Below are 55,343 nucleotides of genomic sequence, written 5' to 3' on the forward strand. Positions count from 1 at the left end.
CTGTGTCGATCCCGTCGGTCAGGGACCGTAACTCGATACCGCGGGTAGCAAGGTCAGCCGCCAGTTCGACAAGGCCCTTCATCGAACGGCCAAGGCGGTCGAGCTTCCAGATGACAAGCGTGTCGCCCCGGCGGGCGACGTTCAACGCTTCCGACAAACCCGGACGGTCGGCTTTCGCGCCACTCACCTTGTCACTACAAATCCGTTCGCATCCCGCAGCCGTCAGAGCGTCCGTTTGCAACGTCAGATTCTGGTCCGACGTCGAGACCCGGGCATATCCGATGAGCATCAGCGCGAGCGTCCCCGCGTCTGGCCTTGGGTTGGCGACGGGTCGTCAGGCGATTTGTGCAAGCTGTTCGGCGTCGTATCGAGAAGCCCTGTGCTTCCCGTCCTTGCACTGCGAAACTGTGCAAGGAGGCTGGCGCCGGGTTCAGGGGTATGCATCGCCCTCTGCTCTGCGACATTTCGTCCGGCTTGTGATGCCTGTTCGAGGATCTGATCCGCCGATTGAATGTAGCCCCCGCCCTCCATCGCGTGAAGGAAGGATGCGGTAGAGAATATGTCCACGCGAGGATCGCGTTCGCGCTTCCGGACACCGGCATCCTCGTAAATGAGCGCCACCCGGTTGTCGGGATTGTCGGCCAGGAAACGGTCCGTCACTTCAATCGCGGCTGCTTCGCCGAGGTCCGTTGCCCTCACCCCGTTCTTCAGGAGAATGTCTTGTTGCAGTCCTGCCCGGGTGTTTGCCGTGCGGACGCGAGACTGGTTGGTCTCGATCCACTCCATGATACGTACGCCGTCGTCATAGCTCGGATTTGCAGCCTCCCGGTATCGATTCCGAGAATGTCGGTCTGATGCAAAACTCAAAAGTTTTGCATCAGCGCTAGTAACCGACTTCCAGCGTCACGACCGTCAGCCGACCTTTGATTTTGCCAACCAACGTCACGTTGCCGCCAGGCGAGTCAGGGCTGTTCATCGCCATGACGGCGCTGGACGTCATTTGAGCCGTGAAAAGAGGTTGGAAAGTTGTTGCTCCCGGCGCGGTGATAATGGTGGTTTCTGCCCGATCATCGCCCCAAGCGCCGTAGCCCCAAGCTGTCCCGATCAATCGTAGTGAGCGACCGGGAGGTGGCGGAGGAAGGGCTGGCTCATCGAACTTCTGCCGGCCCTCGCATCCCGATTTGCTCAGCCGTCCGTTTGAGAGTGTGCCCCCCTCATAGTCGGCTTGAAGCGAGTAGCAGCGGCCATCGCTCAGTGAGAGGGTGACGGGTAGAAAACCGGGAGACCACGCCGCAACGACGTGTGTTTTGCTCGTTTCAGCTATCGCAAATGCGCCAATAACCTTGGCGTGGCCCACAGTCGAGCCGCGCCTGTAGGCCGGATCGACGTGGATCAGGCTCGATACCGCCGTATCAGACATGCGGGTTAGTGGTGGCGCATTGGGGTCCGACGGCACCGCGACACCTGGTCGTGATCCGGTGCCACTGTATCCGGCGGGCGGGACGAACTGCGCATGAGCGCTAATTGCCGCAGCTGCTATCGTGATCCCCGCGCTTGCGCGGGCGTATGCTGATGCATTGGTCTTCATCTGCTACTCCCTAATCTGGGCAGCTTACGACCGTTGTGGCAAAGAGCCAGCCGGCATGCCGCCAGCCAAGCTGATGCAAAACTCACAGGTTTCGCATCAAGGCAAAAATGCCGTGAAACCTGGCCATTGAGCGATGAAGAAATCTGATGCGCGTAAAATCGTTGTAACCGAGCCCGCTGCTTGCGCAGCGGGTCCAAGGCCGCCGGAGCCGCAGAGGTATCGCCTCAGCGGGGGCATCGTTGCGCTGTTGGGATGGCTACACGCTGCCCCCGCTGCTACCAACGAGTGTCATTTCTAACTAGCGGCAACAACGGTCCTCATGGGCATGCCAAAGCAGTTCGTAAAGTTACCGCCGTTGTGAGCGACGCGCCTTCGATCTCGACCCGGTGAAGCCCAACTCGATCAGGTTGGCAACGCGCGCATCACGCGCCGAAACGCTGGTCTCGCCCAACACGACGACCACGATGCGCCGACCTCGGCGCATCGCCGACGCTGCAAGATTGTAGCCAGCGTCGGAGGTGTACCCGGTCTTGATGCCGTCGACGCCCGCAACCCGACCGAGTAGATGGTTGTGATTGCCAATGCGGCGCGATCGCCACTGGATCGTACGCCTGCTGAACCGGGCATATTGCCGCGGAAAGCGCCTGACGATGGCGCGCGAGAGCTTCGCCATGTCGCTTGCCGTTGTCATATTACCGGCGCTGGTCAGGCCAGATGCGTTTGCAAAACGCGTATTCCGCATCCCAAGCTGGCGTGCTTTTGCCGTCATCAGTCTGGCAAATTTCGGCTCACTACCGGCAATGCGTTCGGCCACGGCAACGGCCAAGTCGTTCGAAGAGATCGCTGCGATGGCATCCAGCGCTTTGCCGACCGTGATCCGCCCACCTGCAGCTATGCCTAAATGCGTCGCCGGCTGGCGAGTCGCCCGGCGGGATATCGGCAAAGGGGCACTTGGTCGTAAGCGGCCATCGGCCAGCGCTTCGAAAGCAAGATAGAGCGTCATCAGCTTAGTCAGCGACGCCGGTCGTCTCGCTGCATCGGGCGCCTGTGAAAAAAGAACGGTACCGGTTGAGGCATCGACCACAATCTCAGAGACACGTGACCGGGCATATGCGGCTTGCGCAGGCAGACCGAATGCCAAGCTGGCAAGGATAAGACCGATCTGAAAACGCCGTAGAGAACTTAAAAACATGCCGAAATTGGTATCCTCGATAAGCCTCGAAGATGCCAACTCTGACCTGACTGCTGCCTTAAGCGGCACGCTTCGAAGGGTGCTTCGGAGCGACCGCTACTCAAGATCACTCTCTGTCACTGTTATCAGATTAGCCGTTGGACGAAGCTCGGCAAGATCGGCGCAGATATCGAGAATTTCGTCGCTGAACCGCTCGAACAGCTCCAGGGCGTCATTGTCTGGTTCGTCGCCGCTCACTTCACGCAAAACGGCGTATTTCACGGCAAAATCGCGGTCGTCGCTATCGATTTCGGCGGTGAACTCGATCTGCTTCTCGCGGTCGTTGTCGACCAGGCTGTCTTGATCAATTGTGAGACGGTTCGCCATGTATCACTGCTTCCTTGGTTGGCAGGCTTCCCCTGCCCGAAGGCTACACAGCACGCAAACTCAGCAAAGGCTGATCCCGCGGTACGTCGCGTCCTCAACGATGATCTTGGCCGTTCCCGGCCCGACGATCGTGTTCACCTTCCCTAGCGTCGTATCGATCGTGTCCCCTGGAAATACGATCTCGACCACATGAGAATTCGCGACGGGGAGGCCATCAGCGTCGATTACCATCGGCGCCGGTAGCAGTTGAACACGAAAGGCAGGTATGTCGGAATTGGTCATGGCGCCTTCTCCAGCCTAGTGGATCAGTGTCAATGCCCAGGGGCCGCGGTGTAGAAACCGTTCCAGCATGGGGCAGGAGTAAACACAGTCGCGTTAGAAAACTGCGTTTAGAGCCGACAAGTTAATCATGGACTTGGCACATGCCTACCAAGCTTATAGACATGGCTGTCTTAATTAGCGACGCAATTTCGAAAGTCAGGTTTCATGCAAGTCATCGTCCGCGACAACAACGTCGACCAAGCTCTTCGCGTTCTGAAAAAGAAGCTGCAACGCGAAGGTGTGTACCGCGAGATGAAGCTACGCCGCCATTTCGAGAAACCGTCGGAGAAGCGTGCTCGCGAACACGCAGCGGCCGTCAGCCGAGCGCGTAAGGCCGATCGTAAGCGTGCCGAGAAGGATCAGTAAGCCTCAGGGTTTGTTTAGACCGTCACCGGGTGGATGCGTGCTGTTTGCTCAAACGAATACGAAAGGGCCGGGCGATTACTCGCCCGGCCTTTCATTTTAGCAAAAGGGTAAGATTAGCGCGGCGGAGTGGTACCGGTCGTTCCCCCTGTCGGGGAGCCCATCGTACCGCCGGTCGTGCCACCCATTGTGCCGCCAGGGTTCGTGCCACTCATTGAACCAGCGGTGCCGTCGGTCGTACCGCCCATCGTGTCCGGGCCAGTCGTGCTGCCGGTCGTACCGGACATCGTGCCACCCGTCGTACCTGACGTTGTGCTACGCGTTTTGCCGCGAGCCTTAGTGCCATGCTGCGTGCGTGTCGTTGCGGTCGACCCCGATGTACTTGGCGTCGGATTAGTCTGGTCCATAGAACCGGTCGACGCTCCCCCGTTCATGGTACCAGTGGTTGATCCACTCATACCGCCGCTTGTCGTGCCACCGGTGGTGCTACCGGTCGTCTGCGCCAGCGCTACACCCGGAATAATCAGGGCTGCAGCCGCTATCGATGTCAACAATCGCATTTTCTCTCTCCTATATTCTTAAAGGAGAAAGCGATCGCGGTTAAGTATGTTCCCTACGACCTTAATATAAAGGGTCTTTCGTCCGACTCTATCCCGGGTGCTGAGTATCAGTCGACGACTTACGCAACCTGATCGACGGAGGTATTATTCTAACCGCAGCGTGTGGTGCGCCGGTCATGATCGTAATAATCTTTGCCTTAATCGCATCGGAATTTCGCGAACCAGGGGCGTTCCTTTTTGAGAAAGCCCTCAACGTCCCGATCGCTGTTGCAGTTGAAAAGAATGGCGGTACTAAACCGCCTTTTTCAGCGGTTCCGGTAATTTGCTGTCAGGCAGCATTTTGCGCAAATGGCCATGCACCATCTGCTTGTTAAACGGCTTGGCGATGAACGTGGCCTTTTCGGGCATCTCGCCCGCCTTGGGTAGGACATGGCCGGAGGCGATGACGATCTCGATCGCTGGCCAGTTTTCCGCGACGTGTTGCGCCAACGCAAAGCCGTTTGTCTCACCAGGCATGTCGACGTCAGAAAACAGCAACACGATGTTTTCCCAGTTCGAGGCCAGGATCCGTTTGGCCTCGTCTCCATCCATAGCTTCATAGAAACGGAACCCGGCGTCTTCGAGCATTCCGGTTGTGTCCATCATGATGAGCGGGTCATCGTCAACAACCAGGGCGTAAGGGACGGTGGAAACCCAACCGAACGGGAATGCCTAAGACCTTCACCGCTGCTATGGGGAACAGAGATCTTTCGACCGGGTTTTAGATATAGCTTGAAGCGTCCTGCCCTTCCGGGGGGATGGGCGGCGAAGGCTCGCGATGCCCTGTTGGTCTTTGGATTGGCAGGGCATTTTCCTGCGCGCGCGGAACAGACTTTGCTATACACCGTTCTAACTCTGACCGGCGCGGTTTCCCCCCTGCCCCGCCGGCCACAACGCCCCGCTGCGCCCCCGCAGTGGGGCGTTTTCATTTCAGATCATAACGTGGCCGCCGCAGTGGCATCGCTGACGACCAAGAACGTCTATATGCTACTCATCTAACCGTCCGAGTGTTATAGCGGAGCGGAAAGGAAGGGCCGTGAGCGAGACCAGCCTCAACCAGATCATCGAGGGCATCGATAGGAACCTTTCGTTCCTGCATAAGGAGCGTTGGGCGCTTCGCTATGCGGATCTTCTCGACACTGTTCAGGCCACCACTGGCGACGAACAAGATCGCGCCAAGCAGGCGTTGCGTGAGCACAACGCGATCCGGAATCGGCCGGAGACTAGCCGCGGCCCTTTAGTGGAGCAGGCACGCAAAAATTACACGGCTCACGCATAATCATGGCTGATGATCAAAAGCCGCTTGGAGACGCCGAGCGTGAGGCGCATTCGCGTCTGATTGCGGATCTAGCCATGGAAGACGCTCCGGCTGTAGCACAGCCCAAAGCGATCTTAACCGCGGGGCAACCTGGTTCCGGCAAGAGCATGATCGTTAATCGCGTGTCAGTGCAATTTCAGGGCGTAAAGGAACCGGCGATCATCGTTGATCCCGACGCGATCCGCCCGACCCTGCCGTACATGCGTGAGCGGATCGCTAGCGGCGACTTAAATATTCCCGGTGCGGCTTTTCAAGATGCGGGGACCATCGGTGCGCGGGTTGTCGAGATGGCCGCCGAGGGGCGGCGAAACATCGTTTACGACGGTACGCTGTCCAACGTGAAATATGCTCGAATGAGCATCGAAAATCTCAAGGAACAGGGTTACCGCGTCGAGATTCACGGCATGGCTGTGTCCCCTGATTTAAGCCACGCCAGCACGTATGAGCGGCGCGAAATACAGATCAAAAGTTCCGCGACGGGTTTCGGTCGTGGCGTCGGCGACGATTTTCACGATCAAGCCGTCTCTGGCTTGGTTTCGACAATCGGGACTTTGCAGGCTGAGGGTATTGTTGATGCGATCGTTCTTTATGATCGGCAAGGCAATGTCGTTGGCAGTACCCGCATGGAAGCCGGTCATTGGGTGCCGGATGAGCAGATGGCAGAGGCGTTGAAGAACGCCCACGAAAACCCCAACGCCCGCACGCTTCGCGATGCCGCTGCGAGTTGGGAAACCGCATCTAGTTTGATGAAGGATCGTGGCGCTGATCCGCAGGAGCAGCAAAAGGTTGATAGCTTTCGTGACGTGGCAGTGAAGCGCAGCCCTTCCCCGGCCGAAAGCGCAGCCGAGTTTGAGCGTGCATGTTCCGAGGAGGGCAAGCGGATTGTCACCCGCGCGACCAGCCTTGATGAGCGGCTAGTGGATAAGTGGACTGCGTTGAACAAGACGCACGGAGAGATTACAGCTGCGAAGCCCGGCGGGCCGACATGGATGCCGGGACATGCCGCCAAGGAAGCGGACTGGCGTAGCCAGTGGGATGCGAGCGCCAAGGCGATATCCGACAATGTGGCCCGCCGGGATCGCATCGCTCCTTACACCCAAGCCCCTATCCCCGGTTATCCAAGTAAGGTGGAAGAAGCGGCGGTGACAAAGGTTCAACGTCGCGACCCACAGTTGGCAAAAGAGGGCATGGCCTTCCGCGCCGAAGAGCGGCTGCATAGGGCGCAGGCAATGGCTGAATCGCGGACACAACAGCAGAGCAATAGCCAAAAACTCTCCCGTTGAATTTTAGCGGCTAAAATATCGGGGTATCACACACCCGGCAAACGGGGTCGGGAACGGCCGCCACGGCGCTTTAGAAAATGCCGAATAATTTCCGGGCTCGCTTGCCAGCCGCCAGCCGTTCCATTGCATGAGCCAATTGCGACGTGGCTTGACAGACGGCGGTTTGCCTATGTTGCGGTATATGCTTCTCGATCATCGACGGGGCAAATAGATGGCACAACTTCCGTGAGTAGTCATGAGCTTCGGTCGCAGTTACCTTCGTCCCATAGCGAAGGTGACGCATCGGGAAGTCAATCGCATCAGCGTAACCACTGTATAACTCGTATTGGGCATCGGCGTTTGGATTTTTTTCGCTCGATATGTTGTAGTTCATTTTCTGTTGAAGCGCGGCTAAGTAGTCATTCAGTGCATTGTAGTTCATGCCGCATCATGTCCCTTCTATCAAAAGACAGCGACGGGTTTTCCGTGTCAAATCCTGTCTTCCGCAAGCCAGTTACCCGGATGCCACGGCGAGGCCGGATCATCAAACTCCCACACGTTTTGCGCGAGGAGATTGGCGTAAGGAATAGGCCCCTCGCCAATTCCAGCGAGCCGGTGCAACTCCATGGCAGGCTCAGTCCGTGAAACCTCGATAGGGAATGACGCAACGCCATGAGTGAGCAGCCAATAGGTTCGTGTCACACCATCGTTAAAGTAGATACGCGATCCCCAGCCAAGGCCGTTTGCGCCGCCATCAGCCAGCGGGACCGGATTACGCCTGCCCTTCGCAAATCCATCCGCCGCGTAGTGAAACTTGTAGTCGATCGGCATGTCTCGCTTGAGCGCGACGGTAGAGGATCGCCCAACCTGAGCTTCAAGGGAGGACGCGACCCATTCCCTGTAAAAGCGGGCAGCATCGAGCATAACAACACACCGATCACCGCCGCCATCGAGATGGAGTTTCAAATAGCGATCGTTGTGGCCGGGTACGGGGATACGCCAGACAGCGACGTTATTGCGGACGTGGACTAGATCAGGGGGCGACGCCAATTCGGGTAATCCGTCGCGATTAAGTCGGGTGAGTTCCTGCCGCAGTTCGAGCCGGCGAAGCGCATCCCAAGCAAAAACCGGAATGCGTGTTGGCACCATCAGGCCGCGCCGATCGCATCGCCAGAAGGGCTTAACGGGCCACATGGAGGGGGATGACATAGCCGGCGCGGACGACCGAACGGGCGACCCACGAATAAGAGAGGCAATGGAAACCGTCTTTGCGAGCCTTCGCCCAAGCCAGATCAATAACCCGATCGCCGTACCTTTGAGCGACTGACTGAATCGCCGCAGCCACTTCCCGATCATAAGGTAGTAGCCATACGACCCGAACCGATCGAACCCGGCCTCTTATGGCGTTTAGATCATCATCCAGGTCGAGATTCAGAGCGTCGTTCGCTCCTGCCGAAATGACTACGCCGCGATAGGCGATAGTAGGCGTTCGTTTCAGGATTGCCGATGTTTTGGCTCCCGCTTGAGCGATTACCGCGCAGCGTTCCCCGAAGGCTCGCCGCACGGCGTTAGCAGTTGCGACCGCATGACTGTCCCCAAGGATCAGGCACGCGATCATCACTCGACCGATATAGAGCGCGGGACGTAAGCAGGAGGTTCAAACGCCACACGGATCGGCGATGAGGCGGGCGACGCCCGCAACGGCTTCTCAGCGGCCCGCATGATGTTTCGAGTTGGCACCGAGGCTACGCGTACCGGCGAAGCATTTGGCATGGGCTTAGCAGCTTTCACAGGTGCTTCCGTGACAGGTGCATTTTGCACGGCCGCGATCGTTCGCGAGTTTGCAACCGTCAGAGTGTCATAAGTATGGAAACGGGCCGAGATCCAATTTCCCCACTGGCGAGCGTTGACCATGATCGCGGCGCGATATGGTGTGTTGTGACGCGGGGTGCGCGAATGGTAATTCGCCACTCGCGTCCAGATATCCCCGGCGTCGTTCTTGATGTGGCCTCGCAGTCGCCACGCAGCCAGATCGTAAGAGTAACACCCGGCTTTCGCTACGTCGTTCGTGCCAATACCGTATCGCGCCAGCGTCCGAATATATGACGTGTTGAACTGCATTGCACCAACGTCATAAGTCGCGTTCGTGTTACGGACCCATTGGCCGGGCTTCCCGCCTTCCCGTTGCGCGACGGCAAGAATGATGTTCGCGGGTACGCCGTATTTAGCCGCCGCGCCGATCGAGCAGACAACTCGTTCGTGAATTGCCGGAGGAATATCGGCGGGCATCATTGGCCTTCGCCCCGGCGTGAGAATGCCTCGACTTCGCCACTGGTATCGACCTTTGTTGATGGGTTTCCGCCGCGGGGACTCCCCGAGATTGTATCACCGCCGAAGCCACCGGCATCCGCTCCAAGAGCCTCGGATGGCCCGCCGTCGCCATCGAGAGCGCCGCCGTCAGACCCACCACCGCCGAACGATGCAGGCTTCTGCGCTTGGGAGGCGCTATCCGCGCCCTTTGCGGGCGTTAGAGGTTCCGGTGTTCTTCCGGCCGCTTCGTCCGCCTTACGCGCCGCTGCTGCCGTTGCATCCCGTCGGTTCTGTTGAGCCGTACCTGGTTTTGCAATTTCCGCTGCAATCTGTCCCGCAAAGCTATTACTCGCGCGCGCCTTAGCTGCATCTTTCATGCCGCCAGCTTTTGCGGCGACTGTGCGGCCGAAGGCACTTCCAAGATTGTTTGCCATGTCTGCGGCGAACAGGCCGGCAGTGGCCGCGGCGCTACGTCCCCCGGCCCCGCTGCCACTACCGCCGCTACCGCCGCCGCCGCCGGCTTCCTCACCTTGCCCGGCCGAGGCTTGAGCCACCGAACCGGCTTCCGCTGTCGCAGCAACGACTTCTTCGGCCGACCCGGCCGCCGCCCCATCAGGTTCGCCAACCGCGCCGGCAACGCCGCCTCCGGGCGATCCCGCCGGAGATCCAGCGCCCGAGGTTGCGCCGCCGCCACCACTCGCGCTCTCTGTGCCGCTATCCGCGCCGCTGTTGTCGTTCGCACCGCCACCGCCACCGCCACCGCCACCGCCGCCACCGCCTCCGCCACCGCTGCCACCGCTGCCGCCACCGGGATTACCCATTGGACCAGCCAACGACGAGCCGCCGCCACCGCCGCTGCCGCGAGAGCCACCGTCGGGGCCAAGCGACCCGCCCGAGCTACCGCCGCTCCCGCCAGAGGAGGAGCCGCCACCAGAGAAGGCACCACTACCGCTTGCCATGTTTGCCTGAGCGGCTTTGAATGCGTTCTGAAGCGCACTCGCGCCACCAGCGGCATTAGCCGCGCCGGCCGCCATAGCAGCGCCCCCGGTCGCCGCCGCAGCAGCAGCCATGCCGCCGGCGGTCACGGCTGCACCAGCACCGAACGAACCTACATTTGCCGCACCACCGACACTAGCGCCCGTGATGATGCCGGCGACGAGGCCAGGGATTTTATTAACGAGTGCCAAAAGAATGACTGAGCATACCATCAACGCACCAAGTTCTTTTATCGATGGGTCGCCTTGCGTCATGCTGTTGTAAAATTGATCTATAAAGCTCTTGCCGATACCAACTAGCAAAACCATCGCCATCAACGATGCACCTACGCCCAGCACAGTCTTAAAGTAATTGATCGCCATGTCGGAAGTCCACCGTGCACCACCGAAACCTAAGAAAAAGATGCCCCCAAACGCAAGTATCCATGCCGAGATAATTAAGAGAAGCATGTTTACCGCGACAAGGGCCAGAACTACTAAGACTACAGCAGCCATTAGAATGCCTACCGCTGAGTCGACGGGTTCTAGAATTGTTGTGTGATCGACAACCGATGACAGAACCTGAAAGCCGATATCGACGATGCTACCGGGCGTAACGTTCCCCATAGAGGAGGCATTTTGGCCCAGTTGCTGTAGTGACTTTATTATGGCGTCCGCGATCGTAGCCCCATTACGAAGCAGGAAAAGATAGAAGCCCGTGAAGATGATAAACCGGATGAACTCGGAGAAAAACTCTCCCAGATCCGCCTTCTTCAACGCCAACAATCCCATCGTCCAAACGAGGCTAATTGTCGCAAGCCCCATAAACAGGAATGTTGCCGCGTTGGTCATCGCGCCCGCCCACGACCGCGCCACTGCGGCAAAGCGGCCCTCGATATCATCGAACATGCCCCCGCCCGTTGTTTGAGCGAAGGCCGGTGATGCGATCGACAGACCGGCGATTATGGCGATGCCCGCGAATGCGAGCTTGGCGCGTGAATTGACCATCATCAAACCCTCTCTAGTCAGCCGTTTGTCGCTCAGTCTGGCGACCTGTATCCGTACTTTCCGGGCTCAGACTTCTTGTAGCTGCCCCGCTTTTTATCGAGGTTCGGCGCTACCGTTGTGACAGGAGCGGGAGTTGCTACCTGCTTGGGTTGTTCCGGCCTGTTACTCATAACGGCAATAAGGATGCCGAGCAGGATGACGACCGCCGCCACCAAAAGTCCGATCATTTTCGTGCTCATAGTGATCCTCCTTAACAACCGCGATTATTGCGGTGTCTTGTAGCCATAGGTGCCGCTGGCAGACTTTGCGTATGTCCCAGAGCGGAATTTCTCAGACGCAGCCGCACGCATTGCCTTTTCGTCGTTCGCTGCCTGCTGGACAGCCAGCGTTGCGGCCTGCTGCGACATTAACTGCTGACGGATTGCGAGCAGTTGATTGTTCTGGTTCGCCGCAAACTGATTAGCGTAACCGAGCGCCTGCATCTGTCCTTCAGCGCCTTGCGCGTTCCGCTGCATCTGTTCGAGCCGTGCGCTGTCTTGTTTGATCTTGGTTTGCTGCTGGCTGATTCCACGTAGCACTTCATCATTTGACGACATTGCAAGTTGCTCCTTGGCGCGCTGCTGTGCTTTGACCGCCGCAAGTTGTTCTGAGGTGCAACCGGACGTTTTGAAGCACGGCGAGCTACGGTAATAGTTCGGGTCTTGGAACTGCTGTAAATAGGCGTCGATGCCACCGGTCTGGCGCGTCAGCGACGAAAGCGAGTCTGCCGAATTTTGTAGACCGTCGATCGTGGATTGCGCTTCGCTCCACACGGAAGCGGCAGGAGCCAGCGTGTTTTTCAGCATGTTTTGATATTGCTGTAACTGTGTTTGGTATTGCTGAATCTGCTTCTGCACCTGTGCGACAGATTGAACCGCCGTGATGGTGTTCTGCTTTACGCTCGCCACATCGACCACGGCGAACTGTGCCAAGGCCGGCGTTGAAGCCGCCGCCGAAGCGACAACAAGCATGACGCCGATTTCAGCGGCTAAAATTACCTTTCGCATTGGACTTCCTCCTTGGGTTTAATAGTCGAAAGCACGGTATGGCTTAGAGAACGCTAGGTCTTTTGTGACCACGACGTTGAACCGGAAGCCGGGCCGGATCATCAACGTAGGCGAGATATTCAGGTTCTTCTGGATCATCATGGCGGTCGCCTGTCCAAGCTGTTGCCCGAGGGCTTCGCTGAGAGCAGACCCGGCGCTTTGGCGCTGGTTGCCGTTGTTGCTAAAGTTCGATTGCGGCTGACTAAGTGTTGCGCCAGCCGTCACCGCAGACATGAACAAGGCCGATCCAAAGATACGGAAATAGTGGTTGTTCACCTTGTCCTTGAAGCCACCATATCCGGCGTTGTCGGAGCCAGGCATTGCGCCGATATCCATGGCCTTCCCATCAGGAAATACGATGCGCTGCCACGCTACAAGGACACGAGACTGACCATATTGAACGTCCGCCGAGTAGGAGCCCACCAGCCGAGCGCCTTGCGGAATCAGGAGGTATTTGCCGGTCGCGCTATCGAAAACGTTTTGCGAAACTTGCGCGACAATCTGACCGGGCAATTCGGAGTTAATGCCCGAGATCAGCGTACCCGGAATAACGAACCCGGCGGTTAGCTGATACCGCGTGCGCGGCCCGGCAGGCTGGGAATCAAGCTGCCAACGATCGCCACCCTGTCGGTTGCCGAACTGACCCAAATCCCGGCCCGGTTGCTGTTGCCCTGTGGCGTTCATACCGCCGCCATTGGTGGCCATCTGACCTTGCAGGGATGCAAGCTGTTGAAGGTCCGAGGCCGCCGGCCCGTTACCTTCTGCCGCTGCTGCTGCGATCTGCTGCCGTAGAGCATCCAGCCTTTGTGCTGTCGTTCCATTGGCATCACCGGAGGCCGGCGAGCCAGCGCTTCGCGCCGCTGCCATCTTGATGTTCGTTGGAGCGCGAACAGCGTCCGTGAACATTTGGTCTTTTGCCGCACGCATCGCCGCAAGCCGCTGTCGGCGTGATTGGACCTCTGGCGAGATTTGGGGGGCAGAACCGTTACCCGCCGACCCGCCGGGGGGAACCGGGGGCAGGTCCGGGTTTACCGGCGCGATCGGCACACCATTTTCATCGAGCGCCACCGGGCCGGGAACCATAGTCGGGTTTCCGGGAATCGTTGGCGGCAGCGGCGCACCTGTTGCAGCGACTTCGCCGCCCTCGGTGGTGCCCGCGACTTGGCGGGCCATGTCCATCGAGGTTGTACCCTCTTTGGGTTTTTGCAGTTCATCAGTCGTCACGCGCTGTTCGCTACTGCGCTCCATGACGACCATGAGGACCACAATCAGGAAGACCACGACGAGGCCCCCGATGATGTAGATCGGCCAGTTGTTGACGCGACGGACACCTGTAATCAGGCCCCCTCTTGGCGAGGCTCCACCCGGCGAGGCGTCGGGCGACATTGGATCAGCGGTAGCCATCTAAATATACTCCAATCCGCCCGTCAGGCTTTAACGACGATGCAGGCCGTAGCCTTGAGGCCGCCACACACCGCCCGCGCGAAAGCGACCGTCCGGTAAGGGCCAGCTTGTACGAAGGTTACGCCCTTCGTTGAGCGCGGAAATCGGGGGGACAAGGCGGCCAGCGACGGGCGCGTTGTCGTGAGCGTTCGCCAATATTGCCGGGCAACCCGATCGGTGCGAAACGCGGCAAACTGGACGCGCCAGCCAGCCGCAGCGGATGCGCGACGCGCCTTGGCGCGGGCCAGCTCGCCTTGCATCTTCTCGACCTTGGCCGACATATCGCGAACGATAGTATCGGCCGCCTGATACTCAGCCACTTTTGCCGTCATGTCGCGCACGCGGGCATCTGCATCTGCAATCTCAGCAGCTCGCGCGTCCACAGCATGTTGCGCCGCATAGGCCGGCGCAGCGGGTGGCACAGGCACAGACACAACCGTTGCCGGCATCGCATAGCTTGGTTCTCGTATAGCCGCCGTAGCGGGTACTAGCGCCGCTTGCGGGGCAACCCCGGCGTCAACGGCTGCAAGCTCAGCTTGCATCTGTTGCACGTCGGGCGGCAGATCAGGCCGGGTGGCACGCTCGACTAGCTCAGCCGAAGCACCGGAGAGGTTTAGCGTCCAGCCGGCCGAAGGAGCCGCGCCGGCCTCCCCGACCGTATAAGCACGCGTCAAAGACTGTCCGGCGACCGTAAGCATCACGCGGTAAATGCCGGGTGCCGGTTGATCCACGACGTAACGAAGCGGTAGCGCCGTCATGTCGGCGCCGCGCTTTCCGGTTGCCTCAACCACGGCATAGCCACGCCTACGCAGCCCATCGGCAAGAGCCAATCCGAATCCGTCATTGCTGGCGGCCGGGTCGATCGCGACGCGCGAGATCGCCGGGGGATAGAGCTTCACCAACTCGGCAAGCGAGTCCGTTGCCATGGCTTGCGCGTCCGACGGTGCGGCGACAGCGGCGTAACTACCATTATGCCCTGTATTCCACGCGCAGCCACCGAGCAGCAGCGCGACGGCTGCGATAGGAGCCGAGCGCATGACTATTGCTCCCTAACGATGGTGACACGATCCTGCCGTTTGCCGACGCCTGCGATCATCACGGCTTCGTCAAAGATTTGATCGACAATGTAGCGGTCCCCTTGGAGCCGGTAATTGACGATCGACGTATCTTCAGCCTTCTTGATGCTTCCGCCAGCGCGGACCACGAGGAGCGAAGGAGCTTCGGTCTGTTCCATGGCGCGGGGCATTTCGATGATCGTCTTTACGCCGTCATTGAAAACACGAACCGGCTTCCACCTGGCTCTACCCTTCACAGTGTAGTTGAAGCTCAGATTGGATAGGTATTCCGCCGCAGGACGACCAGCAGCGCCCGCGTAAGCGGCAGTAGCGCCACCGGGCACAGCGATTGTGCGTTCGTTCCGCACTACCTCGTTATGCGCCTTGAGGGCCGCCCATTTGGCGTTCACGTCGTCAGGATATTGAAACGCCACGCGAGCCATGAACTCGTAGCGAGTTGACGACAATTTGATGTGATAGGTGCGGCGATCCGTCGTTACCACCAGCGACGTCGAAAGGCCCACGTCCATCGGTTTGATGATGAGGTGTTGCGTCTCGTTCGGGCCGGAGTTCGATACGGCCGGTTCGATCAGCCATCGGGCACTATCACCGACATTGATCGAATTGACCTGTTCGCCAGCCTGTAGCTGCACATCACAGATTTGAAGCACGGCACAGACGATCGATGGTTCGGTTGCGCCAAATAGGAAGACTACCGACCCTTCCGCGCCCGCGACCGGACGTATCCCCGTGGCGCTTCGTTCCTGCCAATCTTGCGAGATCCGAAGCGCATCCCGCTCCGCTGGCGTCAGGGGCGTGTCCCGAGTGCTAAAGACCGTTGGAGCGCCCTCTTGAGCCGCTGCAATCGCAGGGATCGAGCAGAGCAGAGCGGCGAGAATGATGATCCGTTTCATGGTGCTTATCCCTCCCTTTAGAGCGTGCGCGACCACGAGAAATCTTGGACATAAATGCCCAGCGGATTGTCGTGGATTTGCTGTTCAGTGGTGCCAGTGCTTGGAGCGGCGACGCGGATCGACACCAAAGCACGCATCTTCATTGCCGGCTGGATCAACTGGCCTTGCCGATCGCGCTCAGTTTCAGTCCAATCGACCTGCCATGTTGTTGATGTTTGCGGGATCACCGATGCAATCTCGACCGTCACCGTTTTCGATGCGGCTCGCGCAAATGGCGTGGTCTCCGGGTTGCCGTTCAGCCAGTCATTCATCTTGGCTGTGGCGGGATCGTTCGGCAGCAGCATCGAATAGACGCGGAAAATACCCTGCCGCTGCAACGCTATGTCAGACGTGACAAAACGCGCGCTTTGAATGAACGAACCGACTTGAGCCTGTACCACGCGGCCATCGACCGGCGCGGCGCGATCTGCGCGTGCTGTAGCAACCGCCGTCCCAAGGTCATCGACCTTTACGACATAGGGCACAAACTTCGACTGACTACCAATGGCGATAATTCCGCCGACCGCCGCGAGAACGATCAGCAGCGATAGGATCGCTACAAGCTGCCACATGCGCCGCGATGCGGCGAGGCCGCCAACATGTTCATTCCATGTACGCCGGGCCGACATGTACGGGTTAGTTTCCTCCACAGGGAGAGGAGCGGCGTTGCCACGCCGGAACTTGTCCATGAAGCTCACGCGGCTTCTCCAATCTGAGGGGTAACGCCACGCAGGGACAGCCATTCATCGACCCAGCGCGGGCCTAGACGAGCTTCCAGCCCCTTAATGGTGGCGATGGAATCCTTGTCGGTTGCACCGACGAAGGCAAGAGCAATGGGGCCGAGCGCCAATTCAAACAGGCGACGACCATTTTCCGAGACGTAGTAATATTGGCGTTTCGGAATCGCGGTCGCGAGAATGTCGATTTGGCGGGGGTTGAGGCCCATGCGGCGATAGAGGACCGACGTGTCTTCATCGCGCGCATAGACGTTCGGCAGAAAGATTTTCGTGGCAGTCGATTCCACGATCACATCGAGAATGCCGGAGTTTGCAGCGTCCGAAAGGCTTTGCGTCGCCATTAGGACAAGGCAGTTCGATTTACGTAGAACCTTGAGCCATTCGCGGATCTTGGCGCGGAATGCGGGATGCCCCAGCATGATCCACGCTTCATCAAGAATGATCGCGGCCGGTTGTCCCCGCAAGGAGCGTTCAATGCGGCGGAATAGATAGAGAAGCACCGGGAGAGCGTATTTCTCACCCAGGTTCATAAGCTCCTCGATCTCGAACACGGTAAAGTCCGAAAGCGAAAGCCCGTCCTGTTCGGCGTCGAGCAAATGGCCCATCGCTCCGTCAACCGTATATTGGCGGATGGCGTCGCGGATCGCTTCGTCCTGAATGATGATCGAAAACTCGGACAGCGTGCGACCGCCGCTTTCGTACATGTTGACGATCGCGTTACCGATTTCGTTACGCTGTGCCGGGGTTGTGATGACGCCGTTGAGCGCAAGGATGGTATCGATCCAATCCATCGCCCATGCCCGATCGCCCTTAGTTTCAAGGAACGCCAGCGGGCAAAACGCCAAGGTTTCGTCGTCACCGGCAACGGTGAAATGCTTTCCCCCTGTCGCCTTGGCGAGCGGATAGAGCGACATGCCCTTATCGAACGCGAAGATAGACATTCCGGGGTAGCGACGCAGCTGCGCCGCGATCAGACCGAGAGCCGTGGATTTACCCGCGCCGGTCGGGCCGAACATGAAGCTATGTCCCACGTCACGAACATGGAGGTTTAGACGGAACGGCGTTGAACCATTCGTGACACCCTGCATCAGCGGGGGGGAAAGCGGTGGATACATCGGGCACGGCGCGTAATCGAGCCCGGTCCAAATCGTGCTAGTCGGCATAAGATCGGCGAGGTTCATCGTATTGATGATCGGCCGTCGCACGTTTTCGACACCATGCCCCGGAAGGCTACCGAAGAACGCTTCCAGATTGTTGATCGTCTCGATACGTGCGCCGAAGCCAATCTGAATGATCGCCTTTTCCAACTGGCGTGCAGCCAATTCGACCTTCTCGCGATCTTCATCCATGAGCACGACCAGCGAGGTATAATAGCCTTGCGCGACTAGGCCGCTGTTGACCTCTGCCATGGCATTGTCAGCGTCCTCGACCATCGAGAGCGCGTCCTGATCGATTTTCCCACTGTTCGTCTGGAACACCTGATCGAAGAATCCACGGACCTTCTGGCGCCATTTTTTGCGGAATTTCTCGAGGTGCTTAACCGCCTCGTGCGTGTCCATGAAGATGAACCGCGTGGACCAACGATATTCGGTAGGAAGCTCGGAAAGTGCCGACAGAACGCCCGGCGTGCTTTCCATCGGAAACCCATCGATCGATACCGTCTGGACGAATTTGCGGCCGATGCGAGGTACGACGCCAGCCCACATTTCCTGTCCGCCAATGACGGAATCAAGGTACATCGGATTGGACGGCAGAACGACGGGTTGGTTGATACCCGTAGCGCAGAATTGCAGCCAGCGAAGCAGATCGCATTGAGTGACGGTCGAACCGTCCTCGTTCATCACCTTATGGCCCCGCAGTCGCGTGAGCTTCAAAGCCGCGCCAAGTCGGCTTTCAAAGCTAACCACATCACGCTTGAACTTCTCGACTAGATCAGTTGTCCGAGCCTTTTGGCTCGGAGCCGCGCGATCATCATCAAACATCAATTCTACGAACTTCTGTTCCGCCAGCATTGGCGGGAAGTAGGTAGCGGTAATGACGAAATAGCCCTCGTACATCGTCCCCAGCCCCTCAAAAAGCTGGCGGCGCTCCTCATCGATCATGGCCGTGATCGGATCGGGGAAATGCGAAAGGCCAGGTTCCGAATAGTTCGGTGCCGGCCGCCGGGGTGCGTCAACGTGGATCATCCAGCCATTGCCAAGCCCAGCGAGGGCCTGATTAATGCGGAACGACACCATTTCACGCTGCTGATCGGTGCTACTGGCGTTGTCGTCGCCGGCGTAAAGCCACGCAGACATAAACGAGCCATTTTTGCCGACGATCACCCCATCATCGACCATAGCCGCATAGTTCAAAAGGTCAGCGAACCCGGCGTCCTTGGAGCGGAATTGATCGAGCTTGGCTCTTTTAGAGTTTTTCAAAACCAACAAAAACAAGATGCCGATGAGCAGCGCACCCAAGACAGCGATAGATATCGCGAATGTCTCGATCATTTCTTCTTCCCCGGTTCGTTATACCGCTTCCGCTGACTTCTCGAATTAAGTCGGAACGGCGTTGAGCGGGCCGCGTAGTACGCGCGGTAGCCACGGTGACGCATGTAAACGCCACGGAGCAGCGGGTCGGACTTAGCCATTAGGCGAGCAGCCCAAAGGCCCCCAAACCAGATGATGAGGCCGGCGATCCACGCTTTAGGTTCGTTGATCGCCGGCCCAATCAGGCCGGCCGCCGCCACCCCTGCCATCATGACAAGCTCCCGGTCCCCACCCATGAACAGGTTAGGGCGGACACCGGAGCGACGGATGGGGACAGACCGGAGGGGCATATTAGGCCAGCCCCACCGCGTTAGCCCCGCCGGCAGGGATCATAGCGGCGATCGTTGCACCACCGCCGGAGATCGAGGACAGGACAGCATTCGCACCAACAAGGAGCGACGCGACCAGCACGAGCAAGAGCAGGGCGCGTGCAAAGCCGTTCAGATCGCCGCCCATCACGAGCGCGCCACCAGCAACGACGATGCCGACAACGGCGAACGCGTATGCAATCGGGCCAGTTGCCGACTGGCGGATCTTCGTCAGGTAGCTTTCGTATGGCAGGCCACCGCCGCTTTCAGACGCCCAAGCGGCGTGAGGCCACATGAACAGGACAACCACTGCCATCGCTAGCAGAGCCCACATGAGCCGCTTCTTGGTGTCGTCAGTCAGGTATAGTTGCACGTCAGTTCTCCCTCATAGTGAACGAAGTCGGTATTTACCGTCCACAAAGCCCCCGACTTCCAGGATGCTTTCGATCCGACGCCCTTCCGGGGTGCGGGCGATGTGGACGATCAGATGCACAGCATCCCCAATCAGCGGCTCAATCGGCCGGGGGGAGTCTGGATGCATACTAATGAGGAGCGAGAGCCGGCTTAGGCCAGCCTCAGCATTGTTAGCGTGCAGCGTTGCCGCGCCGCCTTCGTGGCCGGTGTTCCATGCCATGAGTAGATCGAGGGCTTCCGGCCCACGGACTTCGCCGACGAGAATGCGATCAGGGCGCATACGCAGCGTCGTCTTCAACAGGGCTGTCATAGAGACTTGCGGCGAGGTGTGAAACTGGACGTAGTTTTCTGCCGCGCACTGAATTTCGCCTGTGTCTTCGATGATGACCAAGCGTTCAGTCGGATCAAGGTCGACCATTCCATTGATGATCGCGTTGACGAGCGTGGTTTTACCTGAGCCCGTGCCGCCAATCACAAGGATATTGCGATGGCGTTTTATAGCGTCAGTGATGAGCGCGCATTGCTCGCCTGTCATAATCCCCGCTGCAACATATTGATCCAGCGTGAAGATCGCGACCGCTCGCTTACGGATGGCAAAGGTCGGAGCCGGTACGACCGGGGGCATCTGTCCCGCAAAGCGCGAGCCGTCGATCGGGAACTCCCCCTCCAACGTAGGTTGCAACCGCGTGGCTTCCTTGCCGTGATACCCGGCTACAGCCTTGACGATCGTTTCGGCATGGTTGGGGGTGACGTTGCCGATGCACGTCATCTTTTCACCAAGGCGCTCCAACCAGAGCTTCCCATCGGCGTTCAGAATCAATTCAACTGTCTTCGGATCGGCAAGCGCACTCAGCATCATCGGACCCATGGCCCGCCTTAGCGTTTCCCGTGCCCGTTCTTTGACGGTTGCGGTCTCGACTTCGCCGGCCATCGTAATCCCCTGTCGCGCAGAATTATTGCGTCAAGCAAAGGATATACCGGGTGTATGGGCCGGGGCAACCGACAAACGACTCGGTTTGAGAATTGTTCTCAGGCGATGCCGGAGTGCAACAATTACCTGTTATTCTTTGATTTTCAACCGATCATGTGCGGTCTTATGCCACTTAGCTATTTGAAATGCTTGATGATCCGACACGATCGCCGAGACGCGACGGAAGCCGGATGGCAAGCCGAGTTTGGCATCGTCTTTCAGTAAAGCGTCAGATAGGCTCGCGTCCCACCCGTCTGTCCCTACTGGGGGCACAGTAAGTAACGTGACCAGCGGAACCTCCAAAGCATCAGCAATGGCAGCCATCGTGTCTAGCGACGGGTTCCCCTTGGCGTTCGTAACGTCGGATATGTACGATATAGACACATTGGCTTTTGCGGCCAAATCGGCCTTTCTCATGCCACGCATGGCAAGGTGGCGCATGATGTTGATGCAGAGAATCTTCTTATGCATCACCGCAATGACCCTCCCTCTCGATACCCAAAATTTTAGCGGCTAAAATTTCTGCTAGCGTTCCTCGACTCTGCTTCGCGATTAATCCGAACGTACGGCGTATCATGGGCGTCTAACATATCCAATTAAAGAGGCTATCTCGCACACCGATTAGAGGGGGCTCCGGGGTGAGCGATATAGGAGGTTTGCACTAAGGCTACCTACAAGATGAATATGCCGTGGACCAAGTGCCCCCTTCCCCATTTTAAACCGCTGTATCGCATTTAGGCGGGTCGCGTGGATCGCTCCGTTTCAACCAGATGACCGACCCAACATTTGAAAGGCGGCAATGTTTGAAAGTCGTTGGGGCGGGTGCGACCTGGGATCGGAGCGATCAGTCGCATTTGTACGCCCGAACACGAAGCGTTCGTCGTCATTCAATCTTTTACGGCGACTGAAGTACCAGCGGACTTGCGACGCGTAACTTGATCGCGGATGGCCGAAACCGAACTTTTCTAAGCTCGGCTGTACCGGTAATAATTTGGCGGTTGCCAATACTTGCGGCGACTTATCGGCGCAATTCAATATTGAATTGCCAAGGGACGGGGTGCGGTCTAGAACGTCGAATCATGGCGAAGACTCCCCTTCCTAAACCTGTCGCATCGAGCACGCTTTCCATGCGGAAGCTGCATCAGCGTCAAAACTTGGAAGGGTATAAGCGCCAGACCATCGCCCTGTCTCCGCGTGCCGTTGAGGTCGTGGACGGGGTGAAATCGAAGCACGGTTTGTCCTCGCGAGAGGCCGCGCTGAATGCGATCCTCGAACGGATCGGCGACGATATGTTTCTACGACAGGAGTTTCTGGCCGTGAGCACATAAACGAATGCCCGGCACGAGGCCGGGCACCCTGAAATTGTTATGTGGCAGCGTCGCCAAACGCTGACAGGTCAGTTCAACAACCTCCACATAGCCGTTTCTGAGCTTTGGTTCAAGGGAGCGCGCTTCGCGCCACGCATAAGTTTTGCCTGCTGAACGGCCCTTTCGCATCAGAAGGGGACGAATAATGCTGACACTGACTTACGAGCGAGCATCAACGATTGGAGAGGTCGCCGCCCAGCTACTCGGCCGGGCGCGAGGAGATTCGCGCCACAGGGGCGGGCTCCACATTACTAAGCGTCCCGTCCGCGGGGGGAGCAAGGAGGCCGGCAGCGTATTGGAGGAGGCGTTCTACGGAAGGTTGACCAAGGCTAGTCGGCGCGCGATCGAGCGGGGCGGCAACATGATGTTCGAGATCGGCAGACGGGCGCTAAGGGATGCACGCAAAACCGGCCGGGTTCTCACGGCGTTCGAGCGCAAGTGCATCAGGATCACCGGCAGCACGCTTCGCGTACTCGCAACCATGCTCTACATGGACAAGCTGTTTAAGGGGCGCGTGTACCCATCGTATGAAATGATAGCAGATTGGGCTGTCGTGTCGCGTCCGACCGTTCACAGGGCGCTTCGATCTCTTGAGGCGGCTGGTTTGTTGGCGCGCTTGCGCCGTTATATTCAGATCGAGGATGGGACGGTTGGTGCTAGATCCGAGCAAACCTCAAACGCTTATCGGATGGAACTTCCGGCGATGGTCCGCGACCTGATTGAGAGACGTTTCCGGCCTGCCCCGATGCCCGATGACGAAGCCCAGCGGCAGCGCGACCGCCTCACCGATCACGCCACGATGCTTGGCGGCTTGTCGAAGGCAGATTACATCAGGGCAACGACGACAGATGCGGGATTGGCGAAGACGCTTATCAGCCTGTTGGAAGGCATCGAGAAGCGAGATCGGTTGTCTTCGTGACCATGAGTATCAAAAGGATATTGAAACTCCCCGGAAGTCTTTTGTCTTAGTGTAATGTGGAATTGCCCTAGTCGGGCAACGCGTTTCGCTAGACGATTTAACGCCATAGGAGGGTCTGAACTTGGCTTTCCTACTCAGCCGGCATTGCTTGCGGTTCTGGGGTCGACTCCTCTTGTCGGTCGACTGAAGCATAGTCGTGAATGCCTATGTTGCTGCCGAGTCACAATTTTAGCCGCTAAAATTAAACCACTCAAAATCGATCTATTTACGGTTGTAGGGAGGCAAAAAAGTAACGATTTCGCCCCCAAAGGCTTTACAACGCTTGACAAAACCCGCCCAACATCCGATATATCCGTTGTGGCCGGGCGCTTATGCCATGGTCCGAACCGGAGTTTTCCGATGAAGCTGCCTCCGAAGATCGCTGCTACCGAAGTTCCCGAGGATAAGCGCCTGTCCGTACTCCCCGATTTTTTCGGGTTCACCCAAATGCTCCGCGCCGAGGCTTTAACCTATGGCTGGATGAGCAAACTATCGATCGATTATATCGGCGGTTACTGGCACTTTTATAAGCTGGATAACGGCGGTTTTTATATGGCCCCGTCCGAAGATAAGACATGGCGGATCGCAGTTGACGGGAACGGCTATGAGGGCACCGTTAGCGGTGACGCTGCCGGGATCATCGCTACCCTCTTTATGCTGGGTCAGTTTTGCGGCGAGCTTCAAACCGAAGCTATGGCCGAGGCTTATCATTCGCTTTTGGACTTCGCGACGGAGCACGCCGAGCAGGCCGCCATCCTGAACGCCATTGACTGATAGACTGGGGCCGGGGTTCATCCCCGGCCTCGCCGGATGAGGAGGCCCTTATGGCCCGCCGCGCTGTCCGCGATCCGCGACACATTCACGCCCCTAAGATCATCGGCCACCAGCCCGATTTATTCAACGGGCCGACATCACCCATGAAGTTCCGCGCCGGCTGATCGGGCGCGATGCGTTCCGGCAGATTCAGAATTGGGCGCGAGCTTTAAGAAGGCGCGAGCCTACGCCATGATGAAAGGTGGCCTATGGTTTATTCTATCAGCGTGTCACGGGTTGGTCCCACCTTCGCGATCGATCGAGCCTTATAATATCACCTTAGCCGATATGGACGCTGCCGAGCGCCGAGCATGGGCCGAGCGTGTCAGCGCCCAACTTGACGAGCAGATCGGCCCGAGAACCCTATTCGTGTTCCTAGCCGGGCGACTGTATCAAGATCCTTTGACGCCTTGAGCCGGAGCGCGGGCTACGGTGCCAATGGAGGGCATGGGGATAGGGCAGCAAAAGGTATGGTTTGCACGTCTGATAAGTAAGGCGCGGCAGCGTAAAGCGAACGCCGCTCAGCTAGACCTATTTCATGACTGGCTAACAGCAAACGCCCAGAGGGGGGAAGCAATGCAAACGACCCGACGCGTTGAGCCCCGGTTGCGTCGGGTGCGTTTGCTGGCGGCGCGATATCATCCCTTTTGGGCTATACCCGGCGAGCGATACTTGCCGGCCACTATGATGCCGGGACAAAGGTGGGCGATGATATCACTAGTGGCACCGCGCAACGATGGGCGGCGTTGCACGGTTACAGCGAGGATCAAACGCATGAGGAAAAACCGTGACCCAGCCTAGCGTGCGGCCCGAGTGCCTACGCCCGGCAGACGATGGATGGGAGGCTCCTACCCCGGCCGAGGTGCGCGCAATTATTGCCGAGGCCGGCCTTACTGGCAGCGGCGTAGCTAAGTTTTTGGGGATCAGCAGCAAGGGCTCCCGCGTCATTCGCAGATGGGCAGGCGGGGACGATCAGATCCCTTACTCAGCGTGGGCGCTTCTATGCGACAAGGCTGGCTATCCCCGGATTTGGGAACGCCAAACAGAGTGAGATTTTAGCGGCTAAAATTGCTAAGGCGAACTTGACAGGACTTGACAAAGGGGTGGATGGTATCCGATATATCAGTTGTGGCCGGGCATATCGCCAAGGTCCAAACCGGAGTTTCCGATGACGAACGTGATTCCCTTCCCCGCACGCAAGATCATCCGGCTTGCCGTCCCTCCCCCGCTGGCGAAGCCGCCCAACGTCGAGGAAAATCGTTTGGGTAAGATCATCGGCGTCGTTTGGGTCATCACGACCCTTCTCTGGACCGTTGCCCGGTTCGTGATCCCGGTAGTGGTATTCTGGCAGTTTCTTCGCATGATCTGGCTTTGGGATACCCCCGGCGCGCACGCTGGATGGACGTTCCTCGCGTACTTCGCCGGCTATTCCGCCCTCTACTATTTCGTGGCGTTCTATAGGCCCGTTTGGGAGCGTGACAGCGAGGCCAACAATGGAGGCAGCAATGTCCGCAAGTAAGCGTCTCACCCCTGAGCAGTTTGCCCGCGCGATTGAGGGAATGACGATCAGCGAACGCCCGATTGCCATGGCTCGGGCCGTCCTCGTGGATGGCATGAGTCAGTCCGATTGCGCTCGCGCCATGAGTGTTTCGCGGAATGCCGTATCACTTGCCGTCAACCGCGTGCGCGACGCCTTCGAGGCTGTTCCTGTAGGGTTCGAGCGCGTTACCGCCATCCTTCCAATCCATCAGGCGTCAGTTGTAAAAGGCTGGAACGAGCGCGCCCCGTTCAAGCGGGAGGTTGCACGATGAAAACCTTAGTTATTGCAAACCAAAAGGGCGGCGTCGGGAAGACTTCCACTCTTGTCCATCTGGCGTTCCACTTCGCCGATCGCGGTCTAAAGGTCGCTGTCATCGACTTGGACACGCAGGGCAATGCGAGCTTCACACTGGGAGCTTTCAAGTCTGATATGGTCGCCAGCAGCTTGTTCAAAAGCGTCGCACTGTTTGACCTGGCACCCATCGACAACATGGCAGTTATCACGGCGGACCAGCAGCTTGCCGACCTTGAGAAGCTGAAATTACAGGAGGCAGCGCCGGCTTTCCGCGCCAGCATCAGCAGTATCGCGGCGAATGGTTATGATGTGTGCCTGATCGACACAGCCCCTTCCCTTGGCATCGCCATGGCGTCTGCATTGCTGGCGGCCGATTACGTAGCGTCGCCGATTGAGCTTGAGGTTTACGCCTTGCAAGGCGTGAAGAAGATGAACGCCACGATCGCAGGGCTCAAGCAGGCGAACCCCAAGCTGCAATTTCTCGGGATGATCCCGAGCAAGGTTGATGGACGCAACCCGCGTCACACCCGGCACCTCGCCGAGCTTACCGCCGCCTATCCCACGCTGATTATGCCGACGCCGATCGGCAACCGCAGCAGTATCGCGGATGCCCTCGCTACCCATGTTCCCGTTTGGGAAATCCGTAAAACTTCCGCCCGCATGGCGGCCAAGGAAATGCTCGCCATGACGCAGCATATCCATGACAAGATGGAGATCGCATGATGGCCGACCCGACCGATGAGACGAAGCCGGCCGTGAAGCCTACTAAACCCGCCCGCAGGAAGCCCGCGGATGCCGCACAGGGCTCCGGCCTTGGCATCGAGGGCTTGGGCGACCTGTCGGGCCTCCTCAGCGATCCTACGCCGTCAGACAGCGGCACGCCGGTATCATCTGGTAAGGCGTCCGAGGTCGCGATGGAATTGATCGAGGAAGATCCTCATCAGCCCCGGACCTATTTCGATCAGGCATCCCTTGAGGAGTTGGCGGCCACGATCGCCATCCGTGGCGTGAAGACCCCTATTTCGATCCGGCCGAACCCGGATGCCGGAGGGCGGTTTGTCATCAACCACGGCGCGCGCCGGTTCCGCGCTTCCGGCATCGCCGGCAAGACCACGATCCCAGCGTTCGTAGACGGCGACTATACCGAAGCAGATCAGGTCATCGAGAACCTACAGCGCGACGCGCTGACGGCTCGCGAAATTGCGGAATACATCGGCCGCGAGTTGGCGAAAAAGGTGAAGAAGGGCGACATTGCCAAGGCGATCGGAAAGTCCAACGCCTACGTCACCCAGCACGCCGCTTTGCTCGACTTGCCCGACCCGATTGCGGAGATTTTTCAGTCCGAGCGGTGCCGCGACGTGACGCTGATTAACGAGCTTGTCGGGCTCTACAAGAAGCACCCCGAGGGCGTGACGGATTGGCTTGTCGACGAGGAGCAGGAGATCACGCGCGGGACCGTCAAGTTGCTAAAGGAATATCTGACCTCCGGCGGTGACGACAACGAACGCGATGACGGCGGGGAAGGGCAGGGCGGTTCCGAACCCGAGCCCGCGCCGACAAAGGAAAAAGAGGAGAAGGAGCCCGACCCAGACAAGCTGAAAAAGGCAATCGTGACGGTTCAGCATGACGGACGCCCCGGCCGCCTTCTGCTCAACCGCCGCCCCTCGCATGAAGGCGCGTCGTGGATGAAATACGACGACGACGGCAGCGAGTTCGAGGCCGAACTTAGCGATGTTCGCCTAATTTCCGTGATTGAGGGCTAAAGGCATGACGACGTATTATCTCCGAACCACCACGGCCGAAGCCTCCCGGATCATCGCGGAGCGGGTGATCCCCGCTAACATGACGATCGAACAGAGCGGCCGGCTTTGGGGGGCCAGTGCCGGCCCGTTTTTCACACTGGTCCCGCCCAAAGAGCAGACATGGACTTTTGACCTGTTCAACAAGATCGACCCGGCAGATGCGGTCGTGCTGGCTTTCACCTCTAATCGATCAGCATTTCCAAAGGCGATCGATCGTGACGAGTTCGTCAGATTGGCAAATAGGGCAAAGACTGACACCAGCGCCATCGCTCACTTGAAAGGCAGCATGGTCCACATAACTATCTCGCCAACAGGTGAGGAGGTTGCGACGACGGTAGAACCCGCTCCAAACGCCCTTAGCCTATCGGCTGTTAAGAGTAAGGGCGGCCTTAGTCGTCGGGACTTAGATGCAGCCTCCCAGCTTATCGCAGGCGGAAATAATTACATTGGCATCGTACACTGATAGAACCTTAAGAGGCCCCGCAGTCAGCGGGGCCTTTCCTCTATGTAAACATCAGATATATTCGGAGCCGGAATTTTAGCCGCTAAAATTCGAGGAGGCTTCCATGGCCGGGCTGATCGATAGCAACAAGCAACCGCTGTCTAACGGGACGGGCGACCCAATCGCCGACGCGGACGGGCTGCTAGGGCTCGCACGCGGTATCGAGGCGCAGGAGGCTGGGGAGATAGCCGCGCCGGCCGCGATCGAGGAGGAGTATGCGGGCGCACTCGTGCAGGCGATCGAGGAGAAACAGGATCAAGCGAGCCAGATCGAGGATCGGCTTGAGAACATGATCGAGGCTCAGAGCGCCCGACTTCAACACGCACAGGCGCACCCGCCGGGGATGCTGGCGACGGCATCCACGCGGGCAAAATGGCAAGCTCAGGTGGCGCAGCAGCAGGCCACTATTCAACTGCTCCAAAGCCGCCTTGAGACGGTTCGCGAGATCAGAGACGGGATCACGGTTCACGGATCGAAGATAGAGGCACTGGCGGCCGAGAAGGTGGCGCATCGTGACCCAAAACTGGCGGATGACTTCGCCGAGCTACAGGAGGCCCGCCGGCTTCACGAAATCCACATGCGGCAGCAGCAGGGGAAGAAGCAGGAGGAGCGGCAGGGCCTAACTCAAGAGGCCGCCCCATCCGCCGGGCTCAGCTTGTCGCGTGGTCTTTCCCACACCCGCGCGCCATAGGGCGACCCTCAGAATTTGAGGATCGCCACCAAGGCTATGATGATCGCCGCGCCGATCGAGAGGCCGGAGGCGATGAGGTTGCGATTGGCGATGGCCCGGCCGTCCGTGAGAGGTTTGCCGAGCCCCTTGCTCACTTCCGCCGCAACGTCGTCCACGAGCTTCTTAGCGTACTCAGCCATCCGTTGACGCATGGCCGCTTCGGAGGCTTCCAGCGCTGCGTTGAGGATTGATTCCGCCTTGGCGTTTATCTCAATCCCCCAGCGGTTCGACATTTCCTCCAATTCAGATTTGAAGGCTTGGAGTTGCGCCTGTTGCGCGTCCGCACTTTCCCCCAGCAACATCGTGTTGATGGTTTGGAGGATGAGGAGCGGATCGTCAGGCGACAGGGCGACACCGTGTTTTGTCGCTATCTCAGCGATCAGAGCACGGATTTTATCGTGCTCAGCCATTAGATGATCGCCGCTTTCGTGAGTTCGCCGAACACCGCATCACGCACGCGGCCGAGGCGATGGCGCTGCATTAGGGGCAGCGTTTCGGATGCTATGGCTTCCTCTAGGGTTTTGCGTTCGGCGAGCATTTCCTGAATGTCAGCGCCGAAAGTCTCCCGCTTGAGATCGGGCAGCTTCACGATCGCCGCAACGCGATCCTTCACTTCCCGGTATGCCTTCATCTGCTCAAACGTCTTGCCTTCCGTCTCAATCGGCCCGTGATACGGGTTCAGCCATACGACGATCACGGCCGGCGCGGGGAAGGCTTCCGCGATTGCCGCAAAACCGGAGAGAGTATCAACCAGATGTTGACCGCCCACGATGATCGTATGGAGGATCAGTTGATGGCCGTGGTCGGCAATCACTTCCGGGGCCGCATTGTCGAACATGTAAGACGACAGAGGGTTGTAGGTGCTCGCCCCGCTATCGACCACGACGGTATCCTTAGACCCGACAATAAGCTCCATCATGGCGTCGAAATTACGGGAGTTGATATCGCCGTTTTCCAGCAGCGCGAGCTTTCGGACGTTTAGCGCCTTGAAGCCGGAGAACGTGGCGTTGGTAGGGTCCGTATCGATGCACAGAGGGGTTTCCCCGCGCGACTTGAGAAACTGTGCGAGCATAGTGGCGGCAAGCGACTTGCCGACCCCGCCTTTGCCTTGAAGGACGATGTGGACATTGCTCATACGTAATCTTCCTTCTTTGGATCGTCGGGTTTGTGGAATCGCGTGGGTTTCGGCCGGGGCGTAGGCGGCGGATTGGTAGGTGCTGGCGGGGCAGCGGGAGGGGTTGCCGGAAGTGGCGAGGGAGGACGGTCGATCGCCGCCGGGGAGGGTTTGACGGGAGAGGGCAAAGGCACAGCATCGCCCTTTTTCATCAGCCGGCTAACGTCCCGATTGAAGGATGAAAGGCCGTAAGTGATCCGACCCTCAGCCGTGAGGAACGCCCATATGTTGCGGACAGACAGGTTGTTCGACAGCATGGTCAGAACGTCGTCACGCACTTTCAGAAACTCGGCGCGGTTCACGACAGGCTTGGATTGATGCGATGCCGCCCAATCCTGAAAGCTGTCCATGACCGGCTTATCTTGGCGTTCAACCACTCGCACAAACCTCGCACAAATCCCGCACAAAGCTAGGTCAGAACAGCCTAAGACCTGCCCTAAACCGCACTTTCAACCCAGTTCCACCATTGAGCAAGGGATATATACGTTGCGTGCTGGTATTGCAGCAGGAATGAGTTAGAAGTGCAGCAGAATTGTAGGAGACAAAACCAGGGCAGGATAGGTGAAGTGACCCCACCGGCAAGCCGGCGAGATCACATCACATTCTCTTATTCGCAGCGGGGCTGTTCAACGGGAATCCTGCTCTGGCGAGGCCCGCCGCTACCGCGCCGAGAGGTAAGATGGACGACGACGACACGCCAACGAGGAAGGGAAGCCCAGCCATTAAGGTGCGGGTGCTCCCCGAGGAAAAGGCCATGATCGAGGCGCTGGCGGCGAGCGTCGGCGAGAGCGCGTCAAGCTATCTACGGCTTGTTGGGCTAGGGCATCAGCCGCGCAGTATGATCGACCGTGAACAGGCACGGGAGCTTGTCCGTATCAACGGCGATCTAGGCCGGATGGGCGGTCTGTTGAAACTGTGGCTGACCGACGACGAGAAGCTGGACGAGTTCAAGCCGGCGCGGATGACGCGGATCATCCGGGGCGTGTTGGAGAAGATCGAGGCCAATCAGGAGGAGCTACGCGCGATCGTTAAAACGGTGCTCAGGGCGCGCGAATGATTTTAGCGGCTAAAATTTTCGGGGGCCTCGCGTGATCGCGAAGCACGTCCCGATGAAGGTTACGCGCAGGAGCGATTTTGGCGGATTGGTCCGCTACATCACTAGCGCGCAGGGCCGTGACGAGCGCGTTGCAGCCGTCACCGTTACAAATTGCGGCTCAGATGACCCGTTCGATGCGGCCGACGATGTTATGTTGGTGCAGCAGGCAAACACCCGATCGAACGCCGACAAGACCTATCACCTGATCGTCTCATTCCGACCGGGGGAAACCCCTTCCCCGGAAGTCGTGCGCGAGATCGAGCAGCGGATTTGCGCCGGGCTTGGATATGGCGATCACCAGCGGATCAGCGCTGCTCACCATGACACCGACAATCTCCACCTTCATATCGCGATCAACAAAGTTCACCCCGAACGGCATACCGTTCATTCGCCGTTGCGTGATTACCGCACGCTTGCAGAGCTATGCGACAAGCTCGAAACCGAGTTCGGTCTTGAGCGCGACAACCACACGGCACGGAAGCGGGGAGGGGAAGGCCGCGCCGCTGACATGGAGCAGATCGCCGGGCTGGAAAGCCTGATCGGTTGGGTGCGGCGGACATGCGCCGACGAGATAAAGGCGGCCGATAGCTGGCAGGCGTTGCACGCGACCATGGCAGCGAACGGGCTTTTAATGCAGGCGCGAGGCAATGGCTATGTGGTCACGGCCGAGAACGGGCCGTCGATCAAAGCCAGTTCGATCGCTCGCGACCTGTCCAAAAAGGCGCTTGAGGACCGGCTAGGGCCATTCGTGGCGGCCGATGGCACTCTAGCCCAGCCTGTCGCCAAACGGGCGTATGAGCCCCGCCCTATGGCGTCGCGCGTGAACACCGCCGAGTTGTTCGCGCGCTATCAGGAGCAGCAAAAGAACCGCAGCGCGGCGCGGTCGGCAGAGCTTGCCGCAGCCGCCACCAAACGCGCGGCCGGCATGGAGGCGGTAAAGCGGGCCGCGCGATTTCGCCGCGCCGCGATCCGGCTTGCGGGCGGCACCGGCATGATGCGGCGCATGTCGTACACCTTCACGTCGCGAGCCAGCCAGCAGGCCATAGACAAGATCATCGAGGCGTACCGGCGCGAGCGCGAGCGGATCAACGTCCGCAACACCCGGAAAGGCTGGCACGATTGGTTGCAGGCCGAGGCAAAGGCCGGGAACGTCGAGGCGCTGGCGGCGATGCGGGCGCGCGAGGGGCAGAAGCACAAGCCCGGCAATGCCGTGAGGGCGAGCCCGGCCGCCTCACACGCAATCAGCGACGCAGAGCGCGCCGATCATGTCACCAAACGAGGCACGATCATCTATCGCACTCCCGGCGCAGCCGTTCGCGATGACGGCAATAGCTTGCACGTCTCGCGAGGTGCCGAGGTTGAAGGCATCGCCGCGGCCTTGCGGATCGCACAGTCGCTTTACGGCAAGGACCTGACGATCGCCGGCAGCGCTGAATTTAAGGAGCGTGTCGCGCAGGCCGCAGCCCGCGCCGCGCTCCCCATAACTTTTGACGATCCCGCCCTTGAGCGCCGCAGACAGGCGCTTGCCAGCATAACCCAGCAGGAGGCCGCCCGTGGCAGAGAAGACATTGGACGAGGAGATCGCGGAGGCGATGGCACTCGTGGACGGGAGCGCAATGCCGCAGCCCCCGGAGACACCGCCAGCACCACCAGAGCAGCAACAGGCCCAGCCGGAACCCGAGGAGCCGCAGACGGCTCAGGACAGCCAGGTATCGCCCGAAGCGATACCCGGAGTGCCGACATTGGTGGAAGAAGCGGACCCGCACGTCTTCGCAGGCCCGGAGGAACCCGAGGGGTTGCAGGCGGGAAGCCGAACATTGGCCGGGTTGGACGAAGGCCGCCGCCCGAGGCCAGAGATCGCGTGCGGAGTTTGTCCGAACTCAGTGTGGTTCGCTACGACGAGCGATCTTCGCTGCTATTGCCGCGTGATGTTCGTCCAAACATGGACGGCGCAGAAGCCCGGCGAGATCGTCTCTTGCGATGGGATGTATCTGGGTCAGGAGTGACGCCAGAGAGGATCGCAGCAGCCGAGAAATACATTGCGGAGCGCGAGACAAAGCGCGTTGCGGGAATGGATATACCGAAACATCGGCCTTTCGAGGCAGGCGACGTTCCGCTATCTTACGCGGGAACGCGAGAGGTGGAGGGCCAGAAAATGGCGCTTCTCAAACGTGGCGACGAAATCATGGTGCTGCCGATCGATGCCACCAGCGCGGCCCGTGCCGCCAGATTGGCGATCGGCGACAAGATCGAGATCGCAGCCAATGGAACCGTGAAGGGCAGAGGACGCAGCCGATGACGAAGACCACACGGAACAACGCAGTCGGTCCACAGGTCCGCTCGCGCGGGCGCAAGACAGGTGGTTCGCAGGGAAGGGGGCTTATCGCCTTTATCGTTCTGGCGTTCCTGATTGGGGGCCTATCCGCCGCCACGCAGATTTTCGCGCATACGCTGGCGTATTCCGCGCAGTTGGGTTCGCCGATCTTCGGTCATTTCTATGCGCCGTGGCGGATCGTGTCGTGGTTGATGGATTGGCAGAACGTCCCGGCGCTCAAGCAGGCGTTCGGCAAGTCGATGGGGATTGGCATGGGGATGGGAGTCGCCGGCCTCGTGTTTGGAGTGATTGCCAAGGCCACCTTCTCTAAGCGTGGCAAAGGCAACGAGTTCCTACACGGCTCCGCACGATGGGCCGATAAGAAGGACATTGAAGCCGCCAGCCTGATCGACAACGATGGCGTTTATGTCGGAGCCTATGAGGAGAAGAACGGGAAGGTTTCCTATCTCCGTCATGCTGGCCCCGAGCACGTTCTAACCTACGCCCCAACCCGTTCGGGTAAGGGCGTCGGACTGGTCATCCCCACGTTGCTATCGTGGAAGTACAGCACCGTTGTTGCGGACTTGAAGGGCGAGCTTTGGGCGCTGACCGCAGGCTGGCGGAAGAAGCACGCCGGCCAAGTCGTCATGCGGTTCGAGCCGGCATCGTCGCGCGGAAGCGTGCGTTGGAACCCGCTGGACGAAATTCGCGTCGGGACAGACAACGAGGTTGCCGACGTTCAGAATCTCGCGACGCTGATAGTCGATCCCGATGGCAAAGGGCTGGAAAGCCATTGGCAGAAGACTTCGCAGGCGTTGTTCGTCGGCGTCATCCTGCACGCGATTTACCGCGCCAAGAATGGCGGCCCACCCGCCACCATGAGCGAGGTTGACGGGCTGCTGACCGATCCGGCGCGGCCGATCAAAGGTCTATGGGAAGAAATGATGGCGTTCGGCCATTTGCCGGGCGGGAAGAACCACACCGTTATCGGCCGCGCCGCGCGCGACATGATGGACCGCCCCGACGAGGAGGCCGGGTCCGTCCTGTCTACCGCCAAGAGCTACATCGAGCTTTACCGCGATCCCGTCGTGGCGGCGAATACGTCCACGTCCGATTTTTCAATCCGCGACCTGATGAACCATGACACTCCGGTAAGCCTCTACATCATCACTCAGCCTACCGATAAGAACCGGCTCCGGCCGCTAGTCCGCATCATGTTGAACATGATGGTTCGCATCCTTGCACCCAAGCAGGAGTTCGAGGGCGGACGCGTTAAGGCCAATTACAAGCACCGGATGCTATTCATGATCGACGAGTTTCCCAGCTTAGGGAAATTGGAGATCATTCAGGAGAGCTTGGCTTTCGCCGCCGGCTACGGCCTGAAATTCTATCTGATTTGTCAGGACATCAACCAGCTACGCAGCCGGGAAACCGGCTATGGTCACGACGAGCTAGTTACGTCCAACTGCCATGTGCAGAACGCCTATCCGCCCAACCGGCTTGAGACGGCCGAGCATCTATCGAAGATGACGGGGCAAACGACCATCCTGAAAGAGCAGATCACCACCAGCAAGAACAAGGGCGGCGGTTGGCTTTCAGGATCGGAATCGCGAACGGTTCAGGAAACCCAGCGTCCGCTACTCACCCCCGACGAGTGCCTACGGATGCCGGGACCGAAGAAGAACGCCAACGGCGATATCGAGGAGGCCGGCGACATGCTTCTTTATATGGCGGGTTATCCGATGATCTACGGCAAGCAACCGCTGTATTTCAAAGACCCTACGTTCCAAGCCCGCGCTCAGGTGCCGGCCCCCGATAAGAGCGACAAAATCCGTGTCGCCAGAGCGGCGAGCGATCCACGCCCCGGCAACGATGACGGAGACGAGGGACTTCCCCCTGTTCGCGTGAAGTTGTGAAGCGGCCGAGCTTCAAGACGGTTGGACGGTACACAGCCTTTGCCGTGTTCGGACTGTCCATCGCGACCGTCGCCGCAGCCGCAGCCGGCGTGCGCGTCAACGTGACCCGCAGCATCCCGCTAGGCTTCTACAGGACCAGCGCCGAGCCGATTCACAAAGGCGCTTACGTGATGTTTTGCCCGCCCCAGCGAGAGGTTTTCCGGCTCGCGTTGAAGCGGCACTACATCGATCCCGGCTCTTGCCCCGGCGGGAGCTACCCGATGATGAAGCGAATTTTAGCGGCTAAAAATGATCGAGTGCAGATCGGCCCGCAGGGCGTCGTCATCAACGGCGTCCCCATCCCGAACAGCAAGCCGCGCCCGCTGGACGGTGCAGGCCGCCCGCTTCCGGTATTTGCGGGCGCAGGCACCGTGAAGGCTGGTGACGTGATTGTGATGGGCGAGAACAAGGTATCGTTCGACAGCCGGTATTTCGGCCCGATCTCGCGCCAGCAAATCAGCACCGTCATTCAACCAATCGTGATTTGGTAGGAGCGCCCGATGGCCGGAGAAATCGTCGTCATCGCGGAAAAGCCCGACCTCGCGAAAGCCATCGCCGAGGGGCTTGGAGGCGGAAGCCGGCAAGACGGCTACATCGATTGCGGCAAGCATTACGTGACATGGGTATTCGGTCACATGCTTGAGCTTGAGGCCCCGGAAACACCGTGGAGCATGGCCGAGCTACCGATCAGCTTCATCCCGTGGAGCAAGAAGCCGTCACCCGACAAGATGAAGCAGCTTCGCATCATCCGCGACCTGTTGAAGCCCGCCAAGGGTATCATCCATGCCGGCGATCCCGATGACGAAGGCCAGCTACTCGTTGACGAGGTGATAGAATGGGCCGGTTCCCGGCTCCCCGTGCAGCGCGTCCTAATAAACGACTACAATCTGAAATTGGTGCAGCGCGCGCTATCGACCATGCGGGACAATCGCGAGTTTGCCGGCATGTCCACAGCGGCCGAGGCGCGCGGCGTTGGCGATCTTCTCTATGGCGTCAACATGACCCGTGCGTACACGCTGGCAGCGCAGGCCAAGGGCTATCAGGGCGTGCTCAGCGTGGGGCGCGTCCAAACCCCGATCCTTGGCCTTGTGGTGCGTCGCGACCGCGAGTTCGAGGCGCACACCAAAGGCTATTACTACACCGTCACTGCCCAATTTCAGGTCGGAGAGACGGTCTTTCCGGGGCGCTATCAGATTGTCGATGACGATCCCGTCGATGACAAAGGCCGCCTGTCCGATCAGGCGCACGCCCGCGCGATTGCCGCAGCCGTCCATGGCAAGGCCGCCAAGGTCATCAGCATAGCGACGAACGCCAAGGAGGCATCGCCTCCGCTCCCCTACAATCTGTTGAAGCTCCAAACCGATGCGTCTCGCAAGTTCGACATGAAGCCGGATCAGGTCAAAGAGGTGACCCAGGCGCTTCGCGAGAAATACCGGCTGATTACCTACAACCGCAGCGACAGCGAATATCTCAGCGACGAGCAGCACGCGGACGCGGCCGGCGTACTGGCGGCGATCGGCGAGACGGCTCCCATGTTGGCGGCCCCGGTCAAACGTGCCGATCCGGCAATCAAAAGCCGGGCGTTCAACACCGCAAAGGTGTCCGCGCACCACGCGATCATTCCCACCGAGGCCACGGCCGACCTATCAAAGCTGACCGACGTCGAGCAGAAAATCTATCTGTTGATCGCCCGCGCCTATGTCGCTCAGTTCTGGCCGACGCATCAGTATGACCAGACCGATATTGTGATGGAGGTAGAAGGCCGGCGGTTCACGACCCGGAGCAACATCACCACCCGGCCGGGCTGGACGATCCTCTATAAGAATGACGCCGGCAACGAAGACCTTGCCGGTGACGAGGAAGCCGTTGCACTCGACCTTCGCGCGATAGTCGCCGGGCAGATCGGCACATGCACCAGCGCCAGCGCCGACCAGCAGGAAACCAAGCCGAGGCCGCTCTACACCATGGCGACTCTACTGACGGACCTTACCCGCGTTGCGAAATACGTCCGTGACGATCGGTTGCGAAAGCTCCTGATCGAGAAGGACAAGGACAAGGCGGGCGAACATGGCGGGATCGGTACGCCGGCCACGCGGGACGGCATCATTGCCACCTTGTTCGATCGCGGGTTCCTGATCGAGAAGGGCAAGAACATCGTCAGCACGCCGCAGGCTCGCGACTTCTACGACGCCCTCCCCGACCAAGCCAAATATCCCGACATGACGGCGATTTGGCACGAGCAGCAGCGCGCGATTGCCGATGGATCGAAGGATGCACAATCGTTCGTGCAGACGCTTGCCAATTACGTCGCGCGCGAGGTCGCGAACGTGAAGGAATACGGGCTGTCGATCAAAACCGACGCGCCGCCCTGCCCACTGTGCTCGAAACCCCTTCGCCGCGTGAAGGGAAAGAGCGGCCATTTTTGGTCCTGCACCGGCTATTCCGAGGGCTGTAAATTTACGGGCGAAGACAAAGCCGGCAAGCCCGTGCTGACTAAGAAAGAGCCGGCAACGGTATCGGCGATGCACAAGTGTATGGCGTGTGGATCGGGCCTTATCCGCCGACCAGCCGCCAAGAAGAAGAACGCCTATTGGTGGAGTTGCAGCGGATACCCCGAGTGCAAGCAGACCTATTTCGACGCCAACGGAAAGCCCGATTACAGCAAAGGAAAAGCAGCATGACCGACGATGCCCGGCCGATCGAGGACGTGAACGCGGATGCGATTATCCGTCAAAAGCTGATGGACGCTGAAATCCCCGGAGCCGTGATCGAGTTTGACCCGGAGGAGGCCGATCGCGCCGGGGCGTTCGTGGAGGATGCCTTGAGCGAGGAAGACGCCCGAGCGGCCGAAGACGGACTTGAGCCGGCCGCGCCGGCACCGGCCGCAACCCGGTCGCTTCTCACCCTTGCCCGCGTCAAAAACTAATCAGCGGAGGCTATCATGGCCGAGGACAAAAAGCCGTTTCATGAGCGCGTAGCCGAGAAGATCATTGACCAGCTAAAGGCCGGGACAGCGCCATGGCAACGGCCATGGAACCCGGCCGCCTTCGGTGACGAGGGCAGCGGTTCGATCATCCCCATGAACCCGACGACCGGAAAGCGGTATCGTGGCGTCAATGTCGTGAACCTCATGTCCGAGGGCCACGAAGACAATCGTTGGATGACCTATAAGCAGGCAAGCGCAGCCGGCGCACAGGTCCGCAAAGGCGAGAAAGGCTCGCTTGTCCAATACTGGAAATTCGATGACGAACAGACGCTAAAGGACGATCAGGGCAAGCCCGTCAAGGATGCCGAAGGCAACACCATGAAGGTCCGCGTGGAGCTTGAGCGCCCCCGCCCCTTCTATGCCGTGGTTTTCAACGCCGAGCAGATCGACGGCCTGCCCCCTCGCACACCGCCCCAGCCTCCCGAATGGAACCCGATCGAGCGCGCCGACGCGCTGCTAAAGGCCACCGGAGCGAAGATCACCGAGATACCGGGCAACAGGGCTTTCTATAGCCCGGCGACCGACAGCATCACCCTCCCCGAGCGGTCGCAGTTTCCGAGCGCGGCGCAATTCTACGGGACGGCGCTACATGAGGCCGGCCACTGGACGGGCTATCCGAACCGGCTTGATCGCGACCTCGCACACCCGTTCGGATCGGAAGGCTATGCGAAGGAGGAGCTTCGCGCCGAGATCGCGAGCATGATTGTAGGCGACGAGCTACAGATCGGCCACGATCCCGAACAGCATGTCGCTTATGTCGCGTCATGGATCAAAGCTCTCGAAGACGATCCCATGGAGATCGTCCGCGCCTGTTCCGACGCCGAGAAGATCAACACCTACATGCTCGCGTTCGAGCAGAAGCAGGTTCAGGAGCAGGGCCAGACCGCCGAGATAGGCGAGCCGCAGCCGACAGCGATCCTCACCCCCGAGAGCGCGAGCGAGGCCGGCAGGCTGGCGTTGCTGGCGCAGCCGGTTGCAATCGTGCTGGACGATGCCGACCGCGAGTTCAGCCACTATCACGGCTTCAACCATAGCTACGACCCGACGATGGGCGCTCCGCACGCGAACCTTGAGCGCGCCCTTGCCGCAGCTGGCATGGTGCAGATCGGCGACGTGGTTGGACGGGACACCACCGATTACCCGGCGATGTTCCAGACCGCGATTGAGCGATTGTCCCCCGTGTTTGGAATCGCCGCCGACGACGAGGTGTTCAGCAACGCCTATTACGAACGAAAAGGGCTGGCGCAGGCGTTCGCCGAGACGGGCGAAAAGCTGACTCGCGAGCCGACCTTTACCGTTCAGACGTGGGACGACGAGGAACGGCAGTTCATCAACGTCAGTTCTGGCGTGAGGGCCGACGCGGCGCTGGACCTGTTCGCCGACTTGAGCCGCGAATATCGCGCGCTGCAGGAGAAGCCCAACGCGGTTGCCGGCTTCGACTTCACCGGCGAGAGCCGGATCGTCAGCGACAATTTCGGGCATGTTGTCGCCGGAACCAGCAATCCGGTAGATCACCGGCAGGGTGAACCGACCATCCCGGCCGGGACGATCGATTGGGCTGATACGCAGATCGTCAGGCTGGCGAAGATCGAGGACGGATCAGACGACCGGGCCGACCGCTGGCAGCATCTGGCCGAGAATGACGCCCGATTGCACGACGCTGGACCCGCGCTCGTAGCAACGGCTCCCCCGGCGCAGATTGCCGACACGCCGACGCCGCTAAACGTCCCCTTCCGCGAGAAGAACGAGGCCAAGCAGCTAGGCGCGCGATGGGATAAGGACGGCAAGACTTGGTATGTCCCCGCCGGGATAGGCCAAGCACCGTTCGCCAAGTGGGCGAAGGAGGCCCAAGCGCCGGCCGTAGAAGGCCAGCCCCAGCAGCAGGCACCAGGGCAGGCCGATAGCGCCTCGCAATCCGCAGCGTCCCCCAGCGCCGAACAGGAAGGGCAGCAGATGACCGATCGCAGCAACACCCCCAAGCCGCCGGCAGAACGCAAATATCTGGCGGTTCCCTATGGAGAGCGGAACGTCGCCAAGGCGGCCGGCGCGAAATGGGATGCCACCGCTAAGTCGTGGTACGCACCCGAGGGCAGCGATCCGACGAAGCTCGCACGCTGGAACCCCGAGAACCGACCCAACAGACAGGACAAGGCGATCACTCCCCAACAGGAGTTTGCCGACGCGATGAAATCCATGGGTCTGACCGTGCCGAGCGGGCATCCGATCATGGACGGCCAGCGCCATCGCGTGCCGGCCGAGGGCGACAAAGGCAAGGAGACGACCGGATCGTACCGCGCTTATCTCGACGGCCACCCGGCCGGCCACATCGAAAACTTCCGCACGAACTTGGACATGAAATGGAAGTTTACCGGCGCGGCACTTTCGGAGGAGGAGAAAGCCCGGCTCAGCGCCGAAGCGGCCACCAAGCGCGACGCTCGCGAGCGGGAGCAGACCGCGACCTATGCGGAGTCCGCCCGGCGCGTGCAGATGCGCGCGGCCGGCTATAGGCAGATCACCGAGCCAACGCCGTACATGGCAGCCAAAGGGATCGGCCCGACGATCGGCGCGATGACAGATAGCAAGGACGGAACGATCCACCTCCCCGCGATCGACGCGCAGGGACAGCACTGGACGACGCAGTATATTCAGGAGGACGGCACCAAGCGGTTCGCGAAGGACAGCCACAAGGAGGGCTGTTTCCATGTCGTCAACGGCACGCTGGCAGACCTTGAGCAAGCGCCGAGGCTGATGATCGGCGAAGGCTATGCGACCATGACGACGATCGGCGACGTGGTAGGCCATGCAACCGTTGCCGGGTTCGATGCCGGCAATCTCCCCGCCGTGGCGAAGGCGCTTCACGAGCGGTTTCCCGACAAGCCCATATTCGTCATGGCGGACGACGATCTACGCGTTCAGCAGACCTACGGACACAATCCGGGACGGGACAAGGCAAACGAGGCTGCCGAAGCCGTAGGCGGTAAAGCGGTCCATCCAATTTTCGCACCCGGCGAGCAGGCGGCCGATCCTAAGCGGTTCACCGACTTTAACGACCTTGAGCAAAATAGCAGCCTTGGACGTGCCGGCGTCGAGCGCCAGGTCAACGCCGCCATGCAAACGGCACAGCAGGCATTACCAACGCCAAAGCTACGGGTGGACGAGGAAACCCAGCAGCAGCGGCGATCGGGGCCGGCGATCGGAAACGACCAGCCGGCCCAGCGGCGCAGCGTGCGCCTTTGACCCGCAGCGGAACGAGGGCGGCGATCGTTGCCCTCGCTATCACCAGCATTGCCACACCGGCCGACGCGCGACGGTGGAAGCCGCCTCGCCATCCTTTGCCGGCCGAAGAGACAACCGGCGTCCCCACGTCGATCTATGACGGGGACACGTTCCGGTTTGGCAAGATTCCCGTGCGGATATGGGGGATCGATGCGCCGGAGAAGGACACCCGGTTCGGTCCCACCGCGCGCGCCCAGCTCGTGCAGCTTGTCGCCGATCGGCGCGTCACTTGTCGCGACACCGGCCAGCGCAATCACAATCGGATCGTGGCGCAATGCTGGAACTGGCGGGGCGTGGAGATCGCGTCCGCCATGGTGCGAACCGGATGGGCGGTCGATTGGTCGACCTTTTCACGAGGCCGCTACCGGCCATCACAGCAAGCCGCCCAGCGCGCCAAGACTGGCATGTATCGATATGGCGTCCAACCATGGCGCTAGACGCCGGCTGAAGGATAGACAGCCGCGTCTAGCGTTCCTTGCGTCGCGTCGGGAACACCGGGCCGCGCACCGTCATGCGGTCAGCATCGAATGGGCGTTGCAGCTTCACCACGTCATCATAGGAACCGCGCAACCACGTATCCACGTCAGCCGGGTCGAGGATCGTGATCATGGCCTTCGGGTGGATCGGCGCCACCAGCGTGTTGGGATCGCACGTCACCATCGTGAACCCGTTCCCTTCCGCAGTGTGCTGCCAGAATCCGGCAACTGCGAACACGGGCTGATCGACCACGCTGAACCACATTTCACCTTTGAGCGGCGGTTTCCCGTCACCCAGGTCATGCTTGTCAGGCGTAAATTCACAGAATTCGGTTAACGGCACAAGGCACCGGTTTTCCGGCTTCTCCGCAAGCTTGCGCCACTGTGGAAGGGCCAGGTTACGGACGTTGGTCATTGGCCAAGGGGCCTTTCCGCCCAGCACGTCCCACGACATCACATCCCAGGCACGCTCGCCGTCCTGTTCCCGCACCACATAATTTCGGCTCTTGGGGCGAAGCTCGCGCGGGTCGAACCGGTTGTCGCGCGGTCGCTCGCTGAAGATCTTTGCGGCAGACTCCCAATGGGTTTCGGGTTCACCGAGCATGCGGGCGCGATTGCACATCGTCGCTGCCTTAATTGTCTATTGCTTGATCGCGGATCGCCGCTGCGATCCGCGTCAGCAGTTCGAGAATGCGTTCGTCGGTCTCGCTTTCGGAGAACGCCTCGACGATCTGTGCCGCCTGTTCGAAATTGCTATTTTGCTGGCTCATCGTTTCACGATGCCCGAGCATGGGTTACTCGGCAATGACATGGGTCCATAGTCCTGCGACACGGTTCGCCAGCGAGACTCCGGCGGTGAGGCCTTCGGCGCCAGGTTAGCTGTCCGGGGCATGCGGACATGGCTTCGAACGGATAGCTGTCTTTGGCCAGCGCTCATGAATGACGCGACGTTCGCCGGAACCGCTAGCCTTGCGGTGTCATAGGAACGATCGGAAAAGTCCCCATCTAGTCCCTTATGATCAATACCATTCTTCATCTCGGGCTGATGGAAGACGGCGAAATCGAGCTTGATCTGGCCGCCCTGGAACTCGCGGCGCTTGATCACCCCGGTGTCGATCTCGACGAATATCTCGATGAGCTCACAGACATGGAAATAGCCCTGCGCGCGGCTGACGGCGACGCGGTAAGCAGCGTCGCTCAGGCCCAGGCCCTGAGCAACGTGATGGTGGAAGAATTCGGGTTCTCTGGCGATCGCGTACACTATGACGATCCGCAGAATGCGGATCTGATCGCGGTCGTCGATCGCAGGCTCGGGCTGCCGATCAGCCTGTCGATCCTTTATGTGGCGATCGCTCGCCGCCTGGGTTGGTCGGCGATGCCGCTCAATACCCCCGGCCACGTCCTGGTCCGCCTCGGCGACGCATCGGATGCGTTGATCATCGATCCCTTCAATGACGGGCGCATCGTCGCACCTGAACAGGTGGAAGCGTTGTTGGAGCAGATGACGGGCCAGGCACGGTTTGCCGACGGGATGCTTCCCCTGTCGAACCGATCGGCACTCGTTCGACTGCTGCTCAACCAGGCGACCCGTGCCGAGCAGACTGGCGATCCCGCGCGCGCGCTGATCCTATATGACCGCATGACGATCGTGGCACCCACGCACGCCCATGGTTGGTGGGAGCGTGCCAGACTTCACCTGGTCGCAGGAGATGTGGCCGGCGCCCGCAGCAGCCTCAGCGCTATGCTGGAAATTACCCGGGACGACGATCTGCGCCTGCAGGTATCGGCAGCGCTCGATGCCCTTCCCCGGCCAACGCCGTCATGAATATTGCGGTGGATCGACCCTTGCCGTGATGCCTTATCCTAAGCGCATCCATCGGCGCTCATGCCAGGCCCGGGACTGAACCGCGTCTCCGAAACGCCAGAACCGGGTCTCGCGTGTGTGCGGACCTGCGCGGACGAGCGTCCAGCACTCACCCGTCGGCAGCTCCACGATACGGTGAATGTGCGCAGCGTCGACATGGTAGGTTTCGCCAGGGAGCCGGTGAACCAGTTCGCTGTGCCAACCACCGCCTAGATCCAGGTGGAACACCTCTTCGACATAGCCGCCATCGAGGATCTCGGTATCGAAACTCCAGGGGTGATCATGCGGGGTCGCATGCGGCTCTTCCATCTTGAACCGGTGCAGCGCGCGTCCGTCATCCAGATGATATTTTGTGAACGCCCGCGACATCCGCTCGACGCTGACGATCCGCGTACCGTCGGGAACGCGAGCAATGGCTGCTCGCGGTAGTCGCATACTCACGGTTCAGACACCTCTTCATAACAGCCGGCGCGCCGCAACTGGCGGACAATCCCGTTGAACGCCGCGGTCACGCCCTGTGCCCTGCCGATCTCGTTCTCTTGGGCTGCGGCATCCCAGTAGAGTGCAAGTGGCCAGCGTTCCGGGCAGTGCGGCAGCAGGCAGCGCAGCGCCAACCGGATCTCGACGACATCGACGCGCGCGTCCGAGCAACGCGCAACGCCGCCCCGCAAGATATGCACCGATAGCGCGATGACAACGCGTTGATGACGGACGAGGTTGGCCATCAGTGGAAGTCGTGAGATTTGAAGTTCACGACGGCTTCCGGATCCATGCCGTCCGCATGGGGCGGCCAGTAGGAGTTGCGAGGGGCAGGGCTCCAGCCCTTGTCACCGCGGTCGGGGGAGCCGGCATGTTTCGCGCCATCGCCACGGCCGGTCCGGTGTGGGAAGGACATCTCGCCGACCCGGTGCAGCAGATCGCCATGGTCGATGATCCGGTCGCAGATGACGTGGATGACCTCGCCCTCCTTCTGCACCCTGCCCTTCATGCCGATCATCGAGGCGGACATGACAGTGCGGCGCTGCCGCTCGAACCGGTCGGGCCACAGGATGCCGTTGGCGATTCCCGTCTCGTCTTCGATCGTGATGAACAGAACGCCTTTGGCAGACCCCGGCTTCTGGCGAACGAGAATGATGCCGGCGACCTCGACATGGCGTCCATCGCGGATGGTGGCCAGGTCCGCGCATTTGGTTACGCCACGCCTGGCCAGCTCATCGCGGACGAAGGTCAGCGGATGCGCGCGCAGCGAGAGTTGCAGCGCGCGGTAGTCCTCAATCACCTCACGACCGTCGGTCAGTGGCCGCAGTTCGACATCAGGCTCGATCCCTTCGACGCTGACCGCCTGGTCGGCGCGGTCGGCCGCGGCGAACAGCGGCAGCGGCGCTTCGCCGAGCCCCCTCACCTTCCACAAGCCCTGCCGACGATCGGCGCCGAAGCTATGAAAGGCATCGCCGTCGGCGAGCTTCTCTATCGCGGCGCGCTGGACGCCCGATCGCCGCCATACGTCCTCCACGCTCTCGAACGCGGTCAGCTCGCGCGCGCCGACGATCTTGGCGCCATCCGCGTTGGACAGCCCACGGATTTGCCGGAGCCCCAGTCGTACGGCGAGGTACCGCCCGCCATACGGCTCCAACGTGCAGTCCCAGCGGCTCGCGTTGACGCACGGCGGTCTGACCACGACGCCGTGCTCGCGCGCATCGCGTACGATCTGTGCGGGCGCGTAGAACCCCATCGGCTGCGCGTTCATGAGGCTTGCGCAGAACACGTCCGGGTGATGATGCTTCACCCATGAGGATGCGTAGGAGATCTTGGCGAACGAGGCCGCGTGACTCTCGGGGAAGCCGTAAGAGCCGAACCCCTCGAGCTGGCGGAAGGTGCGTTCGGCAAACTCACGCGGATAGCCGCGCTCAACCATGCCCCCGATGAGCTTTTCGCTGAAGTGCGACACGCCGCCCGTGAACTTGAACGTCGCCATGGCGCGGCGCAGCTGGTCGGCTTCGGCTGGCGTGAACCCCGCGCCGACGATCGCGACCTTCATCGCCTGTTCCTGGAACAGCGGTACGCCGAGCGTCTTCTCGAGCACGGCACGCAGCTCGGGCCGTGGGTATTCCGGTTTCTCCAGCCCCTCGCGCCGGCGCAAATACGGGTGGACCATGTCACCCTGGATCGGTCCCGGCCGCACGATCGCGACCTGAATGACGAGATCATAGAAGCGCCGCGGCTTCATGCGCGGGAGCATCGACATCTGCGCGCGGCTTTCGATCTGGAAGGTGCCGAGCGTGTCGGCCTTCGAGATCATGGCGTAGACGTCGGGATCGTCGTCCTGCAGGTCAGCAAGGCCAACGCTCAGTCCCTTGTCCGCCTCCAGCATGTTGAACGCGCGGTTCATGCAGCCGAGCATGCCGAGACCCAGCACGTCGACCTTCATGAACTTCAGCGCATCGATGTCGTCCTTGTCCCATTCGATGATCTGGCGATCTTCCATCGCGGCAGGTTCGATCGGGACGAGATCGTCGAGACGGTCATGGGTGAGGACGAAGCCACCTGGATGCTGGCTCATATGGCGCGGCACGCCGATCAGCTTGCGAGCAAGCTCGAGCGTGAGGCGCAGGCGACGATCGCCGATGTCGAGGTTCAATTCGTTGACCTGCTTTTCGCCAACGCCTTCGGCTGACCATCCCCACACCTGGCCAGCGAGCGAGGAGGTCAGATCTTCGGGCAACCCGAGCGCCTTGCCGACATCGCGGACGGCGCCGCGCGCGCGGTAGCGTGTAACCACTGCGGTCAACGCCGCGTGGTTGCGGCCATAGGTCTCGTAGATCCACTGGATGATCTCTTCGCGACGCTCATGCTCGAAGTCGACGTCGATATCGGGCGGCTCGCGGCGCTCGCCACTGACGAACCGCTCGAACAGCAGCTCATGCTTGATTGGATCGATCGAGGTGACGCCCAGCACGAAGCAGACGCAGGAATTGGCGGCCGAGCCGCGGCCCTGGCACAGGATCCCGCGCCGACGGGCTTCGCGGACGATCGCGTAGACGGTCAGGAAGTACGGCGCATAGCCGAGCTCACCAATCAGCCGCATCTCGTGGGCAATCTGCTCGGTATAGGCAGCCGGCACCCGACCGTTGAACATCGCGTCGACGGCGTCTTCCGCCAGCTTCTGCAGCGCCTCCTGCGCGGTCAGCCCGTCGATCAGTCGCTCATGCGGGTACTGATAGGCCAGTTCACCCAGATCGAAGGTGCACAGACGCGCGATGTCGACGCTCGCGCGTAGCGCATCGGGATACGCCTTGAACCGCCGGACCATTTCGTCGGGGGATTTGAGCGCACGATCGGCATTGACCTCGCGCCGGTAGCCGAGCTCGTCGACGGTGCATTTCTCGCGAACGGCCGTCACCACGTCCTGCAGCAACCGTGCTTCGGGCGCGTGATAGAGGACATCACCCGTCACCACCGCGCGAACGCCAGCGCCACCCGCCTGCCGTGCCAGCGCGTCGATCCGCACGGCATCGTCCGGCCGGCGCCGCTGGAACAACGCCATATACCCGCGACAACCATAGAGTGTCTTCAGGTCGGCGAGCGCTGCCAGATTATCCTTGTCCGGCTCAACCGGCAGCAGGATGGCGATCATGCCCTCCGACCAGGGTTCGAGGTCATGCCAGTGGAGGAGGCATCGCCCCTTCCCCGCCCGCTTCTTACCCACTGTCAGCAGGCGCGTCAGGCGCGACCAGGCGGGGCGGTTGGTCGGGTAGAGCAGCAACTGCCGGCCACAGGATAGATTGACGCGTGTGCCGGCGATCGAGCGAACGCCCGTCGCCTTCTGCGCTTCCCATGCGCGCACCACACCCGCGACCGTGCCGATGTCGCTGACCCCGATCGACGGATAACCGAGCAGCGCGGCAGCCGCGAACAGCTCCTCGGGGCTCGACGCACCGCGAAGCAGCGAAAAATGCGTGAGGACCTGAAGCTCGACATAGTCGGTCATGCGAACACGCCGTGCATCCACCAGCTGAGATCGCCGGTGTCCTCGACGAACCCGTCACCACGCCGGAATACCCAGTAACGGCCGCCCGCGTCGTCCTCGACGCGGTAATAGTCGCGCACCGCCCATACTTCCGCGTCGCGGCGCCACCACTCACCGTGGATCCGCTCGGGGCCGTCGCCGGCAACCACCTTGTGCGGCCGACCGCGCCACTCGAACCGCCGGGGCGGCTGATCGGGCATCAGCGCTATGACGCCCCATAGCGGTTCGGGCCTCGCCAGCAGGCGCGTCGGTCGGCGCCATTTCGGCCAGCCCGCGGGCGCTACCACCGGGTCGGCGCGCATGACGGCGCGCTCGGGTACGTGGCTTTCAACAGGGGCAATCCGGAATACGGCGTCAGCGCCGATGCGGCCGGCAACGACATCGACGAGACGGGCTGGATCACGCACGAGCACCTCACCGGCGAGAACCGCGCCAAGATCGACCGCGTCGAGCGGCTCTGTGTGCGGTGCCGCCAGATAGAATTGCTCGAGCCCCAAGCCCGGATCGATCCGCTCGATCCTGAGCTTCATGAGCTGCAACAGGTGCGAGACCTCGCGCGTCGGGCGGGAGGTGCCGACCGCGACGACCTGCTCGGTGCCATCGACGCGCAACCCACCGAGCCGCAGCGATCGTACGCCGAGCCCCTTCGCGCGGAGCAGCTCGGCCATGTCACTGAGGAGATCTTCCATGACCTGCGCGATCGCGTCTGCGGTGACGATCGGTTCGAGCAGCCGGCGTTCGACGATCGGCATGACCTCGTCGGTACGCGGCGTGATGGGCTCGGCGACCGCACCGAGCGCCTGATCGAGCCGTGTGATCGCAGCCAGCCCCAGCCGGCGTGCCAAGGGCCCGCGGGCAACTGGTAGGAGATCTGCCACGCGTTCGAAGCCGAACTTGCGGGCGGCGATAAGCGCGGTCCCTGCTAGACGCAAGGCCGCGACCGGTAGGCCGCTGAGCGCATCGACCGTCCGCCCTGTGGGCACGATCGCGATGTCGGCAGGCCCGAACCGGGCAATAGCGTGTGCCGCGCCCGGTGTGTCTGCAACCGCCACGCGCGCGGTGAACCCGGCACGCTGGCAAAACGCGCGCAGACGCCGGCAGAACCGTTCTTCCCCGCCATGGAGATGCGCGCAGCCGGTCAGGTCGAGCCACAGCCCGTCGGGCGGTGTGGCTGCTGCGATCGGCGACCAGCGGCGCACCGCGCGTAGCGCGAGCTGATCCAGTATCGCGGCATCCGCCTCGGTCTCGGACGGTCGGATGTCGAGATCGGACACCAGCGCACGCGCATGGGTCGCGGCCATCCCGATCGTGATCCCTAACGCGGCAGCGCCATCGCAGGCGGCCACCACCTCTTCGCGCCGGCCGACCTTGCCCACCAGCGCGAGCGGCGCCCTGTGAAACGCGGCAACGGTCGCCGCGACCCTGTCGTGACTGTCGGCTTGCGCAAACCCATGAAACGGATGGTTCGCCGCTTCCGATCGTCGGCCAAGTTCACGCAAGGGTGGTTTGGCATGCGCGGGCAGCGCTGCGATCTGACCTTCCACGTCCTGCTTGGTCGGCATGTCAGCGCGCGCCCACCGCGCACCCGGCCGCCACCCGCCGCCCCGCGGTACCGAACACGCACCGGGATCGTCGTCGACGGGAAGCTGAAGGGCTGGCCGCTCAGGCGGCCGCGTAGCGTGCCGGTCCAGCCGTCTCAGCCGCTCGATGGCCAAGTGCGGCAGGAACAGCGAGACAACCCGTCTCATCGCAGCCCTCCAAAATCATCGAAAATGCTTCGCCGCCACGCTGCCTTGCGACCTCGACCTGCCACCGCGATCGGCCGACACCGGCAACACCGAGGCGCTCGGACGACGCACTGGCGATCCGCCAGCGCGTCCAGGCCGCGGACGGCTCGGCGAGCGGATCCTGGTCGCGATTACGTCGGCGTCGCAGGATGAGTACGGGAATGTCGGCATCAGCCGCCACGAGTTGCAGGCGCCGGGTCGCGACCATCGACATCCGGCTTACCTCGGCGATCACCGTCGACGGCGTTCCATCGCGCACCGCGTCTTCGACGACGGCCAGCAAGGCTGCATCGTCACGCGGTTGTGCGTGGATCAAATCGGCAGGCGATAGCCCCGCCTGCTCCAAGCCCGGCGCATAGAGATCGTTACGACAGCTCACCCACAGCACCGGTCCGCCTGTATGCGCCGCTTCTCGCGCGGCGATACCTGCCAGGAACAGCGTTGCTGCGGCATCGTCGACCATCGAACAGCTTTGTGCAGCGACCTCGTGCAGTGCTCCAGCGCGAAGGCCCCTGCTTGCGAGGCGATCGTCGAGCGCAGGGATACCGAACGGCATGATGCGGTGATCCACCACTGGCGTTGCGATTGTCCGCAGGTGGGCGATGGTGGTCGGCAGGTACTCGAGGGCGGTGATCATGATGTCTAGACTCTACCTGTTCCCTTTATGTTCCGTTACCAGAACCGTTTGGTCAAGCGTCAGACTCGAGACTCATGTGGATAAGGTTCCAGCTACTGACGCTGCGAAGCACGTTTTGCTATGGGCTGCGGAGCCGGGCTAACGCCCTTGCGAATATGCAAACGACGGCCGTTGGGCATGGTGATCGGCGTGCGGAATCCGGCCCGTTTCCCGCGCAGTCGTACCTTTGTCAGTAACCCTGTCGTCGAGCTCGGCAGGGAATGAATTTGGCCACAACCTTCTGCCAAGTGCATGAAATGCAATCCAGATTAGACAGATTTGCATTCGCCATTGCCCTGCCTGGCGGATACCAAGGTGACGCCTTTCAGGCATCCTCTCCTAAAACTTCCCGGGTCGCTTTTGGCGGCCCCTTTTTTTGCCTGGACGCATCCGGCACAGCGTTTCCGGTGCTCCGAGCTACCGGACGTTCGCGTATAGCGATCGGCTGTCATCGAGCATGCTGATGGGTGTCGGGGTGATCCAGTCCGCCCCCCGCATCGGATATGGGCCGTAGAACAGATCGCCGAGCGCACGCCGGTAATGCGCGTTCATCCAACGTCGACGGCGATGCTCAGGACCATCGTAAATCATGTGGCAGCGCTGGCAGAGCGCCGCCAACTGGTGCAGCGCGCTATCGCTGGGGTCGTGATTGAGATGCGCGCAGGCCAACACCACCGGCGTCCATTTGCCCATATGGAGGATGTTCTCGGTCGGTCGGCGAACACGTCGGCCGTCGCCGTTACGCCAATACGACCGGCCTTTATCCCACCAGCGTCCGTCGCCGAGGTGGAAGACCCGTTGCCCGTGCGGGCGTCCGCAATGTTCGCAGCGTCCGCCTGCCCGCACGAAGCGGACCAGATGCGATAGCTGGGGCCAATCGATCGGGTACAGGAAGACATGTTCGGGGCGGATCGGCATCTGTGCCGTCCACCAACATCATCGCTACCCGTATGTCTAGCGACGTTCTGGTCCTTTGATGTTCTTGCTATGTCCTACAGGCAAACATTCGTGCATCCGACCGTTAGGTGAGTCGAAACGGATCGAATGCAATGGGATTATCAGGGACACATTGGCCGGAAGCGTTGAATGTCAGTGCGGTCGAACGATCAATGTCCCATTTGCCAATGTGTTGCAGCTCATTGGCGGGTTGTCGCAACCGATGCCTCAAGCCATTGGACGGTTGAAATGCAAAAGTGTTTCAAGAAAGGGCAAGTGATCGTTTCGCCAGTGCAACAGTACAGTGATGAGAGCGGCAAGGGCCTAACTGATAATACGGTATATAAGGGGGAAGAATGCTCGTTTATTTGTTGGCGGCGCTACAAATTGCCGCGGCGCCATCTAGTTCGCAGGAACCGCAGCCGGTTATCTGGCGCGAATTCCGCGTAGGCATAACCCCGGAACAATTCGCCGAAGGGCTACGAAAAGAGGAGGGTATCAGTTCGGTAGAGGTGACGCGCAAAGGCAAAAAGCCTGCAAAGATCAAAATCGCGTATGCTGCCGGCAATGGGATGCAAATCGGAGATTTGAATGTCACTGTAACGCCATCATTCATCAACGATCGCCTCGGCTCCGTAACCCTGTCTGAAACTGGCTGCTATTCTACGGTAGAAGCAAAGCTTGAAAAGCTAGTTACGGCATTGGGAGAAAAATATCCTCAGCAACAGAGAGTGAAATTCGTCAACACGGATGGCGTTTCCGTCGACACGCAACGGGCGTTCAACAACCAAGAGACTAGAGTAACGGTATCTGTCTCACCGATCGAGAATCCTTACCCACAACATATTTATGGCGGTACGGGATTTATGGCATCGTTGAACAAGGTCGCAAACAGTATGGCCGACAGCACCTATAATTCTAATATTGAGGGGTGTCCCATAGATAAGGGGCGCAAGGCGACGCTCCAGCTAGAATACGTTTCACAGGGGGCGTTCATGGCGGAGCATTTGAAAGAAAGTGCAGACCAGGCAGCCAAGGCGAAGGCGACGAGGGACGGCCTGTGATCCTTTACAAGTATGTGTCGGCGTTACGGGCAATCCAAATAATAAAAGATCGTCAAATTCAATTCTCGTTGCCGAGATACTTTAACGACCCTTTTGACCGGCCGCTCAATCCTATTGCCCGCTCCCGGGACTTATGGGGGGATCTTATGGGGCCACTTCGCGCTGATATCAAAAGCCGGATTTGGGAGGCCAATAGCGGCGTCCTTTCTCTAACTCGAATACCTACTAACTCGTTGATGTGGGCGCATTACGCCGATAGTCACAAAGGTGTAGTCCTTGGCTTCGATGTAGAAGAGGCGGGATTTTTGGAAAGGCAAACTAACCTGATTCCCGCACACTTCGGCAGCGTTATCTACTCACGACGGCGCGTGCTCGATGACTATTCCACAGAGGAGGCCAATCCCTTAACAATAGGTGGAACGTATAGGTTCGATATAAGTAACTATGAAAAGCTCCAAAGACTATTTCTAACTAAACCGCTAGACTGGGCTTACGAGGAGGAGGTTCGCGTTGTTAAGTGCGTATTGGGAATGACCGTAGGCCATTCAGAAACGGAAAGTGGAATATTTGATGTCGTAGAAACGGCAGAAGGATTGCGATACCTCTACAATTTGCCAATAAAGTCGTTAAAGGAAATGTATTACGGCGTTCGCTGCAATCCAAAGCCGTTCAGAGAACTAAATTATAACGGAATATCTATGTCGTTCAACCTGTGCGAACTGAACCATGATACCTACGAATTGACATCGAAGCATGTCGGTTCGTTTCCGATCTACAGTGTTTAGGTAGTGAGAGTCGGCAAAATGAAGTTCTTTGTTCCACATGCCGATGGCCCGCAGGAAGCGGAATCTGTCTACTCCAGTATCGCAAATTTCGTTGGTGCTAGCTCGCCGCATGAGCACGAAAGGCGTATCTTTTCGTTGTCTTGGCAACACAATGCTCGCTCCATGCAAGCCGAGGTCGGGAAGCCGCTTCCGGACTATTTCGAATTGGGAATTGAGCCAGTGCTCGCGATTTTTGATGCTGGAACACACTTCAAGATATGCACTCCGTCGCGTGGCGGTGTTTTAGGCGATCCGGTCCTAGCGGGCGGCCGTGGAACCAGAGCGACGTACTTTGAGGGGGGGCGTATAGAGCCGCGAAAGTTCCGGACAGCCTGTAAATATTCGTGCACAAACGGACACAGCGGCACCCCGTCGGAGACCCAGGCGTATTACGAACGCCACTCAAAAGACTAAATGCTTTGTCACCGGCGCGGAGTTTAAGGCGTAGCCCAAAGTTGTAAGGTGTCAGAGTGCTTTGTCGATTTTGGTATGTCATAGATATCTGCCGGTTCTGCGGTAACTATGGGAATATCCGCTCCAAGCAAAGTGAAATGGCTAAGTTTAATTGGTTCAACCCGTTTAAGTCTATCTGGATCTAATCTTAGCTTTTCACGCAGTTCCATTAATAGCCTGCCCAATACATTCTGTCCGTGAAAATCGCCGTTACTATCTTTAATGGCTCCCCAGAAGTCGTCTTTTCGTGAGTCCTCAACAATCGGCATGTTGCCGGTTTCTAAGAGCAGGTCTCCAAATGAGCGCCAATTTTGAGCCAATTTAACGCGAATGCACCATTTCATAATAGGTATTCTGATATCATCCCAGCGTTCTCGACTCTCATTCCGATAAGGCTTTGAGCGCATCTTGGCTGTCATCGGGCTCGCCTCGTTTACGATGAGGCGCTGAACGTCGGGCATATGGGGGAATCTACACGCCTGATACAGCGCTTCGGAGGTTCTTAAATGAACCCCGGCGATCCTGATTGGAAAGCCAGGAGCCATATTTGATAGACCCCCGAATGCCTCCGCCGTTTTACGGAAGGATACGATTTCCTCGGGCCGGTAGGTCCTCGAATCGATCTTTGCCATAGCCTTCAGTTCGTTACCCTCGGGAGAAGCGGATACCACGGATTGCCAGCCCACAATACCAAAGGAGCGTTGTTGGGACAATTTCTGTAGGTCGCGAACATGGTGCCGAACCCGATCGTTTTCATCCTCGTGTTGCCTAGCGGGCGCTGGTAGTCATTGAGGTATGGGCACATTGCCCGCACGGCGACTCCCATTTTGAGAAATTCTTGTTCCAGCAAATGACGTCCTTGGGAGGAGGAGAAGAACCGCTGCGGGCCTAAACCTGCTCCATTGCGCCATTTCTGTTCCTTATCGAGTGAGGCAACGTAAGCTGCTACGGCGGGATTGGTTCCTGGACCGGTTGGGCGCAACACATCTGATGCATCCACTTTAAACAATCCATCTTCGATAGAGACTAAGCTGCCCCACCTAATGCTGATATTCTTTTCAGACTTAGTATTCGCTTGGTCCAGCAACTTCCCAGTGAAGTATCTACCCTGGGTATGTGAAGCGATAGTAGCAATGTATAGCTCGGCATTCTCTGGGGCGGTCTCCAAGATCCATTTTTCAAGGTCAAAACCTAATCGTCCCCCGGAGAACAAACCGTCGTCCAGGTATAAAAACTTGTTTCCTCGACCGCAATCGTCGATGGATAGGCCGGTTTCTTTTTCTAACTTTCTATTAAATAAAGAAAGAAACTCTGTTTGGCTGTTTCCCCGCGGCTGAATATCTAAGAAGTGCATCTGACGCCAGAATGTCGCAGGATCGCCACCCGTCCATGCGGCAAAACCGGTTATAGTTTTCATAAACCTTTTAACGCGGGATTTGGAAAAATATGTTTTTGCTAGCACATGCTCAAGCTCAGCTAAAATAGGCTGTCGAACAGCCGGTATAAACTGATTTATCCATCGTTCGACATGTGCGGCGGTTGGAACGGCTTCCGACTGATAGTCTTCAATAATTGTAGCGATGTCCTGTAACAGTCGATTCCACTCGTCCATGATTTCCCCGCTACGTGCTA

General features: G+C 59.7%; 61 protein-coding genes. 24 read left to right on the forward strand and 37 right to left on the reverse strand.

Annotation, left to right across the window (positions count from 1 at the left end):
• From ASE69_RS04485 to ASE69_RS04505, 6 genes are all read right to left on the reverse strand, one after another.
• Positions 1-289 (reverse strand): recombinase family protein (locus tag ASE69_RS04485; RefSeq protein ID WP_162236834.1); only part of this gene is annotated, 289 nt, incomplete at its 3' end.
• On the reverse strand, positions 289-786 hold the full coding sequence (locus ASE69_RS04490; RefSeq protein WP_056483619.1) for a hypothetical protein: 498 nt from the start codon (positions 784-786) through the stop codon (positions 289-291). The genes ASE69_RS04490 and ASE69_RS04485, both read right to left, overlap by 1 nt.
• 97 nt (positions 787-883) lie before the next feature.
• A complete protein-coding gene (locus ASE69_RS21785) occupies positions 884-1,588 on the reverse strand; it encodes a hypothetical protein (protein ID WP_156362135.1) in 705 nt (234 codons plus the stop codon).
• A 346-nt stretch (positions 1,589-1,934) separates the two neighbouring features.
• Positions 1,935-2,780, reverse strand: coding sequence for a D-alanyl-D-alanine carboxypeptidase family protein (locus ASE69_RS04495; RefSeq protein ID WP_056483623.1), 846 nt, complete (start codon positions 2,778-2,780; stop codon positions 1,935-1,937).
• A 96-nt stretch (positions 2,781-2,876) separates the two neighbouring features.
• Positions 2,877-3,146, reverse strand: a complete 270-nt coding sequence (locus tag ASE69_RS04500) for a DUF1488 family protein (RefSeq protein WP_056483626.1) — start codon at positions 3,144-3,146, stop codon at positions 2,877-2,879.
• Between the two features lie 60 nt (positions 3,147-3,206).
• The gene (locus ASE69_RS04505; protein WP_056483629.1) at positions 3,207-3,428 is read right to left on the reverse strand and encodes a hypothetical protein; all 222 of its coding nucleotides are present in this window, start codon (positions 3,426-3,428) and stop codon (positions 3,207-3,209) included.
• Between the two features lie 204 nt (positions 3,429-3,632).
• On the opposite strand from ASE69_RS04505, the gene rpsU reads away from it, so the two are divergent.
• On the forward strand, positions 3,633-3,833 hold the full coding sequence (gene rpsU / locus ASE69_RS04510) for a 30S ribosomal protein S21 (RefSeq protein ID WP_056483632.1): 201 nt from the start codon (positions 3,633-3,635) through the stop codon (positions 3,831-3,833).
• Positions 3,834-3,946: 113 nt separating this feature from the next.
• On the opposite strand, the gene ASE69_RS22515 is transcribed toward rpsU, so the two are convergent.
• A complete protein-coding gene (locus ASE69_RS22515) occupies positions 3,947-4,117 on the reverse strand; it encodes a hypothetical protein (protein WP_200924118.1) in 171 nt (56 codons plus the stop codon).
• A gap of 564 nt (positions 4,118-4,681) precedes the next feature.
• Positions 4,682-5,062 (reverse strand): response regulator, encoded by a 381-nt coding sequence (locus tag ASE69_RS04515; protein WP_268795477.1) that lies wholly within the window; start codon positions 5,060-5,062, stop codon positions 4,682-4,684.
• A 403-nt stretch (positions 5,063-5,465) separates the two neighbouring features.
• On the opposite strand from ASE69_RS04515, the gene ASE69_RS04520 reads away from it, so the two are divergent.
• Positions 5,466-5,708 (forward strand): hypothetical protein, encoded by a 243-nt coding sequence (locus ASE69_RS04520; protein WP_056483638.1) that lies wholly within the window; start codon positions 5,466-5,468, stop codon positions 5,706-5,708.
• Positions 5,709-5,710: 2 nt separating this feature from the next.
• Positions 5,711-7,030, forward strand: a complete 1,320-nt coding sequence (locus tag ASE69_RS04525) for a zeta toxin family protein (RefSeq protein ID WP_056483641.1) — start codon at positions 5,711-5,713, stop codon at positions 7,028-7,030.
• Positions 7,031-7,100: 70 nt separating this feature from the next.
• Here ASE69_RS04525 and ASE69_RS04530 read toward each other — a convergent pair whose 3' ends face one another.
• The 16 genes from ASE69_RS04530 to ASE69_RS21030 form a co-directional block, all read right to left on the reverse strand.
• Positions 7,101-7,451 carry a hypothetical protein gene (locus ASE69_RS04530; RefSeq protein ID WP_056483644.1) on the reverse strand — a complete coding sequence of 117 codons (351 nt, stop codon included), beginning with the start codon at positions 7,449-7,451 and terminating at the stop codon, positions 7,101-7,103.
• Between the two features lie 47 nt (positions 7,452-7,498).
• A complete protein-coding gene (locus ASE69_RS04535) occupies positions 7,499-8,158 on the reverse strand; it encodes a plasmid fertility inhibition factor family protein (RefSeq protein WP_156362136.1) in 660 nt (219 codons plus the stop codon).
• A gap of 31 nt (positions 8,159-8,189) precedes the next feature.
• A complete protein-coding gene (locus tag ASE69_RS21790; RefSeq protein WP_156362137.1) occupies positions 8,190-8,627 on the reverse strand; it encodes a hypothetical protein in 438 nt (145 codons plus the stop codon).
• Positions 8,627-9,301 (reverse strand): transglycosylase SLT domain-containing protein, encoded by a 675-nt coding sequence (locus ASE69_RS21025; RefSeq protein ID WP_235518107.1) that lies wholly within the window; start codon positions 9,299-9,301, stop codon positions 8,627-8,629. The genes ASE69_RS21790 and ASE69_RS21025 overlap by 1 nt, the downstream gene beginning before the upstream one ends.
• Positions 9,298-11,304 carry a P-type conjugative transfer protein TrbL gene (trbL, locus tag ASE69_RS23185; protein ID WP_082452868.1) on the reverse strand — a complete coding sequence of 669 codons (2,007 nt, stop codon included), beginning with the start codon at positions 11,302-11,304 and terminating at the stop codon, positions 9,298-9,300. The genes ASE69_RS21025 and trbL overlap by 4 nt, the downstream gene beginning before the upstream one ends.
• A 29-nt stretch (positions 11,305-11,333) precedes the next feature.
• On the reverse strand, positions 11,334-11,540 hold the full coding sequence (locus ASE69_RS04545; RefSeq protein WP_056483652.1) for a hypothetical protein: 207 nt from the start codon (positions 11,538-11,540) through the stop codon (positions 11,334-11,336).
• A 24-nt stretch (positions 11,541-11,564) separates the two neighbouring features.
• Positions 11,565-12,347 (reverse strand): P-type conjugative transfer protein TrbJ, encoded by a 783-nt coding sequence (trbJ, locus tag ASE69_RS04550; RefSeq protein ID WP_056483655.1) that lies wholly within the window; start codon positions 12,345-12,347, stop codon positions 11,565-11,567.
• An 18-nt stretch (positions 12,348-12,365) separates the two neighbouring features.
• A complete protein-coding gene (locus ASE69_RS04555) occupies positions 12,366-13,772 on the reverse strand; it encodes a TrbI/VirB10 family protein (RefSeq protein ID WP_156362138.1) in 1,407 nt (468 codons plus the stop codon).
• Between the two features lie 41 nt (positions 13,773-13,813).
• A complete protein-coding gene (locus tag ASE69_RS04560) occupies positions 13,814-14,866 on the reverse strand; it encodes an SPOR domain-containing protein (protein ID WP_056483662.1) in 1,053 nt (350 codons plus the stop codon).
• A gap of 2 nt (positions 14,867-14,868) precedes the next feature.
• Positions 14,869-15,798 carry a P-type conjugative transfer protein TrbG gene (gene trbG, locus ASE69_RS04565; protein ID WP_056483753.1) on the reverse strand — a complete coding sequence of 310 codons (930 nt, stop codon included), beginning with the start codon at positions 15,796-15,798 and terminating at the stop codon, positions 14,869-14,871.
• A 17-nt stretch (positions 15,799-15,815) separates the two neighbouring features.
• Positions 15,816-16,526, reverse strand: coding sequence for a VirB8/TrbF family protein (locus tag ASE69_RS04570; RefSeq protein WP_056483665.1), 711 nt, complete (start codon positions 16,524-16,526; stop codon positions 15,816-15,818).
• Positions 16,527-16,531: 5 nt separating this feature from the next.
• Positions 16,532-19,066 carry a VirB4 family type IV secretion/conjugal transfer ATPase gene (locus ASE69_RS04575; RefSeq protein WP_056483668.1) on the reverse strand — a complete coding sequence of 845 codons (2,535 nt, stop codon included), beginning with the start codon at positions 19,064-19,066 and terminating at the stop codon, positions 16,532-16,534.
• Positions 19,063-19,395, reverse strand: a complete 333-nt coding sequence (locus tag ASE69_RS04580; RefSeq protein WP_056483671.1) for a conjugal transfer protein TrbD — start codon at positions 19,393-19,395, stop codon at positions 19,063-19,065. Before ASE69_RS04580 ends, ASE69_RS04575 begins: the two co-directional genes overlap by 4 nt.
• Before the next feature lies 1 nt (position 19,396).
• Positions 19,397-19,786 (reverse strand): TrbC/VirB2 family protein, encoded by a 390-nt coding sequence (locus tag ASE69_RS04585; RefSeq protein WP_235518113.1) that lies wholly within the window; start codon positions 19,784-19,786, stop codon positions 19,397-19,399.
• 12 nt (positions 19,787-19,798) lie between these two features.
• Positions 19,799-20,758: a P-type conjugative transfer ATPase TrbB gene (gene trbB / locus ASE69_RS04590; protein ID WP_082452869.1), complete on the reverse strand. Its 960-nt coding sequence runs from the start codon at positions 20,756-20,758 to the stop codon at positions 19,799-19,801.
• 129 nt (positions 20,759-20,887) lie between these two features.
• The gene (locus tag ASE69_RS21030) at positions 20,888-21,268 is read right to left on the reverse strand and encodes a helix-turn-helix domain-containing protein (RefSeq protein WP_082452870.1); all 381 of its coding nucleotides are present in this window, start codon (positions 21,266-21,268) and stop codon (positions 20,888-20,890) included.
• Between the two features lie 608 nt (positions 21,269-21,876).
• On the opposite strand from ASE69_RS21030, the gene ASE69_RS04600 reads away from it, so the two are divergent.
• From ASE69_RS04600 to ASE69_RS04640, 10 genes are all read left to right on the forward strand, one after another.
• Positions 21,877-22,125, forward strand: coding sequence for a hypothetical protein (locus tag ASE69_RS04600; RefSeq protein WP_056483677.1), 249 nt, complete (start codon positions 21,877-21,879; stop codon positions 22,123-22,125).
• A 400-nt stretch (positions 22,126-22,525) separates the two neighbouring features.
• Positions 22,526-23,083, forward strand: coding sequence for a helix-turn-helix domain-containing protein (locus ASE69_RS04605; protein WP_235518114.1), 558 nt, complete (start codon positions 22,526-22,528; stop codon positions 23,081-23,083).
• A 399-nt stretch (positions 23,084-23,482) separates the two neighbouring features.
• Positions 23,483-23,896 carry an antirestriction protein gene (locus ASE69_RS04610; RefSeq protein WP_056483682.1) on the forward strand — a complete coding sequence of 138 codons (414 nt, stop codon included), beginning with the start codon at positions 23,483-23,485 and terminating at the stop codon, positions 23,894-23,896.
• Positions 23,897-24,130: 234 nt separating this feature from the next.
• The gene (locus ASE69_RS23340; RefSeq protein WP_414882948.1) at positions 24,131-24,349 is read left to right on the forward strand and encodes a DUF6884 domain-containing protein; all 219 of its coding nucleotides are present in this window, start codon (positions 24,131-24,133) and stop codon (positions 24,347-24,349) included.
• A gap of 754 nt (positions 24,350-25,103) precedes the next feature.
• Entirely contained in the window at positions 25,104-25,454 is a 351-nt protein-coding gene (kleE, locus tag ASE69_RS22365) for a KleE stable inheritance protein (protein ID WP_056483685.1), read from the forward strand.
• On the forward strand, positions 25,441-25,746 hold the full coding sequence (locus ASE69_RS04620; protein WP_056483687.1) for a TrfB-related DNA-binding protein: 306 nt from the start codon (positions 25,441-25,443) through the stop codon (positions 25,744-25,746). The genes kleE and ASE69_RS04620 overlap by 14 nt, the downstream gene beginning before the upstream one ends.
• Positions 25,743-26,492 (forward strand): ParA family protein, encoded by a 750-nt coding sequence (locus tag ASE69_RS04625; RefSeq protein ID WP_056483690.1) that lies wholly within the window; start codon positions 25,743-25,745, stop codon positions 26,490-26,492. The genes ASE69_RS04620 and ASE69_RS04625 overlap by 4 nt, the downstream gene beginning before the upstream one ends.
• A 32-nt stretch (positions 26,493-26,524) precedes the next feature.
• Entirely contained in the window at positions 26,525-27,532 is a 1,008-nt protein-coding gene (locus ASE69_RS04630) for a ParB/RepB/Spo0J family partition protein (protein WP_414882949.1), read from the forward strand.
• A gap of 4 nt (positions 27,533-27,536) precedes the next feature.
• The gene (locus ASE69_RS04635) at positions 27,537-28,034 is read left to right on the forward strand and encodes a hypothetical protein (RefSeq protein WP_056483696.1); all 498 of its coding nucleotides are present in this window, start codon (positions 27,537-27,539) and stop codon (positions 28,032-28,034) included.
• Positions 28,035-28,137: 103 nt separating this feature from the next.
• Positions 28,138-28,764, forward strand: a complete 627-nt coding sequence (locus tag ASE69_RS04640; protein WP_056483699.1) for an IncP plasmid survival protein KfrC family protein — start codon at positions 28,138-28,140, stop codon at positions 28,762-28,764.
• A gap of 8 nt (positions 28,765-28,772) precedes the next feature.
• Here the strand turns inward: ASE69_RS04640 and ASE69_RS04645 are convergent, their stop codons facing one another.
• From ASE69_RS04645 to ASE69_RS21795, 3 genes are read right to left on the reverse strand one after another with little or no spacing between them, the layout of a single operon-like run.
• Positions 28,773-29,213 carry a conjugal transfer protein TraM gene (locus ASE69_RS04645; protein WP_056483701.1) on the reverse strand — a complete coding sequence of 147 codons (441 nt, stop codon included), beginning with the start codon at positions 29,211-29,213 and terminating at the stop codon, positions 28,773-28,775.
• On the reverse strand, positions 29,213-29,938 hold the full coding sequence (locus tag ASE69_RS04650; RefSeq protein WP_056483704.1) for an AAA family ATPase: 726 nt from the start codon (positions 29,936-29,938) through the stop codon (positions 29,213-29,215). The genes ASE69_RS04645 and ASE69_RS04650 overlap by 1 nt, the downstream gene beginning before the upstream one ends.
• Complete coding sequence (locus tag ASE69_RS21795; protein ID WP_156362139.1) at positions 29,935-30,327, reverse strand: TraK family protein; 393 nt, start codon at positions 30,325-30,327, stop codon at positions 29,935-29,937. Before ASE69_RS21795 ends, ASE69_RS04650 begins: the two co-directional genes overlap by 4 nt.
• A gap of 329 nt (positions 30,328-30,656) precedes the next feature.
• Between ASE69_RS21795 and traJ the strand changes: the two genes are divergently transcribed.
• The 8 genes from traJ to ASE69_RS04695 are packed head-to-tail and all read left to right on the forward strand — an operon-like array spanning position 30,657 to position 42,041.
• Positions 30,657-31,034, forward strand: coding sequence for a conjugal transfer transcriptional regulator TraJ (traJ, locus tag ASE69_RS04655; RefSeq protein WP_056483707.1), 378 nt, complete (start codon positions 30,657-30,659; stop codon positions 31,032-31,034).
• Positions 31,035-31,065: 31 nt separating this feature from the next.
• Positions 31,066-33,372, forward strand: a complete 2,307-nt coding sequence (gene traI / locus ASE69_RS04660; RefSeq protein ID WP_056483710.1) for a TraI/MobA(P) family conjugative relaxase — start codon at positions 31,066-31,068, stop codon at positions 33,370-33,372.
• Positions 33,369-35,303 (forward strand): type IV secretory system conjugative DNA transfer family protein, encoded by a 1,935-nt coding sequence (locus ASE69_RS04665; protein WP_056483713.1) that lies wholly within the window; start codon positions 33,369-33,371, stop codon positions 35,301-35,303. Before traI ends, ASE69_RS04665 begins: the two co-directional genes overlap by 4 nt.
• The gene (traF, locus tag ASE69_RS04670) at positions 35,300-35,833 is read left to right on the forward strand and encodes a conjugative transfer signal peptidase TraF (protein ID WP_056483716.1); all 534 of its coding nucleotides are present in this window, start codon (positions 35,300-35,302) and stop codon (positions 35,831-35,833) included. The genes ASE69_RS04665 and traF overlap by 4 nt, the downstream gene beginning before the upstream one ends.
• A 9-nt stretch (positions 35,834-35,842) precedes the next feature.
• On the forward strand, positions 35,843-38,023 hold the full coding sequence (locus ASE69_RS04675; protein ID WP_056483719.1) for a DNA topoisomerase 3: 2,181 nt from the start codon (positions 35,843-35,845) through the stop codon (positions 38,021-38,023).
• Positions 38,020-38,268, forward strand: a complete 249-nt coding sequence (locus ASE69_RS04680) for a hypothetical protein (protein WP_056483722.1) — start codon at positions 38,020-38,022, stop codon at positions 38,266-38,268. Before ASE69_RS04675 ends, ASE69_RS04680 begins: the two co-directional genes overlap by 4 nt.
• Before the next feature lie 15 nt (positions 38,269-38,283).
• The gene (locus ASE69_RS21050; RefSeq protein ID WP_082452873.1) at positions 38,284-41,565 is read left to right on the forward strand and encodes a zincin-like metallopeptidase domain-containing protein; all 3,282 of its coding nucleotides are present in this window, start codon (positions 38,284-38,286) and stop codon (positions 41,563-41,565) included.
• On the forward strand, positions 41,562-42,041 hold the full coding sequence (locus ASE69_RS04695) for a thermonuclease family protein (RefSeq protein WP_056483725.1): 480 nt from the start codon (positions 41,562-41,564) through the stop codon (positions 42,039-42,041). Before ASE69_RS21050 ends, ASE69_RS04695 begins: the two co-directional genes overlap by 4 nt.
• A gap of 28 nt (positions 42,042-42,069) precedes the next feature.
• On the opposite strand, the gene ASE69_RS04700 is transcribed toward ASE69_RS04695, so the two are convergent.
• The gene (locus ASE69_RS04700) at positions 42,070-42,702 is read right to left on the reverse strand and encodes an SOS response-associated peptidase family protein (RefSeq protein WP_056483728.1); all 633 of its coding nucleotides are present in this window, start codon (positions 42,700-42,702) and stop codon (positions 42,070-42,072) included.
• Between the two features lie 10 nt (positions 42,703-42,712).
• Positions 42,713-42,850, reverse strand: coding sequence for a hypothetical protein (locus ASE69_RS21800; RefSeq protein ID WP_156362140.1), 138 nt, complete (start codon positions 42,848-42,850; stop codon positions 42,713-42,715).
• A gap of 245 nt (positions 42,851-43,095) precedes the next feature.
• On the opposite strand from ASE69_RS21800, the gene ASE69_RS04705 reads away from it, so the two are divergent.
• Positions 43,096-43,905 (forward strand): SirB1 family protein, encoded by an 810-nt coding sequence (locus ASE69_RS04705; protein WP_056483731.1) that lies wholly within the window; start codon positions 43,096-43,098, stop codon positions 43,903-43,905.
• Positions 43,906-43,938: 33 nt separating this feature from the next.
• Here ASE69_RS04705 and ASE69_RS04710 read toward each other — a convergent pair whose 3' ends face one another.
• From ASE69_RS04710 to ASE69_RS04735, 6 genes are all read right to left on the reverse strand, one after another.
• On the reverse strand, positions 43,939-44,385 hold the full coding sequence (locus tag ASE69_RS04710) for a hypothetical protein (RefSeq protein ID WP_156362141.1): 447 nt from the start codon (positions 44,383-44,385) through the stop codon (positions 43,939-43,941).
• The gene (locus ASE69_RS04715; protein WP_056483736.1) at positions 44,382-44,669 is read right to left on the reverse strand and encodes a hypothetical protein; all 288 of its coding nucleotides are present in this window, start codon (positions 44,667-44,669) and stop codon (positions 44,382-44,384) included. Before ASE69_RS04715 ends, ASE69_RS04710 begins: the two co-directional genes overlap by 4 nt.
• Entirely contained in the window at positions 44,669-47,932 is a 3,264-nt protein-coding gene (locus ASE69_RS04720; RefSeq protein WP_056483738.1) for an error-prone DNA polymerase, read from the reverse strand. Before ASE69_RS04720 ends, ASE69_RS04715 begins: the two co-directional genes overlap by 1 nt.
• A complete protein-coding gene (locus ASE69_RS04725; RefSeq protein WP_321163565.1) occupies positions 47,929-49,719 on the reverse strand; it encodes a DNA polymerase Y family protein in 1,791 nt (596 codons plus the stop codon). The genes ASE69_RS04720 and ASE69_RS04725 overlap by 4 nt, the downstream gene beginning before the upstream one ends.
• Entirely contained in the window at positions 49,634-50,395 is a 762-nt protein-coding gene (locus tag ASE69_RS04730) for an ImuA family protein (RefSeq protein ID WP_235518117.1), read from the reverse strand. Before ASE69_RS04730 ends, ASE69_RS04725 begins: the two co-directional genes overlap by 86 nt.
• A 456-nt stretch (positions 50,396-50,851) precedes the next feature.
• Positions 50,852-51,352 (reverse strand): hypothetical protein, encoded by a 501-nt coding sequence (locus tag ASE69_RS04735; RefSeq protein WP_235518119.1) that lies wholly within the window; start codon positions 51,350-51,352, stop codon positions 50,852-50,854.
• A 374-nt stretch (positions 51,353-51,726) separates the two neighbouring features.
• On the opposite strand from ASE69_RS04735, the gene ASE69_RS04740 reads away from it, so the two are divergent.
• Together ASE69_RS04740 and ASE69_RS21055 are read left to right on the forward strand one after the other, a co-directional pair.
• The gene (locus ASE69_RS04740) at positions 51,727-52,434 is read left to right on the forward strand and encodes a hypothetical protein (protein ID WP_056483741.1); all 708 of its coding nucleotides are present in this window, start codon (positions 51,727-51,729) and stop codon (positions 52,432-52,434) included.
• Positions 52,431-53,219 (forward strand): DUF2971 domain-containing protein, encoded by a 789-nt coding sequence (locus ASE69_RS21055; RefSeq protein WP_156362142.1) that lies wholly within the window; start codon positions 52,431-52,433, stop codon positions 53,217-53,219. Before ASE69_RS04740 ends, ASE69_RS21055 begins: the two co-directional genes overlap by 4 nt.
• Before the next feature lie 476 nt (positions 53,220-53,695).
• Here ASE69_RS21055 and ASE69_RS21065 read toward each other — a convergent pair whose 3' ends face one another.
• Both ASE69_RS21065 and ASE69_RS21805 read right to left on the reverse strand, forming a co-directional pair.
• Positions 53,696-54,343, reverse strand: a complete 648-nt coding sequence (locus tag ASE69_RS21065; RefSeq protein ID WP_082452876.1) for an NADAR family protein — start codon at positions 54,341-54,343, stop codon at positions 53,696-53,698.
• Between the two features lie 5 nt (positions 54,344-54,348).
• The gene (locus ASE69_RS21805; protein ID WP_156362143.1) at positions 54,349-55,323 is read right to left on the reverse strand and encodes a hypothetical protein; all 975 of its coding nucleotides are present in this window, start codon (positions 55,321-55,323) and stop codon (positions 54,349-54,351) included.
• Between the last annotated feature and the right edge of the window lie 20 nt (positions 55,324-55,343).

Origin of the sequence: Sphingomonas sp. Leaf208 (assembly GCF_001421415.1) — a bacterium.
Taxonomy (GTDB): Bacteria; Pseudomonadota; Alphaproteobacteria; order Sphingomonadales; family Sphingomonadaceae; genus Sphingomonas.

What these genes read in the sequence shown, in the direction of transcription:
- ASE69_RS04490 (WP_056483619.1), bottom strand. Translation starts at nt 786, where the DNA reads ATGGAGTGGATCGAGACCAACCAGTCTCGCGTCCGCACGGCAAACACC.
- ASE69_RS21785 (WP_156362135.1), bottom strand. Translation starts at nt 1,588, where the DNA reads ATGAAGACCAATGCATCAGCATACGCCCGCGCAAGCGCGGGGATCACG.
- ASE69_RS04495 (WP_056483623.1), bottom strand. Translation starts at nt 2,780, where the DNA reads ATGTTTTTAAGTTCTCTACGGCGTTTTCAGATCGGTCTTATCCTTGCC.
- ASE69_RS04500 (WP_056483626.1), bottom strand. Translation starts at nt 3,146, where the DNA reads ATGGCGAACCGTCTCACAATTGATCAAGACAGCCTGGTCGACAACGAC.
- ASE69_RS04505 (WP_056483629.1), bottom strand. Translation starts at nt 3,428, where the DNA reads ATGACCAATTCCGACATACCTGCCTTTCGTGTTCAACTGCTACCGGCG.
- rpsU (WP_056483632.1), top strand. Translation starts at nt 3,633, where the DNA reads ATGCAAGTCATCGTCCGCGACAACAACGTCGACCAAGCTCTTCGCGTT.
- ASE69_RS22515 (WP_200924118.1), bottom strand. Translation starts at nt 4,117, where the DNA reads ATGTCCGGTACGACCGGCAGCACGACTGGCCCGGACACGATGGGCGGT.
- ASE69_RS04525 (WP_056483641.1), top strand. Translation starts at nt 5,711, where the DNA reads ATGGCTGATGATCAAAAGCCGCTTGGAGACGCCGAGCGTGAGGCGCAT.
- ASE69_RS04530 (WP_056483644.1), bottom strand. Translation starts at nt 7,451, where the DNA reads ATGAACTACAATGCACTGAATGACTACTTAGCCGCGCTTCAACAGAAA.
- ASE69_RS04535 (WP_156362136.1), bottom strand. Translation starts at nt 8,158, where the DNA reads ATGGTGCCAACACGCATTCCGGTTTTTGCTTGGGATGCGCTTCGCCGG.
- ASE69_RS21790 (WP_156362137.1), bottom strand. Translation starts at nt 8,627, where the DNA reads ATGATCGCGTGCCTGATCCTTGGGGACAGTCATGCGGTCGCAACTGCT.
- ASE69_RS21025 (WP_235518107.1), bottom strand. Translation starts at nt 9,301, where the DNA reads ATGATGCCCGCCGATATTCCTCCGGCAATTCACGAACGAGTTGTCTGC.
- trbL (WP_082452868.1), bottom strand. Translation starts at nt 11,304, where the DNA reads ATGATGGTCAATTCACGCGCCAAGCTCGCATTCGCGGGCATCGCCATA.
- ASE69_RS04545 (WP_056483652.1), bottom strand. Translation starts at nt 11,540, where the DNA reads ATGAGCACGAAAATGATCGGACTTTTGGTGGCGGCGGTCGTCATCCTG.
- trbJ (WP_056483655.1), bottom strand. Translation starts at nt 12,347, where the DNA reads ATGCGAAAGGTAATTTTAGCCGCTGAAATCGGCGTCATGCTTGTTGTC.
- ASE69_RS04555 (WP_156362138.1), bottom strand. Translation starts at nt 13,772, where the DNA reads ATGTCGCCCGACGCCTCGCCGGGTGGAGCCTCGCCAAGAGGGGGCCTG.
- ASE69_RS04560 (WP_056483662.1), bottom strand. Translation starts at nt 14,866, where the DNA reads ATGCGCTCGGCTCCTATCGCAGCCGTCGCGCTGCTGCTCGGTGGCTGC.
- trbG (WP_056483753.1), bottom strand. Translation starts at nt 15,798, where the DNA reads ATGAAACGGATCATCATTCTCGCCGCTCTGCTCTGCTCGATCCCTGCG.
- ASE69_RS04570 (WP_056483665.1), bottom strand. Translation starts at nt 16,526, where the DNA reads ATGGACAAGTTCCGGCGTGGCAACGCCGCTCCTCTCCCTGTGGAGGAA.
- ASE69_RS04575 (WP_056483668.1), bottom strand. Translation starts at nt 19,066, where the DNA reads ATGATCGAGACATTCGCGATATCTATCGCTGTCTTGGGTGCGCTGCTC.
- ASE69_RS04580 (WP_056483671.1), bottom strand. Translation starts at nt 19,395, where the DNA reads ATGCCCCTCCGGTCTGTCCCCATCCGTCGCTCCGGTGTCCGCCCTAAC.
- trbB (WP_082452869.1), bottom strand. Translation starts at nt 20,758, where the DNA reads ATGGCCGGCGAAGTCGAGACCGCAACCGTCAAAGAACGGGCACGGGAA.
- ASE69_RS21030 (WP_082452870.1), bottom strand. Translation starts at nt 21,268, where the DNA reads ATGCATAAGAAGATTCTCTGCATCAACATCATGCGCCACCTTGCCATG.
- ASE69_RS04600 (WP_056483677.1), top strand. Translation starts at nt 21,877, where the DNA reads ATGGCGAAGACTCCCCTTCCTAAACCTGTCGCATCGAGCACGCTTTCC.
- ASE69_RS04605 (WP_235518114.1), top strand. Translation starts at nt 22,526, where the DNA reads ATGATGTTCGAGATCGGCAGACGGGCGCTAAGGGATGCACGCAAAACC.
- ASE69_RS04610 (WP_056483682.1), top strand. Translation starts at nt 23,483, where the DNA reads ATGAAGCTGCCTCCGAAGATCGCTGCTACCGAAGTTCCCGAGGATAAG.
- ASE69_RS23340 (WP_414882948.1), top strand. Translation starts at nt 24,131, where the DNA reads ATGAAAGGTGGCCTATGGTTTATTCTATCAGCGTGTCACGGGTTGGTC.
- kleE (WP_056483685.1), top strand. Translation starts at nt 25,104, where the DNA reads ATGACGAACGTGATTCCCTTCCCCGCACGCAAGATCATCCGGCTTGCC.
- ASE69_RS04620 (WP_056483687.1), top strand. Translation starts at nt 25,441, where the DNA reads ATGTCCGCAAGTAAGCGTCTCACCCCTGAGCAGTTTGCCCGCGCGATT.
- ASE69_RS04625 (WP_056483690.1), top strand. Translation starts at nt 25,743, where the DNA reads ATGAAAACCTTAGTTATTGCAAACCAAAAGGGCGGCGTCGGGAAGACT.
- ASE69_RS04635 (WP_056483696.1), top strand. Translation starts at nt 27,537, where the DNA reads ATGACGACGTATTATCTCCGAACCACCACGGCCGAAGCCTCCCGGATC.
- ASE69_RS04640 (WP_056483699.1), top strand. Translation starts at nt 28,138, where the DNA reads ATGGCCGGGCTGATCGATAGCAACAAGCAACCGCTGTCTAACGGGACG.
- ASE69_RS04645 (WP_056483701.1), bottom strand. Translation starts at nt 29,213, where the DNA reads ATGGCTGAGCACGATAAAATCCGTGCTCTGATCGCTGAGATAGCGACA.
- ASE69_RS04650 (WP_056483704.1), bottom strand. Translation starts at nt 29,938, where the DNA reads ATGAGCAATGTCCACATCGTCCTTCAAGGCAAAGGCGGGGTCGGCAAG.
- ASE69_RS21795 (WP_156362139.1), bottom strand. Translation starts at nt 30,327, where the DNA reads ATGGACAGCTTTCAGGATTGGGCGGCATCGCATCAATCCAAGCCTGTC.
- traJ (WP_056483707.1), top strand. Translation starts at nt 30,657, where the DNA reads ATGGACGACGACGACACGCCAACGAGGAAGGGAAGCCCAGCCATTAAG.
- ASE69_RS04665 (WP_056483713.1), top strand. Translation starts at nt 33,369, where the DNA reads ATGACGAAGACCACACGGAACAACGCAGTCGGTCCACAGGTCCGCTCG.
- ASE69_RS04675 (WP_056483719.1), top strand. Translation starts at nt 35,843, where the DNA reads ATGGCCGGAGAAATCGTCGTCATCGCGGAAAAGCCCGACCTCGCGAAA.
- ASE69_RS04680 (WP_056483722.1), top strand. Translation starts at nt 38,020, where the DNA reads ATGACCGACGATGCCCGGCCGATCGAGGACGTGAACGCGGATGCGATT.
- ASE69_RS21050 (WP_082452873.1), top strand. Translation starts at nt 38,284, where the DNA reads ATGGCCGAGGACAAAAAGCCGTTTCATGAGCGCGTAGCCGAGAAGATC.
- ASE69_RS04700 (WP_056483728.1), bottom strand. Translation starts at nt 42,702, where the DNA reads ATGTGCAATCGCGCCCGCATGCTCGGTGAACCCGAAACCCATTGGGAG.
- ASE69_RS21800 (WP_156362140.1), bottom strand. Translation starts at nt 42,850, where the DNA reads ATGAGCCAGCAAAATAGCAATTTCGAACAGGCGGCACAGATCGTCGAG.
- ASE69_RS04705 (WP_056483731.1), top strand. Translation starts at nt 43,096, where the DNA reads ATGATCAATACCATTCTTCATCTCGGGCTGATGGAAGACGGCGAAATC.
- ASE69_RS04715 (WP_056483736.1), bottom strand. Translation starts at nt 44,669, where the DNA reads ATGGCCAACCTCGTCCGTCATCAACGCGTTGTCATCGCGCTATCGGTG.
- ASE69_RS04720 (WP_056483738.1), bottom strand. Translation starts at nt 47,932, where the DNA reads ATGACCGACTATGTCGAGCTTCAGGTCCTCACGCATTTTTCGCTGCTT.
- ASE69_RS04725 (WP_321163565.1), bottom strand. Translation starts at nt 49,719, where the DNA reads ATGAGACGGGTTGTCTCGCTGTTCCTGCCGCACTTGGCCATCGAGCGG.
- ASE69_RS04730 (WP_235518117.1), bottom strand. Translation starts at nt 50,395, where the DNA reads ATGATCACCGCCCTCGAGTACCTGCCGACCACCATCGCCCACCTGCGG.
- ASE69_RS04735 (WP_235518119.1), bottom strand. Translation starts at nt 51,352, where the DNA reads ATGCCGATCCGCCCCGAACATGTCTTCCTGTACCCGATCGATTGGCCC.
- ASE69_RS04740 (WP_056483741.1), top strand. Translation starts at nt 51,727, where the DNA reads ATGCTCGTTTATTTGTTGGCGGCGCTACAAATTGCCGCGGCGCCATCT.
- ASE69_RS21065 (WP_082452876.1), bottom strand. Translation starts at nt 54,343, where the DNA reads ATGGCAAAGATCGATTCGAGGACCTACCGGCCCGAGGAAATCGTATCC.
- ASE69_RS21805 (WP_156362143.1), bottom strand. Translation starts at nt 55,323, where the DNA reads ATGGACGAGTGGAATCGACTGTTACAGGACATCGCTACAATTATTGAA.